This window comes from Kaistia adipata DSM 17808 (assembly GCF_000423225.1).
GTDB lineage: Bacteria > Pseudomonadota > Alphaproteobacteria > Rhizobiales > Kaistiaceae > Kaistia > Kaistia adipata.
In genome coordinates, this window is sequence record NZ_AUHO01000011.1 from 1 (window position 1) to 55,656 (window position 55,656).

The 55,656-nt window shown below is 66.9% G+C and carries 54 protein-coding genes and 1 riboswitch (1 of these 55 only partly in view); of the genes, 25 read left to right on the plus strand and 29 right to left on the minus strand.

Going from position 1 to position 55,656, the window contains the following annotated elements; translation table 11 throughout:
* Positions 1-274 precede the first annotated feature (274 nt).
* From G539_RS24525 to G539_RS0111600, 4 genes are read right to left on the minus strand one after another with little or no spacing between them, the layout of a single operon-like run.
* Entirely contained in the window at positions 275-1,237 is a 963-nt protein-coding gene (locus G539_RS24525; protein ID WP_051231320.1) for an alpha/beta hydrolase, read from the minus strand.
* Complete coding sequence (locus tag G539_RS0111590; protein WP_245576873.1) at positions 1,224-1,862, minus strand: RraA family protein; 639 nt, start codon at positions 1,860-1,862, stop codon at positions 1,224-1,226. Before G539_RS0111590 ends, G539_RS24525 begins: the two co-directional genes overlap by 14 nt.
* A gap of 40 nt (positions 1,863-1,902) precedes the next feature.
* The gene (locus G539_RS0111595; RefSeq protein ID WP_051231321.1) at positions 1,903-3,111 is read right to left on the minus strand and encodes a UxaA family hydrolase; all 1,209 of its coding nucleotides are present in this window, start codon (positions 3,109-3,111) and stop codon (positions 1,903-1,905) included.
* Positions 3,108-3,485 carry a UxaA family hydrolase gene (locus G539_RS0111600; RefSeq protein WP_084639958.1) on the minus strand — a complete coding sequence of 126 codons (378 nt, stop codon included), beginning with the start codon at positions 3,483-3,485 and terminating at the stop codon, positions 3,108-3,110. Before G539_RS0111600 ends, G539_RS0111595 begins: the two co-directional genes overlap by 4 nt.
* 119 nt (positions 3,486-3,604) lie before the next feature.
* Between G539_RS0111600 and G539_RS24530 the strand changes: the two genes are divergently transcribed.
* The 4 genes from G539_RS24530 (at position 3,605) to G539_RS0111620 (ending at position 8,112) form a co-directional block, all read left to right on the plus strand.
* Positions 3,605-4,285: a GntR family transcriptional regulator gene (locus G539_RS24530; protein ID WP_051231323.1), complete on the plus strand. Its 681-nt coding sequence runs from the start codon at positions 3,605-3,607 to the stop codon at positions 4,283-4,285.
* A gap of 124 nt (positions 4,286-4,409) precedes the next feature.
* Positions 4,410-5,426, plus strand: a complete 1,017-nt coding sequence (locus tag G539_RS0111610) for a sugar ABC transporter substrate-binding protein (protein WP_029075352.1) — start codon at positions 4,410-4,412, stop codon at positions 5,424-5,426.
* A gap of 152 nt (positions 5,427-5,578) precedes the next feature.
* Entirely contained in the window at positions 5,579-7,090 is a 1,512-nt protein-coding gene (locus G539_RS0111615) for a sugar ABC transporter ATP-binding protein (RefSeq protein WP_029075353.1), read from the plus strand.
* Complete coding sequence (locus G539_RS0111620; protein ID WP_029075354.1) at positions 7,087-8,112, plus strand: ABC transporter permease; 1,026 nt, start codon at positions 7,087-7,089, stop codon at positions 8,110-8,112. The genes G539_RS0111615 and G539_RS0111620 overlap by 4 nt, the downstream gene beginning before the upstream one ends.
* A 73-nt stretch (positions 8,113-8,185) precedes the next feature.
* On the opposite strand, the gene G539_RS0111625 is transcribed toward G539_RS0111620, so the two are convergent.
* Positions 8,186-9,055: a hypothetical protein gene (locus tag G539_RS0111625; protein ID WP_156911941.1), complete on the minus strand. Its 870-nt coding sequence runs from the start codon at positions 9,053-9,055 to the stop codon at positions 8,186-8,188.
* 847 nt (positions 9,056-9,902) lie between these two features.
* Here G539_RS0111625 and G539_RS0111630 point away from each other — a divergent pair.
* Positions 9,903-11,129, plus strand: a complete 1,227-nt coding sequence (locus tag G539_RS0111630) for a porin (protein ID WP_084639959.1) — start codon at positions 9,903-9,905, stop codon at positions 11,127-11,129.
* A gap of 52 nt (positions 11,130-11,181) precedes the next feature.
* Here the strand turns inward: G539_RS0111630 and G539_RS0111635 are convergent, their stop codons facing one another.
* On the minus strand, positions 11,182-11,490 hold the full coding sequence (locus tag G539_RS0111635) for a hypothetical protein (protein ID WP_029075357.1): 309 nt from the start codon (positions 11,488-11,490) through the stop codon (positions 11,182-11,184).
* Positions 11,491-11,741: 251 nt separating this feature from the next.
* On the opposite strand from G539_RS0111635, the gene G539_RS0111640 reads away from it, so the two are divergent.
* Entirely contained in the window at positions 11,742-11,999 is a 258-nt protein-coding gene (locus G539_RS0111640; RefSeq protein ID WP_029075358.1) for a YjhX family toxin, read from the plus strand.
* Between the two features lie 54 nt (positions 12,000-12,053).
* Here the strand turns inward: G539_RS0111640 and G539_RS0111645 are convergent, their stop codons facing one another.
* The 3 genes from G539_RS0111645 to gatC form a co-directional block, all read right to left on the minus strand.
* Entirely contained in the window at positions 12,054-12,359 is a 306-nt protein-coding gene (locus G539_RS0111645; protein ID WP_029075359.1) for a chorismate mutase, read from the minus strand.
* A gap of 7 nt (positions 12,360-12,366) precedes the next feature.
* Positions 12,367-13,848 carry an Asp-tRNA(Asn)/Glu-tRNA(Gln) amidotransferase subunit GatA gene (gene gatA / locus G539_RS0111650; protein ID WP_029075360.1) on the minus strand — a complete coding sequence of 494 codons (1,482 nt, stop codon included), beginning with the start codon at positions 13,846-13,848 and terminating at the stop codon, positions 12,367-12,369.
* Between the two features lie 94 nt (positions 13,849-13,942).
* Positions 13,943-14,230: an Asp-tRNA(Asn)/Glu-tRNA(Gln) amidotransferase subunit GatC gene (gatC, locus tag G539_RS0111655; protein WP_029075361.1), complete on the minus strand. Its 288-nt coding sequence runs from the start codon at positions 14,228-14,230 to the stop codon at positions 13,943-13,945.
* A 203-nt stretch (positions 14,231-14,433) separates the two neighbouring features.
* Between gatC and G539_RS0111660 the strand changes: the two genes are divergently transcribed.
* The 6 genes from G539_RS0111660 to G539_RS26710 all read left to right on the plus strand — a co-directional run bounded on the left by G539_RS0111660 (position 14,434) and on the right by G539_RS26710 (position 20,486).
* Positions 14,434-15,711: a DNA polymerase IV gene (locus G539_RS0111660; protein WP_029075362.1), complete on the plus strand. Its 1,278-nt coding sequence runs from the start codon at positions 14,434-14,436 to the stop codon at positions 15,709-15,711.
* A 171-nt stretch (positions 15,712-15,882) separates the two neighbouring features.
* The gene (locus tag G539_RS0111665; RefSeq protein ID WP_029075363.1) at positions 15,883-16,344 is read left to right on the plus strand and encodes a DUF1801 domain-containing protein; all 462 of its coding nucleotides are present in this window, start codon (positions 15,883-15,885) and stop codon (positions 16,342-16,344) included.
* 27 nt (positions 16,345-16,371) lie between these two features.
* Positions 16,372-16,806 carry a DUF1801 domain-containing protein gene (locus tag G539_RS0111670; RefSeq protein WP_029075364.1) on the plus strand — a complete coding sequence of 145 codons (435 nt, stop codon included), beginning with the start codon at positions 16,372-16,374 and terminating at the stop codon, positions 16,804-16,806.
* A gap of 125 nt (positions 16,807-16,931) precedes the next feature.
* Positions 16,932-18,587, plus strand: coding sequence for a phosphoglucomutase (alpha-D-glucose-1,6-bisphosphate-dependent) (gene pgm, locus G539_RS0111675; RefSeq protein WP_029075365.1), 1,656 nt, complete (start codon positions 16,932-16,934; stop codon positions 18,585-18,587).
* A gap of 275 nt (positions 18,588-18,862) precedes the next feature.
* Positions 18,863-20,041 carry a DNA (cytosine-5-)-methyltransferase gene (gene dcm / locus G539_RS26705; RefSeq protein WP_281173898.1) on the plus strand — a complete coding sequence of 393 codons (1,179 nt, stop codon included), beginning with the start codon at positions 18,863-18,865 and terminating at the stop codon, positions 20,039-20,041.
* Positions 20,034-20,486 carry a very short patch repair endonuclease gene (locus G539_RS26710; RefSeq protein ID WP_084639960.1) on the plus strand — a complete coding sequence of 151 codons (453 nt, stop codon included), beginning with the start codon at positions 20,034-20,036 and terminating at the stop codon, positions 20,484-20,486. The genes dcm and G539_RS26710 overlap by 8 nt, the downstream gene beginning before the upstream one ends.
* 58 nt (positions 20,487-20,544) lie before the next feature.
* On the opposite strand, the gene G539_RS26715 is transcribed toward G539_RS26710, so the two are convergent.
* The 3 genes from G539_RS26715 to G539_RS24540 form a co-directional block, all read right to left on the minus strand.
* The gene (locus G539_RS26715; protein ID WP_210162816.1) at positions 20,545-21,492 is read right to left on the minus strand and encodes an HNH endonuclease; all 948 of its coding nucleotides are present in this window, start codon (positions 21,490-21,492) and stop codon (positions 20,545-20,547) included.
* 202 nt (positions 21,493-21,694) lie between these two features.
* On the minus strand, positions 21,695-22,198 hold the full coding sequence (locus tag G539_RS0111685) for a hypothetical protein (RefSeq protein WP_029075366.1): 504 nt from the start codon (positions 22,196-22,198) through the stop codon (positions 21,695-21,697).
* Between the two features lie 10 nt (positions 22,199-22,208).
* On the minus strand, positions 22,209-22,535 hold the full coding sequence (locus tag G539_RS24540) for a hypothetical protein (protein WP_035831180.1): 327 nt from the start codon (positions 22,533-22,535) through the stop codon (positions 22,209-22,211).
* Positions 22,536-22,787: 252 nt separating this feature from the next.
* Here G539_RS24540 and G539_RS0111695 point away from each other — a divergent pair, with 252 nt between their 5' ends.
* Together G539_RS0111695 and ppk2 are read left to right on the plus strand one after the other, a co-directional pair.
* Entirely contained in the window at positions 22,788-24,476 is a 1,689-nt protein-coding gene (locus tag G539_RS0111695) for a SulP family inorganic anion transporter (RefSeq protein WP_029075367.1), read from the plus strand.
* A 122-nt stretch (positions 24,477-24,598) separates the two neighbouring features.
* Entirely contained in the window at positions 24,599-25,384 is a 786-nt protein-coding gene (gene ppk2, locus G539_RS0111700; RefSeq protein WP_051231337.1) for a polyphosphate kinase 2, read from the plus strand.
* A 24-nt stretch (positions 25,385-25,408) separates the two neighbouring features.
* On the opposite strand, the gene G539_RS0111705 is transcribed toward ppk2, so the two are convergent.
* Positions 25,409-25,897, minus strand: a complete 489-nt coding sequence (locus G539_RS0111705; protein ID WP_029075369.1) for a hypothetical protein — start codon at positions 25,895-25,897, stop codon at positions 25,409-25,411.
* A 457-nt stretch (positions 25,898-26,354) separates the two neighbouring features.
* On the opposite strand from G539_RS0111705, the gene ada reads away from it, so the two are divergent.
* From ada to G539_RS0111720, 3 genes are read left to right on the plus strand one after another with little or no spacing between them, the layout of a single operon-like run.
* Positions 26,355-27,473 (plus strand): bifunctional DNA-binding transcriptional regulator/O6-methylguanine-DNA methyltransferase Ada, encoded by a 1,119-nt coding sequence (ada, locus tag G539_RS0111710; protein WP_035831184.1) that lies wholly within the window; start codon positions 26,355-26,357, stop codon positions 27,471-27,473.
* Positions 27,470-28,210, plus strand: a complete 741-nt coding sequence (locus G539_RS0111715) for a 2OG-Fe(II) oxygenase (RefSeq protein ID WP_029075371.1) — start codon at positions 27,470-27,472, stop codon at positions 28,208-28,210. The genes ada and G539_RS0111715 overlap by 4 nt, the downstream gene beginning before the upstream one ends.
* A gap of 3 nt (positions 28,211-28,213) precedes the next feature.
* On the plus strand, positions 28,214-28,738 hold the full coding sequence (locus tag G539_RS0111720) for a methylated-DNA--[protein]-cysteine S-methyltransferase (RefSeq protein ID WP_029075372.1): 525 nt from the start codon (positions 28,214-28,216) through the stop codon (positions 28,736-28,738).
* A gap of 10 nt (positions 28,739-28,748) precedes the next feature.
* Here G539_RS0111720 and G539_RS0111725 read toward each other — a convergent pair whose 3' ends face one another.
* Entirely contained in the window at positions 28,749-29,240 is a 492-nt protein-coding gene (locus G539_RS0111725; RefSeq protein WP_029075373.1) for a MarR family winged helix-turn-helix transcriptional regulator, read from the minus strand.
* An 80-nt stretch (positions 29,241-29,320) separates the two neighbouring features.
* Here G539_RS0111725 and G539_RS24545 point away from each other — a divergent pair, with 80 nt between their 5' ends.
* The 3 genes from G539_RS24545 to G539_RS0111740 all read left to right on the plus strand — a co-directional run bounded on the left by G539_RS24545 (position 29,321) and on the right by G539_RS0111740 (position 32,545).
* A complete protein-coding gene (locus G539_RS24545; RefSeq protein ID WP_051231325.1) occupies positions 29,321-30,223 on the plus strand; it encodes an EamA family transporter in 903 nt (300 codons plus the stop codon).
* Between the two features lie 30 nt (positions 30,224-30,253).
* Complete coding sequence (locus tag G539_RS0111735) at positions 30,254-30,598, plus strand: DUF488 domain-containing protein (RefSeq protein ID WP_029075374.1); 345 nt, start codon at positions 30,254-30,256, stop codon at positions 30,596-30,598.
* A 108-nt stretch (positions 30,599-30,706) separates the two neighbouring features.
* Positions 30,707-32,545, plus strand: coding sequence for a heavy metal translocating P-type ATPase (locus G539_RS0111740; protein ID WP_051231338.1), 1,839 nt, complete (start codon positions 30,707-30,709; stop codon positions 32,543-32,545).
* A gap of 82 nt (positions 32,546-32,627) precedes the next feature.
* On the opposite strand, the gene metE is transcribed toward G539_RS0111740, so the two are convergent.
* The 8 genes from metE to G539_RS0111785 form a co-directional block, all read right to left on the minus strand.
* Positions 32,628-34,982, minus strand: coding sequence for a 5-methyltetrahydropteroyltriglutamate--homocysteine S-methyltransferase (gene metE, locus G539_RS0111745; RefSeq protein ID WP_029075376.1), 2,355 nt, complete (start codon positions 34,980-34,982; stop codon positions 32,628-32,630).
* 108 nt (positions 34,983-35,090) lie between these two features.
* Positions 35,091-35,316: riboswitch (cobalamin riboswitch) on the minus strand.
* Positions 35,317-35,385: 69 nt separating this feature from the next.
* A complete protein-coding gene (locus G539_RS0111750; RefSeq protein ID WP_029075377.1) occupies positions 35,386-35,736 on the minus strand; it encodes an ArsC family reductase in 351 nt (116 codons plus the stop codon).
* Between the two features lie 130 nt (positions 35,737-35,866).
* The gene (locus G539_RS0111755; protein WP_084639962.1) at positions 35,867-37,177 is read right to left on the minus strand and encodes a polysaccharide biosynthesis/export family protein; all 1,311 of its coding nucleotides are present in this window, start codon (positions 37,175-37,177) and stop codon (positions 35,867-35,869) included.
* Positions 37,178-37,428: 251 nt separating this feature from the next.
* Positions 37,429-38,475, minus strand: coding sequence for a Gfo/Idh/MocA family protein (locus G539_RS0111765; protein ID WP_029075379.1), 1,047 nt, complete (start codon positions 38,473-38,475; stop codon positions 37,429-37,431).
* Positions 38,476-38,756: 281 nt separating this feature from the next.
* Positions 38,757-40,382 carry an ABC-F family ATP-binding cassette domain-containing protein gene (locus G539_RS0111770; RefSeq protein WP_029075380.1) on the minus strand — a complete coding sequence of 542 codons (1,626 nt, stop codon included), beginning with the start codon at positions 40,380-40,382 and terminating at the stop codon, positions 38,757-38,759.
* A 214-nt stretch (positions 40,383-40,596) separates the two neighbouring features.
* On the minus strand, positions 40,597-40,908 hold the full coding sequence (locus G539_RS0111775; RefSeq protein ID WP_029075381.1) for an I78 family peptidase inhibitor: 312 nt from the start codon (positions 40,906-40,908) through the stop codon (positions 40,597-40,599).
* 133 nt (positions 40,909-41,041) lie between these two features.
* On the minus strand, positions 41,042-41,413 hold the full coding sequence (locus tag G539_RS0111780; RefSeq protein WP_029075382.1) for a hypothetical protein: 372 nt from the start codon (positions 41,411-41,413) through the stop codon (positions 41,042-41,044).
* Between the two features lie 53 nt (positions 41,414-41,466).
* Positions 41,467-41,832 carry a hypothetical protein gene (locus G539_RS0111785; protein ID WP_156911942.1) on the minus strand — a complete coding sequence of 122 codons (366 nt, stop codon included), beginning with the start codon at positions 41,830-41,832 and terminating at the stop codon, positions 41,467-41,469.
* Between the two features lie 510 nt (positions 41,833-42,342).
* Between G539_RS0111785 and G539_RS0111790 the strand changes: the two genes are divergently transcribed.
* Both G539_RS0111790 and G539_RS0111795 read left to right on the plus strand, forming a co-directional pair.
* On the plus strand, positions 42,343-42,843 hold the full coding sequence (locus G539_RS0111790) for a helix-turn-helix domain-containing protein (RefSeq protein WP_029075384.1): 501 nt from the start codon (positions 42,343-42,345) through the stop codon (positions 42,841-42,843).
* A gap of 81 nt (positions 42,844-42,924) precedes the next feature.
* Positions 42,925-44,010, plus strand: coding sequence for a hypothetical protein (locus G539_RS0111795; RefSeq protein ID WP_029075385.1), 1,086 nt, complete (start codon positions 42,925-42,927; stop codon positions 44,008-44,010).
* A 99-nt stretch (positions 44,011-44,109) separates the two neighbouring features.
* Here G539_RS0111795 and guaA read toward each other — a convergent pair whose 3' ends face one another.
* From guaA to guaB, 5 genes are all read right to left on the minus strand, one after another.
* Entirely contained in the window at positions 44,110-45,672 is a 1,563-nt protein-coding gene (gene guaA, locus G539_RS0111800; RefSeq protein WP_029075386.1) for a glutamine-hydrolyzing GMP synthase, read from the minus strand.
* A gap of 137 nt (positions 45,673-45,809) precedes the next feature.
* Positions 45,810-46,109: a hypothetical protein gene (locus G539_RS24550; protein ID WP_035831186.1), complete on the minus strand. Its 300-nt coding sequence runs from the start codon at positions 46,107-46,109 to the stop codon at positions 45,810-45,812.
* An 82-nt stretch (positions 46,110-46,191) separates the two neighbouring features.
* Positions 46,192-47,505 (minus strand): RsmB/NOP family class I SAM-dependent RNA methyltransferase, encoded by a 1,314-nt coding sequence (locus G539_RS0111810; protein WP_029075387.1) that lies wholly within the window; start codon positions 47,503-47,505, stop codon positions 46,192-46,194.
* Positions 47,506-47,517: 12 nt separating this feature from the next.
* Positions 47,518-47,925, minus strand: coding sequence for an MAPEG family protein (locus tag G539_RS0111815; RefSeq protein ID WP_029075388.1), 408 nt, complete (start codon positions 47,923-47,925; stop codon positions 47,518-47,520).
* A 128-nt stretch (positions 47,926-48,053) separates the two neighbouring features.
* Positions 48,054-49,544 carry an IMP dehydrogenase gene (gene guaB, locus G539_RS0111820; RefSeq protein ID WP_029075389.1) on the minus strand — a complete coding sequence of 497 codons (1,491 nt, stop codon included), beginning with the start codon at positions 49,542-49,544 and terminating at the stop codon, positions 48,054-48,056.
* 299 nt (positions 49,545-49,843) lie between these two features.
* On the opposite strand from guaB, the gene G539_RS0111825 reads away from it, so the two are divergent.
* Both G539_RS0111825 and G539_RS0111830 read left to right on the plus strand, forming a co-directional pair.
* On the plus strand, positions 49,844-50,836 hold the full coding sequence (locus G539_RS0111825; RefSeq protein WP_156911943.1) for an ATP-grasp fold amidoligase family protein: 993 nt from the start codon (positions 49,844-49,846) through the stop codon (positions 50,834-50,836).
* A gap of 116 nt (positions 50,837-50,952) precedes the next feature.
* Positions 50,953-52,401 (plus strand): MFS transporter, encoded by a 1,449-nt coding sequence (locus G539_RS0111830; protein ID WP_029075391.1) that lies wholly within the window; start codon positions 50,953-50,955, stop codon positions 52,399-52,401.
* A gap of 50 nt (positions 52,402-52,451) precedes the next feature.
* Here G539_RS0111830 and G539_RS24555 read toward each other — a convergent pair whose 3' ends face one another.
* Entirely contained in the window at positions 52,452-53,213 is a 762-nt protein-coding gene (locus G539_RS24555; RefSeq protein ID WP_035831188.1) for an RlmE family RNA methyltransferase, read from the minus strand.
* The gene (locus G539_RS24560) at positions 53,210-54,634 is read right to left on the minus strand and encodes a Ppx/GppA phosphatase family protein (protein ID WP_035831190.1); all 1,425 of its coding nucleotides are present in this window, start codon (positions 54,632-54,634) and stop codon (positions 53,210-53,212) included. Before G539_RS24560 ends, G539_RS24555 begins: the two co-directional genes overlap by 4 nt.
* Before the next feature lie 343 nt (positions 54,635-54,977).
* Here G539_RS24560 and G539_RS27575 point away from each other — a divergent pair, with 343 nt between their 5' ends.
* Positions 54,978-55,656 carry the 5' portion of a lytic transglycosylase domain-containing protein gene (locus tag G539_RS27575; RefSeq protein ID WP_245576870.1) on the plus strand. It continues 440 nt past the right edge of the window, so the window shows 679 of its 1,119 coding nt (coding positions 1-679); the start codon lies at positions 54,978-54,980; the stop codon falls past the right edge of the window.

A 55,656-nucleotide genomic window follows, 5' to 3' on the forward strand; every position in this document is an offset into this window, starting at 1 on the left:
CACGCTTGGCTGATGATCGCCTGCATCAAACTCCTCGTCAGGCGCCTCAGCCAAGCCCGATGTTGAATTATGGGCCGGATTCTGAGGTGCCCGGCAAGGCCGGGCCTCGAAGGAGAGTCCAGGGAACACCGTGATCTGGATCGCGGCAGGGCGTCGTCGGCAAGCCGATAGTGCCCCGCTGGATCCTCCTTCGAGGCTTCGCTGACGCGAAGCACCGCAGGATGATGGCAGAGGGTATCCCGTCGGCCCGAACGGCTCGGTGCCTTGGCCGCCCCTACGCCACCGACTCCATCCACTCGGCCACCGCCTCATAGGTGGCGATCGTGGCCGGCGGCGGGTTCGGCACGCCGATGAAGCCGTGATTGACGCCCTGGACGTGCCTGTGGGTCACGGCCACGCCCGCCGCCGCGAGGCGGGCGGCGAACAGGGCGCCGTCCTGCGCCAGCACGTCATAGGCCGCCGTCACCACCAGCGTCGGCGGCAACGCCTTGAGATCGGCGAGGTCGGCGGCGAGCGGCGAGCAGCGTGGGTCGTTCCAGCTGTCGGGATCCGGCGCGTAGAGGTCGCGGAACCAGAGCATATCGGCGGTCGACAGGCCGGCGCTGCCGTCGCCGAAGGCCCGATAGGATTCGCCGACGCCGATCGCCGTCATGTCGGTGACGGGATAGAACGCGATCAGGCCGGCGGGCTGGCGCCCGCGTTCGCCGGTCCCCGGCAGCACGGCGGCGATCGCCAGCGTCGCGCCGGCGCTGTCGCCGGCCACGAAGACGCGCTCGGGATCGGCGCCGAGGCCCGCGGCGCGCGCGAGGAGATCAGCGAGCGCCGCGTCGGCGTCCGCCGGACCGGCGGGAAAGGGATGCTCGGGCGCCAGGCGATAGTTGACCGAGACGACGATCGCGCCCGATGCGATGGCGAGACGGCGGGCATTGCGGTCATGCGTATCGTAGCTGCCAAGCACGAAGCCGCCGCCGTGGAAATAGACGATCAGCGGCGCCGAGGCGGCGACGTTGGGTCGATAGAGCCGCGCGCGCAGCGGACCAGCCGCGCCCGCGACCTCGATCGCCTCGACCACAACCACTTCCGGCATGCGGTCCGGATTCGCCTGCATTTCCTCGAACATCGCCTTGGCAATTTCGGGCCCGACATCGGGGAAGGCGGGCCGGGCGCGCCGGGCGGCGACGCCTTCCGCCAGCAGCGGATGCAGCGGTTCAGTCGGGGTCAGATCAGAACTTGCCATATTTCAGATAGGCCTCTTGAGGGTCCGTGCCCGCGAGGATGGCGGTCCGGACCCGGTTTTCCGTTGCAATCGCCGTCTCGGCCCGCTCGACCACTTCCGCGAGATGCTCCGCCGGAATGCGGACCAGCCCATCGCGGTCGCCCAGGAAGTAGTCACCCGGCCGGATGGCGATGCCGCCGATCTCGATCGGAACCTCGGTCGCGACCGGCAGCCAGTGGCCGACAATATCACGCGGGGTAAAGCCCCGGCACCAGATCTGGAAGCCCATTTCCAGCAGGAAATTCACGTCGCGGGCAAAGCCGTCGACGATGCAGCCGCGCACGCCCTTGTTCTTCAGCGTCTCGGCCGAGAGCTCGCCCATATGCGCCACGACCCGGTCGTTCGGCTGCGACACCCAGATCGAGCCGGCCGGCGCCTTGGAAAGCAGCCCCGTCCAAGCGAGCAGCGTCTCGTGACCGTCCGCCTTGGGATCGGCCCGGCCCTCGATGGTGAAGGCGGGGCCCGCCATGGCGCGCTCCGGCAGGATCGGCCGCAGTTCGGCCGGCAGCGTGAAGTCACGCAGGCCCATGGCGCGCATGACGTCGTGCACGACGCCGGTGTAACACGCCTCGAGGCGCGCGGTCATATCGGTCAAAGCATCCTCCCTGATGTGCTCGATTGCCCCGTCAGACCGGCAGGCAGGCTGGCCCGATCGGCTCGAAGCTCTTGTAGCCAAGAACGAATTCCTGGTGCGCCAGTTCCTCGGACTTGGTGCGCCCGCCCTGGCCGAGTCCGACCACGAGATCGTGGATCTCCCGCCCGACGGCGTCGAGGCTGGCCTTGCCCTCGATGATCCGCCCGGCGTCGACATCCATGTCGTCCTCCATCCGCCGGTAGGTCTCGGGATTGGCGCAGATCTTCACCACCGGCGAGATCGCGGAGCCAACGACCGAGCCGCGCCCGGTGACGAACAGCACGGCATGGCTGCCGCAGGCGATCAGCTCGGCGATCTCGGCATTGTCGTTGATGTTCGGAAAGCCGAATCGCACCTCGCCATCCGGCACGACGTCGAGCAGGTAGAGCCCGCCATGCGGCGGCACGTCGCCGGGCTTGATCAGACCCGAGATCGGCGAGGCGCCGGATTTCGCGTAGGCGCCCATCGACTTCTCCTCGATGGTCGTGAGCCCGCCCTCGGCATTGCCGGCGGCGAACGAGCCATAGCCGAGCGTCGCGTAGTAGCGCGCCGCCTTGGCGACGGATTGTTCCAGGATCGCTCCCAGCTCCGGCGTCACGGCCCGCGCGGCCATGATGTGCTCGCAGCCGATCAGCTCGCCCGTTTCCTCGAAGATGCAGGCGGCGCCCTCGGCGACGAACATGTCGAAGGCGCGCCCGGCGGCGGGATTGCCGGAAATGCCGGACGTGCCGTCGGAACCGCCGCAGACCGTGCCGATGACGAGCTCGCTCGGATCCATCGGAACCGTCGGCGCGGCATCGAGCAGGGCGCGCTGCTCGGCGACGAAGGCCCTGCCCTCGTCCATCGATTTGCGCGTGCCGCCGGTCGCCTGGATGACGATCGTCTTCACCGGTCGGCCGCTCTCGCGCACCACGCGCTCCAGCGCGTATTTGTTGAAGCTCTCGCAGCCGAGCGAGATCAAGAGCACCGCGCCGACATTCGGGTGGGTGCAGAGCCGTTCCATCATCCGCTCGGCATAGGCATTCGGGTAGCAGCCCGGAAAGCCGATGACATGGACGTCGTGTTCGCGAAACGGGATCGCGATCTCGCGCGCGACATGGTGGGCGCATTCGACGAGATAGGCGACGACGACGGTGTTGCGGATGCCCTTGCGGCCGTCGCTGCGCAGCCAGCCCTGCATGGTCGAGCCTTGCATGGTCATGCCCGTCCCTCCTTGCCGCCGGCCGCGTCCATCAGATGATAGGTCGGCGTATAGTCGCTCTTCACATTGTGGACGTGCACCGGCGCCCCGGCCGCGATCGCCTTGGTCGCGGTGCCGATCGGCGCGCCGTATTTGACGATCTTCTCGCCGGCCCGAATCGGCCGCCGCGCCAGCTTGTGGCCGAGCGGCAGGTCGGCGGCGAGCGTCACCGTCGTGCCCTCGACCGCGACGGCTTCACCCGCCCGGATCCGGGAACGCGCCACCAGCACGTTGTCGGCCTCCGACAGCAGCAGCAGGCGCGCATCGCTGCGCTCGCCGCCATCGGAGGGCTGTCCGCCAAGTTGTTGCAAAGGCTCATGATCAGGAAGCGGCATGGCAATCGGGCTCTGCTCAAATATCCGTCTCTCGATAACCGAGCTACCGGATCGGACGACCAAAAGAAACAAAAAATTTTTTATTGCGAGCGGGCCAGATACACGCTTATCGTTGCGGCATGCCCAAACTGAAGCGCGCCACACTCGCAGAGCAGGCCTATGAGGAGTTGCGGAGCCAGATCGTCTCCGGACGCCTGGCGGCCGGACAACGCCTGCTGGCCGATCAGCTCGCCGGCGAGCTGATGATCAGCCAGACGCCGGTCAAGGAAGCGCTCGCCATGCTGGCGCGGGACGGCCTGATCGAGGGTGCCTCGCGCCGCGCCTCCGTGGTGCGGCGGTTCACGCCGGAGGTTATCCGCGAGATCTTCGAGGCGCGCATGCTGGTCGAGCTCGACGCGCTCGGACGCGGCATCGCCGCCGGCCGGGCGACGCCGGAATTCGTCGCCAATCTGCGCGCCATCTTCGACGCGCACATGGCCGAGGTCGCCAAGCAGAACAGCGAGGCGCTGGCCGAGGCCATCCGCCTCGACCGCGAGTTCCACGAGCTGATCGTCCAGCTCGGCGCCAACGAGACGATCGCCAGCTGGCACAAGGTCATCCAGCGCCAGACCCAGACGATCCGCAATTTCACGCTCAAGAACTACACGCTGGAGCGGACGCGGCAGGAGCATTCCGCGATCGTCGAGGCGCTGGCGAAGGGCGAAGCCGAACAGGCCGTCGCCGCGCTCCGGGCGCATCTGCTCGCGAGCCGCGATGCCATGATGTCGCGCGCACCGGAGGATTTTCCAGTCCGCGCCTGAGGGCGGACGCCAGACGGTCTAGCGCGATGTCGGAGGAGGACGTCGCCGCGGGAACGAGGCCGCCGGAACAACCGGTCGCTCCCCGGCACGGGACTGCGTGACTGAACCAGTGGGAGGAAACCACATGAAGATGCTGAAAAAGACCGCCCCGATCCTGGGCGCGGCACTTCTGGCGACGATGATAGGGGCGGGCGGCGCCAAGGCGGATGGCGAGAAGGTGGCGGTCGACCTGACCACCCTCACCTCGCCGTTCTGGACCTCCTACAACCGCTACATCGTCGAGGAGGCGAAGAAGCAGGGCGTCGAGCTGCTCGAGCCGTTCAACTCCGAGTTCGACACGGCCAAGCAGATCACCGGCGTGCAGAACGCGCTGTCGCTCGGCGCCAAGGGCATCATCTTCTCGCCGTTCGAATCCGCCGCCGCCGGCTCCGTGCTGAAGGCGGCCGAGAAGGCCGGCGCCAAGGTCGTCGCCGTCGACGTCGCCCCCGACAACGGCCCCGTGGCGATCGTCGTGCGCGCCAACAACCTCGCCTATGGCGAGAAGGCCTGCAAGTTCATCGGCGACAACGTCAAGGAAGGCCCGGTCGTCCAGATCATGGGCGACCAGGCCTCGATCAACGGGCGCGACCGCGGCAACGGTTTTCGCGAGTGCATCACCAAGAACTATCCGAAGCTGAAGCTGCTCGAGATCCCGACCAAGGCGTGGTCGGGTGAAGATGCCGCCGCCGGCCTCGACGCGCTGCTCAACGCGCAGCCCGACCTGAAGGCGATCTACATGCACGCGGGCGGCGTGTTCCTGGCACCGACGCTGCAGACGCTGAAGCGCAAGAACATGCTGAAGCCGGCCGGCGAGGAAGGCCACATCGTCATCGTCTCGAACGACGGCATCCCGCAGGAGTTCGACGCGATCCGCAAGGGCGAGATCGACGCCACCGTCTCGCAGCCGGCCGATCTCTACGCGAAATACGGCATCCAGTACCTGAAGGACGCGATCAACGGGAAGACCTTCGCGCCCGGCCCGACCGACCACGACAGCAACATCGTCGAGGTTCGCCCGGGCGTGCTGGAGGACCAGCTCGCGGCCCCGCTCGTGACCAAGGAAAACGTCGACGACAAGGCCTTCTGGGGCAACCAGCTCTAGCAGCATCGAAAGGTTCGGGAAGTGCCGCTTCCCGAACCTTTTCAGGAACTTGCGGTCAGCCCCTGACGCAAAGGATCGGCGCGAGCGCCGATCCGCCTCAGCTCCGGAGAATTCGATGCCCCTTCATTCCTCCCACCACCGGCGAGGCAGCCATGCCGTCGACTGATCCCGCGGTCCCGATCGTCGAGGCGCGCGGCGTCTCCAAGCGCTACGGGCCGACCACCGCCCTGCACGAGGCGCACATCAAGGTGTTCGCGGGCGAGTCGCACGCGCTCGTCGGCCGCAACGGCGCCGGCAAGTCGACGCTGGTCGGCATCCTGACCGGCCTGCGCGCGCCGGATTCGGGCGAGGTGCTGTTCTCGGGCGAGCCCGCGCCGGCGATCGCCGACCGCGAAGGCTGGCGCCGCCACGTCGCCTGCGTCTATCAGCATTCGACCATCATCCCCGACCTGACCGTCGCGGAGAACCTGTTCATCAACCGCCATCCGACCGAGCACGGCTTCATCAGCTGGTCGACGCTGCGCCGCCGGGCGCGCGCGCTGCTCGACCAATGGGGCGTTGCCGTCTCGGAGGATGCCCGCGCCGGCGATCTCAAGATCGAGGCACGCCAGCTGGTCGAGATCGCCCGCGCGCTTTCCTATGGCGCCCGCTTCATCATCCTCGACGAGCCGACCGCCCAGCTCGACGGCGAGGAGATCAAGCGTCTCTTCGTCCGCATCCGCGAGCTGCAGTCGGCCGGCGTGACCTTCCTGTTCATCTCGCACCACCTGCAGGAGGTCTACGAGATCTGCCAGACGGTCACCGTGCTGCGCGACGCCCGCCACATCATCACCGCGCCCGTCGCCGACCTGCCCAAGGACCGGCTGATCGAGGCGATGACGGGCGAGCATGCCAGCCTCGCCGTCGCCGACGCGGCCGGGCGCACGGTGCCCGCCGACGCGGCCGTCGCGCTCGAGATCGACAATCTCTCCGGCGAAGACTTCGACAAGGTGAGCTTCACCATCCGCCGTGGCGAGGTGGTCGGCCTCTCCGGTCCGACCGGCGGCGGCCGCATCGGTCTCGCCGAGGCGGTGGCCGGCCTCGCGCCCTATTCCGGCGGCGCGATCCGCATCGACAGGAAGACCCTGCCCTCGGGCGACGTCAGCGCGGCGCTCGAACTCGGCGTCGGCTGCGTGCCGAAGAGCCGGCACGACCAGGGCCTCGTGCTGTCGCAATCCGTCGCCGACAACGCGACCATGACCGTGAACCGCCACATGGGCCCGCTCGGCTTCATCGCGCCGAAGCGCCGCGCCGAGCTGACGAACCGGACGATCCAGTCGCTCGGCATCGTCACGCAGGGCCCGGACCAGCTCGTCTCCGGCCTCTCCGGCGGCAACCAGCAGAAGGTCGTGATGGGCCGGGCGCTCGCCAACGAGCCCTCCGTGCTGGTGCTGATGGATCCAACCGCCGGCGTCGACGTCAAATCGAAGGAGGCGCTGCTCACCGTGGTCGAGCGAATGCGGCAGGAGGGCAAGGCGATCCTCGTCGTCAGCGGCGAGATCGAGGATCTGAAGACCTGTGACCGCGTGCTGGTGATGCGGCACGGATCGGTCGTCGCGGAACACAAGGCAGGCTGGAGCGACAACGCGCTCGTCGCCTCCATCGAAGGGATCGAGCTCGCATGAACACGCATCAATCCGCCACGGCCGCGACGACCCTGGCCAGCCCCGCCAAGCCGGCCGCGCGCCGGTCGAGGATCCGCCTGCACGACCTGGCCCTGCTGCCGGCGCTGGTGATCCTGATCATCATCGGCGCCTTCATCAGCCCGGCGTTCCTGACCCACGGCAACATCAACACCATCCTGACCTCCTCCGCCGCGCTGGCGCTGGTGGTACTGGCCGAGTCGTTGATCATCATCACCGGCAAGTTCGACCTGTCGCTCGAATCGACGGCCGGCTTCGCGCCGGCGATCGGCGCCCTGCTCGTGCTGCCGGTCGCCAATAACGGCTTCGGCGTCGAACTGCCGACCTTCGTCGGCATCCTGATCGTGCTCGGCGTCGGCGCGCTGATCGGCCTGGTCAACGGCATCCTCGTCGTGCGCTTCACGCTAAACGCCTTCATCGTGACGCTGGCCATGCTGATCATCCTGCGCGGCATGCTGGTCGGCGCCACCAGCGGTCGGACGCTGTTCGACCTGCCGGACGCCTTCTACGCGCTGATGATCATCACGATCCTCGGCCTGCCGCTCGCGGTCTGGCTCGCGGCGCTCGCCTTCGCCATCGCCGCCATCATGCTGCGCTATCACCGGCTCGGCCGCGCGCTCTACGCGATCGGCGGCAATCCGGAGGCGGCGCGCGCCGCCGGCATCCGCGTCGAGCGCATCACCATCGGCGTCTACATATTGGCGGGCATCCTGGCGGCGATCGGCGGGCTGGTGATTACCGGTTATGTCGGCGCGATCAGCGCCAACCAGGGCAACGGCATGATCTTCACCGTCTTCGCCGCCGCCGTGATCGGTGGCATCTCGCTCGACGGCGGCCGCGGCACCATGTTCGGCGCGCTCACCGGCGTGCTGCTTCTCGGCGTCGTGCAGAACCTGCTGACGCTGGCGCAGGTGCCGTCCTTCTGGATCCAGGCGATCTACGGCGCGATCATCCTCGGCGCCCTGATGGTGGCCCGGCTCGCCTCCGGCAAGGCGCAGACCTGATGCCGAATCCGGAATGAGGAAGCCGCCGCGCGGAGGCGCGGCGGCTTCTCCTTCTCCTGCAACCAATGAATCGTCAGATCCGGCGCGCCAGCTTGCAGAGCTGCACGAGGTCGGTGTCGAACGACATCGGATCGCGCAGGATTGTCGGGCACTTGCGCGCCAGGGCCCGACGCTCGCCACCGCTCAGGCTGCTGTCGGAAACCGAGGTCGGCCCATCCGGATTGCCAGGGCCGCCCGGATTGCCAGGACCGCCGGGATTGGTGGCGACGCGGCTGCTGCACGATCCGCCGACGCTCAGGCAGAGATTGAGCAGGCTGGCCTGGTTGAGCAGCTGCAGCCTCGTATCGATCAGGCCGAGCAGCTTGCTGCGATCGCCCGTGCCGCAGCCCGAACCGCCGCCGGCATTGACGCAGACCTTGGCCAGCTCCTTGTTGGAGAGCACCGCGGCCTTGGCGTTGATCCCGCCGATCAGGTTCGACGTGACCCTGGCGTCGGCGACACCGTTCTTGCCGAGCACCTTGGCGGTTACCTTGGTGCCGCCCTTGCCGCCGCAATCCGCGCCGACATTGACGCAGACATTGGCGAGTTGGTCCTTCGGCAGGAGCTTCAGCCGCGCATCGACCAGCTTGATCACGTCCTCGCGTTGCCCGCCGCAGCTCGCCGCGCCGCCGACTCCGAGACAGAGCCGGACCAGCTCGCGCTTCGACAACACGTCGAGCCGCGCGTCGATGCCGGACAGTAGCGTCGATTTCGGCGTGCTCTGCAGCGCGTTTCCGCTCGGCGCCGTGCCGTCGCCCGCTCCGGTCAGGCCGCCGGTCACGCTGCCGACCGTGCCGCCAACGGAATTGCCGAGGCTGCTGACGGTCCCGCCGAGCGCGCCGCCCGTCTTGCTGACCGTGTTGCCGAGGCCGCCGCCGACAGTATTGCCGACAGCACCGGTCACCCCGGTCACCGTATTGCCCACGGCCCCGGTCACGCCGCTGACTACGCCGCCCAGCTCTCCGGCATGGGCGGGAACCAACATCGTTCCGACCAGAAAGACCAAAGATATAGAGGTCCGCCGAAATCCTATCATGAAGCCCTCCATCCAATAGAATTCAGATCCGATACCCCCCAGGCGCAGAATGCTTCAGCGTGAAGAGAGTTCCACGCCCCTGCTCTGAGAAAATCTCCAGGAACCTCGGATTAGGATCTTGTCGGACGCCGTTTCCGTCAGATTGGCGGAGCTTATATTTCGACATTCAGATCAACCAGATCTCACGGCCTCGTGAAATCCCGTGAAGCCTCCCCGCCGGCGGGATGATGAGTGCAGACCGGTCGCCAATCTCGATCGCCGCCTGGGGACAGGATCACGACGGCAGGACCAGGTCTCGGCTCCGACTGGACTTCCCTCCAGCGGCGTCACCACACAAATGACGTCTATCGAAAGCCAACAGAACTTCTTCTATGGACACCCCTTTCCAAGTTTAATTCACAAAACTATTGTGGGTATCAATTATGAATTGCCGGCTCATTACATTTTAGACCGAGACATTTGAGCAACCCACGAAGTACATAAAACTGTAATACTGGAATTCGACCTGATTCCAGATTGCAGTTCATCCTGCCATGGCTAGGTTGCGCCTGCCGGTCGCGAGGGGTCGCGGCCGGTGTCGTCGACGGACACGGGGTGGTTCCGGACGACCATCAGGAATGGGGGCAGCGGACGCATCGCCTGGCCGGCCGGATCTGCGGATCGCGCCGCGCGCCAACGAAGCCGCTCGCCAAGCTCCCGAATTGGAAGGTCAGAAATGACGTTTAAATCTCTGTTTCTCGGCTCTGCGGCCGCGATGATCCTCGTCGGATCGGCCCAGGCTGCCGACCTCACCGTCGCCGAGCCGGTCGACTACGTGAAGGTCTGCGACGCCTTCGGCAAGGGCTTCTTCTACTCGCCCGGCACCGACACCTGCATCAAGGTCGGCGGCTATGTGAAGTTCATCACCTCGTTCGGCGACAGTGACTTCGACGCCTTCAACAAGCACTACCCGGAGAGCAACTGGGGCAACTTCGTCTCCGAAGCCTCGATCCAGCTGACCGGCGCGTCGATCACCGAATACGGCAACCTGACCGGCTTCCTCGACTTCCGCGCCAAGACCGGCAACTCGCCCGGCACCGGCCAGACGGCCACCGACTACATCAACGAGTCGACCAAGTCGGCCTATGTCGACTCGGCCTATCTGCAGTTCGGCCCGCTCAAGGCCGGCTACTTCGACTCGCTGTTCGACTTCGGCCAGGGCTTCAACGACAAGGGCATGTTCGCGTCGGACACCAAGACCGACCACATCGAACTGTCCTACGCCGTGAACGGCTTCGGTCTTGCCATCTCGCTCGAGGATCCGCGCGATCGCGACGCAGTCGGCGACCGTCATGGTTTCGGCGGCAACAGCAACATGCCGGACATCGTCGGTGCGGTGACCTACGAAGCCGGTATCTTCAAGACCAAGATCGCCGGCGCCTATTTCAAGCACGCGATCGACATCGACCCGATCAACACCCGCTGGGATCCGAAGGACGGCTACGCTGTCGGCGGCATCGTCGAATTCGCGCTCGACAGCCTGTCGAAGGGTGACAAGCTGCAGCTCTCGGCGAGCTACGCCCAGAACGGCAACTCCTTCACCGGCATCACCGGCGGCACCTCGGTCGCCGGCTACACCACCGGCACGGCCGCCGGCGGCAAGGGCCTCGACACCATTCCGGGCGACAGCTGGAGCGCGTTCGCGTCCTACAAGCACGTCTGGACCGATCGCGTCTGGTCGTCGCTCAGCGCCGGCTACGCCCATTTCGAGGGCACGGCCGACTACAGCAATTGGGCCGACCGCGAGTTCGACGCCATGCGCGTCGGCGCCACCGTCAGCTTCAAGCCGGTCTCCGGCCTCGAGCTGCTGGCCGACGCCGCCTACAACAAGGTCGACTCCGACACCTCCGCGATCGACGGCGACGCCTGGGCGACCACGTTCTGGCTGAAGCGCTCCTGGTAATCGGATAGGGCACCTCGCCCGATCCCGCCCGGCGGAGCGATCCGCCGGGCCCTCAGCTCGGCATCAGCGCGAACAGGATCGCCGCCCGCTCCCTGTCGAGATCACCCTCCCCCGCCGGCTGGCCGGCGCGGCCATACCAGTAACGGGCATTCCAGTCGTCGCCCTCGATGCGATGGATATGGGCGTGCACCCAGGCGCCGGCCCGGCTCGCATCGTCTTGGACGAGCGCATGCGCCGCCTCCCAGTCGCCCTTCTCCAGATGCCACAGCGCCGCGAGCGGCGCCGCCAGCCCTTCCGGCGGCCGTGTCCCCACGAGCGACGCTCGAAATCCCGCGATGTCGGTGGCGTCTTTCCCCGTCATGATCCTCCCCTCCCTGCGTGGCACGGCGGCAACGCCGACCGCCCGTTCGACGGCGCAGATGGCGACCGGCCTTGCCGCCGCGGCATGATACATCTATGAACGCTGCCGTTCCGTAGGAGTTTGGATGTTCCGCTCGCTTGAGTCCCGGTGATTCCCTGCCCCCGTTAGGCAGGGCTTGAAGTCCGCGCGCGTCGTCGCTGCGCGGCCCGCTTTGTTGCGGCTTCAATCACCGACATCCGGACCAACGATCGATGAACGTCTCGAAACTCGAGCAGCGCATCCTGCATGCGCTCGCCCAGGGCGCGACCATCCGCCATCACAAGAATGAAGAAGGCCGCCTCGTCGCGGTCGACTGCTCCACCCGCGAGGGCTGGATCCTGAGCGACTGCACGCTGGATCTGTTCCTGCGCCTGAAGCGCCGGCGCCTGATCGCCTCGAAGGGCGGCGCGCCCTACCACATCACGCGAGCGGGGCTGGACGCCGTGCGCGCGCAGCTGAACAACCGCTGAAACGAAAAAGGCCGGCGGACTTCCGTCCGCCGGCCTTTGAGCCTTGCCCGGCAACTATTGCCCGAGCCGCGCGGCGATCGTCCGCCGCTCATAGTCGATGTTCCACTCGATCAGCTTGCGCCAGAGATCGCGCGCGAGTTCCTCGTCGAGCCCGGCGGTCACAGCGGCGACGGCGACCCGGTCGAGCACCTCGTCGACCCGTTCCGGCACCAGCGCCTCGTCCGGCGAGGACTTGATCTCCGCCATCCGGCGCACATAGCCGAACCGCTCCGCCAGAAGCGCCACCAGCTCGCCGTCGAGCCTGTCGATCTCGGTGCGGATATGGGCCTTGGTGGTGCAGTCGGCCGGCGTACGCGTCATGACGGCGTCACCACCACTTGGCCGGCGAGAAGCGGCCGGCGGCGTCTTCGACGACCTGGCCGAGGCGGAACAGGGTCTCTTCCTCGAACGGCCGGCCGATCAGCTGCAGGCCGAGCGGCAGCTTCGCCTTGTCGAGTCCGGCCGGCACGGCGAGGCCCGGCAGGCCGGCCATGTTCACCGTCACGGTGAAGATGTCGTTCAGGTACATCTCGACCGGCGAGGCCGTCGCCATTTCGGCGAGACCGAAGGCGGCGGACGGCGTCGCCGGCGTCAGCACGGCATCGACGCCGGCCGCGAAGGCGAGGTCGAAATCGCGCTTGATCAGCGTGCGGATCTTCTGCGCGCGGACGTAATAGGCATCGTAATAGCCGGCCGACAGCACATAGGTGCCGATCAGGATGCGGCGCTTCACCTCTCGGCCGAAACCGGCCGAGCGCGTATTCTCGTAGAGCGAGGCGATATCCTCGCCCGGCACGCGCAGGCCGTAGCGGACGCCGTCATAGCGCGCCAGGTTGGACGAAGCCTCGGCCGGCGCCACGATGTAATAGGCCGGCAGCGCGTATTTCGTGTGCGGCAGCGAGATATCGACGATCTCGGCGCCGGCATCCTTGAGCCAGGCGATGCCCTGCTGCCAGAGCGCCTCGATCTCTTCCGACATGCCGTCGAGGCGGTATTCGCGCGGGATTCCGATGCGCAGGCCCTTCACCGACTGGCCGACCGCGCCCTCGTAATTGCCAACCGGGAGGTCGACCGAGGTCGTGTCCTTGTCGTCGACGGAGGCCATCGACTTCAGCAGGATGGCGGCATCGCGCACGGTGCGGGCGATCGGGCCGGCCTGGTCGAGCGACGAGGCGAAGGCGACGGTGCCCCAGCGCGAGCAGCGGCCATAGGTCGGCTTGATGCCGACGGTGCCGGTGAAGGCGGCCGGCTGGCGGATCGAGCCGCCCGTGTCGGTTGCGGTCGCGCCGGCGCAAAGGCGCGCGGCCACCGCGGCGGCCGAACCGCCCGACGAGCCGCCCGGCACCAGCTGGGCGTTCGAGCCCTCGCGGCGCCAGGGATTGACCACCGGACCGTAATAGGACGTCTCGTTCGACGAGCCCATGGCGAACTCGTCCATGTTGAGCTTGCCAAGCATGACCGCGCCATCGTTCCAGAGATTGGCGGTCACCGTCGATTCATAGCGCGGCTTGAAATTGTCGAGGATGTGCGACGCGGCCTGGGTATGCACGCCCTCGGTCGCGAACAGGTCCTTGATGCCGAGCGGCACGCCCTCGAGCGCGCGGCCCTCGCCCTTCGCCAGCCGCTCGTCCGAGGCGGCCGCCATGGCGAGCGCCTGGTCCGGCGTCTCGTGCACATAGGCGTTGAGCGAACGCGCCGCTTCCATCGCGGAGAGGTACGCCTGGGTCAGTTCCGTCGCGGAAAAGGCCTTGGCCGACAATCCGTCGCGGATCTCGGCAATGGTCAGGCTGGTCAGGTCTGTCGAAGACATCGGCATCTCGAAGGTCAGGAGGCGGAGGCGGTGACCGGCGTCACCTCGAGGACGCGCGCGCCCTCTTCGGAAAGTCTGCGGCTTGCGCCAGAGGTCACTCGACGACCTTGGGCACGACGAAGAAATCGTCGTCGGAAACCGGCGCATTGGCGACGACGCGATCGGCGTAGTAGCCGTCTGTCACGACGTCGGCGCGCTTCTTCATCGTCTGCGCGACGACGGAGGTCAGTGGCTCGACGCCGTCGACGTCGACCTCATTCAGCTGCTCGACGAAGCCGAGGATGGCATTGATCTCGCCCTGGAAGGAGGCAGCCTCCTCCTCGGTGACAGCGATCCGGGCGAGATGAGCGACCCGCTTGACGGTGGCGATGTCGACGGACATGGCGAGAACCCTTTGGCAAGAACCGGTTGGACACGCCGGCACGCGGCGAAAACATCCGCCCGCTATATCATCCGCCCTCGCCGCATCGCAACTGAACAGGCCACCGCCACGGACGATTGGAGCGACGCCGCGACGAATTGCGATGACCGGTCGCGGCCTGTAATTTGGGCCCCTCGCGGCATCGAGCCGCCATCCGGGCCGTCATGTCGATCCCTGCCAACGCCATAGCCGGCTTCTGCCGCGACTGCCTGACGCTTGCTGCAGGCCCGCGCTGTCGCGCCTGCGGCAGCCCGCGCATCGTCTCGCATCCCGAGCTCGGCAGCCTATCCATCACACATGTCGACTGCGACGCCTTCTATGCGGCGATCGAGAAGCGCGACGATCCGAGCCTTGCCGACAAGCCGGTGATCATCGGTGGCGCCAAGCGCGGTGTCGTTTCCACCGCCTGCTACATCGCGCGCATCAGCGGCGTGCGCTCGGCCATGCCAATGTTCAAGGCGCTGGAGCTCTGCCCCGACGCAACAGTGATTCGACCGAACATGGAGAAATACGTGGCGGTGGGCCACCAGATCCGCGCCCTGATGCAGGAGCTGACGCCACTGGTCGAGCCGATCTCGATCGACGAGGCATTCCTCGATCTCTCCGGCACGGAGCGGCTGCACGGCGCCGCCCCGGCGCTGACGATCGCGCGCTTCGTGCGCCGCGTCGAACAGGAGATCGGCATCACCATCTCGGTCGGCCTCTCCTTCAACAAGTTCCTCGCCAAGGTCGCCTCCGACCTCGACAAGCCGCGCGGCTTCTCGGTGATCGGCCGCGCCGAGGCGCTCGCCTTCCTCGCCGACAAGCCGGTCGGCATGATCTGGGGCGTCGGCCGGGCGCTCGCGGCGCGCCTCGCCGAGGACGGCATCAAGTCGATCGGCCAGCTGCAGCGCATGGAGGAGAGCGACCTCGCCAGGCGCTACGGCGTCATGGGGTTGCGCCTCGCCCGCCTCTCCCGCGCCGACGACCGCCGCGTCGTCGAGCCGCGCCAGGAGGCGAAGTCGATCGGCGCCGAGACGACCTTCGAGCACGACCTCGCGGATTTTGGCAGCCTGCGGCCGATCCTGCGCCGCCTGTCGGAGAAGGTCTCCGCCCGGCTGAAGCGCGCCGATCTCGCCGCCTCCAACGTCACGCTCAAGCTGAAATCGGCCGATTTCAAGCTTCGCACCCGCTCGCGCCAGCTCGCCGATCCGACACGGCTCGCCGACCGCATTTTTCGCACGGCGGAACAGCTTTTGACGCATGAGACGGACGGCACGACCTACCGGCTGATCGGCGTCTCCGTCTCGGACTTTTCCGATCCGCGCCTCGCCGATCCGGACGATCTTGTCGACCCCGCCGCCGCCAAGCGCGCGAAGGCGGAAGAGGCGATCGACAAGGTGCGCGGCAAGTTCGGCAAGGCCGCCGTCGAGCATGGCCTGACCTTCCGCAAGACGGATTAGCGCGCTTTCGAGCGAAGTGGATGCCGGCTTGCGTGAAGAAGGCGCGACTGAACCAAGAGCTAGAGCCGAACCGTTTGCCGGTTTCGACGTTACGACACTAGGATTGCCGCGCCGGGTTCGGGATCGCCCCGGCCCGGCATCGAGATCCCCCCGCAGGACGGGAGCCAGCGCATGAGCCGGAAGACCGCCCCCGCATCGACGGGCGCCGCCGAGACATCTGCGTCAGGCGACAAGCCGAGGCTGCTTTCCGGCGGCAATCCGCAGATCCCGAAGGGCTATGGCGAGGCGCCGGTCGCCGCCTATATCGCGGCCATGCCGGGCTGGAAGCGCGCGATCGGCGAAGAGCTCGACGCGATCGTCACCCGCGCCGTGCCCGGCCTGCAAAAGGCGGTGAAGTGGAACTCCCCCTTCTACGGTCTCGAAAAGGACGTCTGGTTCCTGAGCTTTCACTGCATGACGAAATACGTGAAGGTCGCCTTCTTCCGCGGCGCCGCGCTCGATCCGCCGCCGCCCGGCGCGTCGAAGCAGGAACATGTCCGTTATCTCGACATTTACGAGGACAAGCCCCTCGACAAAGCTCAGTTCGAAGCCTGGGTGAAGCAGGCGAGCCGGCTGCCCGGCGAGAAGATGTGAGTTCCCTCAACGCGACAGCGAGGCCCGATGATGACGGCTGCCGAGGACGACACCACCGAGCATGACCTGACCTCGCCCGCCCGCCAGATCGACACGATCCTCCGCGAGCTCGGCGATTGGCGCGGCCCGGCGCTTGCCCGCGTGCGCGCCTGGATCCGCGAGGCCGATCCTGACGTGATCGAGGAGATCAAGTGGCGCGGCGTGCCGGTCTGGTCGCATGACGGCATAATCTGCACCGGCGAGAGCTACAGGAACGCCGTCAAGCTGACCTTTGCGAGCGGCGCTTCGCTCGACGACCCGTCGGGCCTGTTCAATGCGAGCCTCACCGGCAACACCCGCCGCGCCATCGACATCCATGAGGGCGAGACGCTCGACGAGGCAGCCTTCAAGGCGCTCGTCCGCGCCGCCGTCACCCACAATGCCGAGACCGTCGCCGCGCGGCAGAAGCGCAACCGGCGCTGACGCCGCGCGCCGCCCGTTCGCGCCGCTGCGTCAGGCGGAAAAGCGCCAATTCGTCTTGCTCCCGACACCGCCGGCCTTCATGCTCGTCCTCCACCGCATCGGTCTGGAATCGCAGAGAAGGCGTCATGTCGGAAACCCATCTGAGCCCCCTCGCCGGCAAGCCGGTCCCGCGCGCGCTTTTGACCAACATTCCGCGCCTGATGACCGCCTATTTCGCGCTGAGGCCCGATCCGGCGGTCCCGACGCAGAAGGTCGCCTTCGGCACGTCGGGCCATCGCGGCTCCGCCTTTGCCGCCGCCTTCAACGAATGGCACATCCTGGCGATCACCCAGGCCGTCTGCCTCTATCGCAAACAGGCCGGCATCACCGGCCCGCTGTTCATCGGCATGGACACGCACGCGCTCTCCGAAGCCGCGCTCGCCTCGGCGATCGAGGTGCTGGCGGCGAACGGCGTCGAGACGCGGATCGACGCCGAGGGCGGCTACACGCCGACCCCGGTGATCTCGCACGCCATCCTCACCTATAACCGCGGCCGCACCGAGGGCCTCGCCGACGGCATCGTCATCAGCCCCTCGCACAACCCGCCCGACGATGGCGGCTTCAAGTACAATCCGCCGAATGGCGGCCCGGCCGATGTCGACGTCACCGGCTGGATCGGCAAGGCGGCGAACGAATTCCTCGCCGCCAGGCTCGACGGCGTGAAGCGCCTGCCCTATGCGCGCGCCGTCCAGGAAGCCTGCATCCGCCCGTATGACTACATCACCCCCTATGTCGCCGATCTCGGCAGTGTCATCGACATGGAGGCGATCCGCGACGCCGGCGTGAAGATCGGCATCGACCCGCTCGGCGGCGCGGCGGTGAAATACTGGGAGCCGATGATCGAGCGCTATCACCTCGACGCGACCGTGGTGAACGACGTCGTCGACCCGACCTTCGCCTTCATGACGGCGGACTGGGACGGCAAGATCCGCATGGACTGCTCGTCGCCTTCCGCCATGGCGCCGCTGATCGCGCTGCGCGACAGGTTCGACATCGCTTTCGCCAACGACACCGACGCCGACCGGCACGGCATCGTCACGCCGTCGGGCGGGCTGATGAACCCGAACCAGTTTCTCGCCGCCTCGATCGCCTATCTCTGCGCCCACCGGCCGGACTGGAAGGCGGCGAGCGCCTTCGGCAAGACCGCCGTCTCCAGCGGCATGATCGACCGCGTCGTCGCCAAGATGGGCCGAAAGCTGGTCGAGGTGCCGGTCGGCTTCAAATGGTTCAGTGCCGGGCTGATCGACGGCTCGCTCGCCTTTGGCGGCGAGGAGAGCGCCGGCGCCTCGTTCCTGCGCCGCGACGGCCAGGTCTGGACCACCGACAAGGACGGCATCATCCTCGGCCTGCTGGCGGCCGAGATCACCGCCAAGACCGGCGGCGACCCCAACCAGCTCTACCAGTCGGTCACCGCCGATCTCGGCAAATCCTATTACGCCCGCATCGATGCGCCTGCGACGACGGAGCAGAAGGCGATTTTGGGAAAACTCGACCCGTCGAAGATCGACGCCGACGAGCTCGCCGGCGAGAAGGTCACGGCGCGCCTGACCCGCGCGCCGGGCAACGACGCCTCGATCGGCGGCATCAAGGTCACCACCGAAAACGGCTGGTTCGCCGCCCGCCCCTCCGGCACGGAAGAAGTCTACAAGATCTACGCCGAAAGTTTCCTGAGCGCCGACCACCTGGCGGAGATTCAGTCGGACGCAAGGGCCGTGGTGGCGAAGGTGTTTGCGGGGGGATGAGCGGGGGCGAGAGCCTACGCCTAGGGTCTAGCCGACCCAACCAGATGCATAGTGCAGGACCCAATTTCCACTCTTAAGTCTCTGCGCGAAACCGTCCGGGCGACTAGAAGCCGCAGGTAAAAGCCAGCTATCCAGAACAGACAGAGAACACGGCGCTTGCGCGGCGGGACGTTTTCCGCCACTTTGACGCATTATTTCCTCGCATTTAACGATTCGAGCATCTTATGCGCTCCCGCAGAACGACTGAGTTCACCCAGCTTTGTGACAAGGCAGGCATGACGCTTGAGCAAGCCGCGACCTTCATCGAGGTATCTGAACGACAGGCCCTCAGGTACGTCAGCGGCGAGAGCGAACCAAATCGCCTTGCTATCCGGATGCTTCGTCAGGCCGCAGCGGACCGATGTGAAAATGCAACAGGATCGGAGGGACCTGCGTTTCGCTTCATCGATCTGTTCGCGGGTATTGGCGGTCTCCGTATGGGTTTTGAGAGCATTGGTGGACGTTGCGTGTTCACATCGGAATGGGATCCGTTCAGCAGAAAAACCTACGCTCTTAACTATCCCGACAATCACCCCATTGGAGGTGATATCAGGGAATACTCAGAAGATCCCGACCTCATTCCGGAGCATGACGTTCTTCTGGCAGGATTTCCATGCCAGCCGTTCTCCATCGCGGGTGTATCCAAGAAGAATGCACTAGGGCGCCCCCACGGCTTCCTGTGTGATACGCAAGGAACCCTGTTCTTTGATACAGCACGCATTATTGCACACCACAGGCCGAAGGCGTTTCTGCTGGAAAACGTCAAGAATCTCGAAAACCATGACGGCGGACGAACCTTTGCGACCATCATCAATGTGCTACGAAACGAGTTGGGCTACCATGTCCAGCATCGTGTCATCAGCTCCGAGCCATGGGTGCCCCAGAAGCGCGAGCGGATCTTCATTGTGGGCTTTAGGGATCAATGCGGCTTTGATATCGACGCACTGACGCCACCTCCGCTCCCAGGACCAAAGCTGGGGAGCATTCTAGAACCCGCTGATCAGGTCAGCTCGAAATACACACTTACAGAACATCTATGGAGTTATCTTCAAAAGTACAAAGAAAAGCATGCAGCCAAGGGTAACGGTTTTGGCTACAGCCTCTTCGGCCCTAACGATGTCACGCGCACTTTATCTGCCCGTTATTACAAGGACGGTTCCGAGGTACTCGTGGATCGGCCCGGCAACAGGCCCCGTCGCCTTACGCCTAGAGAGTGTGCCCGCCTGATGGGGTTTGAGCGACCCGGTCGCCCGTTCCGGATAGAAGTTTCGGATACGCAGGCTTATCGCCAGTTCGGCAACGCCGTAGTGGTGCCCGTGGTCGAATTCATCGCAGAGGGCATGAAGCCTTGGATTGAGGCTGCACTGGAGCGCGAAAATCAAGGAGATTTGATCACTGAGCGGGCCTATGCCTGACATCGTCTCCCCGGAAGTGCGGAGCCGGATGATGTCCGGCATCCGCGGAAAGAACACACGCTTGGAATTAGCCCTCCGAAAGGGTCTTCACGCGCGGGGCCTCCGATACCGGCTTCATAGCAAGAAGCTGGCCGGAAAGCCCGATCTAGTATTTCCCAAGCGGAGGGCTGTTCTCTTTGCGCACGGATGTTTCTGGCACGGCCATGATTGTAAGATTTTCAAATGGCCGTCTAGCAGACCCGAATACTGGCGGAGCAAAATCCAACGCAATAGACAAAGGGACGCGATTGCTGTGCTAACACTTGAAGCGGATGGCTGGCGTGTCGGAGTTGTGTGGGAATGCGCGCTAAAGGGCCCCTCTCGGCTGCCGCTCGATGTTGTCCTCAACAGTTGCGAGGATTGGCTCCGCTCTGGCAGCGGCCCGCTCGTGATTGAGGGTAGATAGGCAGAACCACGCCGCCCCCAATCCTCGTAGAGCCATGCAGCCAAATCTGGCGCCTAAGTTACCATCTTATCACGATTTCGCGAAAATGCCATTCGAGCGCTGCTTGGGCTGGAGCGGCTGCACCATGTGTCGGCGCACGGAGCTTCTTGCCGGAAAACGCAACGAGGTCAGCATTTTCTGGCCGGCTCGCGACGACCGAGGGAAGATAGACAAGACCATCCTTGATTCCGAACAGCCCATTGTCGAACGCCCAATGATGGGTCCGGCATAGCGCCAAACCATTCCTGATATCGTCCGCGCCCTTCAAACTGCGCGGAACAATGTGGGCAGCTTCGACCTCCGACTTTCCGTGAGACGTATGCAATCCACCTCCGCAGACTGCACAACGGCCTCCATATACTTCAGATACCCGCCGCTGAAAGACCCTAGCACGGGCGATCCGCCTGACTCTTGTTTCCGTTAGGACAGCGTCATTGTCGAACAAGTCCAGAAATGGGGCGGCTTCATGAGCAGCTTGCTCAGTTGCCGCATGCGCCTCGTCAACCGCTGCGACGGGCGGATCGGAGGTCAGAAGCACACCCCACCGCCGCGAACCAATCTGCGAGGCGATGCGAGCATGGGCAGCAGATCCGGCCTTGCAGATGGTGAATCTGTAAAAAAGCTCATCAGTCAAGCTCTGCTCGATCAGCAGAACGTCGCCTTTGTTTGCTTGAGCTAACCAAGTTGCCAACCCACCAGTGACTCTACGCTCCGCAGTTCTGGTTCCGGCCCAAGTCTGATGCTGGTAATTTGTCCTGACAACGCCAAGGCTACTATCATTGACAAATAGGGCAGCCGAAATCTCGCGATACACAGCTGGCTTGGCCGCCGACGTTGGCGGCATCACCGGAAAATAGTTCTTGAGATCCCTAGGAACCAAGAAACCCGCTTGATGTCCACTGGCTCCACCAGTGTCGTTCTTCGGCAAAATTTTAAACACTGGCCGGTCAAATTCGGTAAACAGCACCCCTAGCCCCCAATTTCATGAATAATTCTTGATCAGATACGGGCATAAGCACGTTTAACGTCAGGCTAAAACAGGGATGGGTAGTTTATATTCGTCCAACGGTGTGCCAAGGAGAAGGGATCGGCCGTCATTCGGCATTTCGACAGACAGACCAACCGCGGGAACGTTTCCTCCGCCGCCAGCGCCCCCCTTTCTCCTACCCCTACTCCAGAAACACCGGCGTCCCCTCCGGTTCCGCCTTCAGCTTGGCGGCGGCGGCGCAGAAGTCTGCTTTGTCGCCATGGGCTTCGGCGATGAAGAGGCCGTAGCGGGCGCCGAAGGCGACGAGGATGGCGGTCTTGCGCTCCTCGGCCTGCTCGTCGGTGAGCTGCTGGTCGCCGCTGGCGATGACGTCGCCGATCGCCTTGCCGAAGGTTTCCTTGGCGAGGCCGTGGCCGTCGCAGACGCGCACCGCCGCCGCCTGGAAGGCGAGGTTGTTCAGGGCCGCGAACTGGGCGTCGGCGAGGATCGCGCCCTCGGTCTCGAGGAAATCGGCCCAGGCCGCGTCGGCGCGGTCGGTGTCTGCGTCGGGCGCGGGCGCGGTGGCGCCGGCCGGCGGCTCGGGCGCGATGTTGCCGCTCTCGGCATGCGCGGCGGCGAACGGGCCGGCGAGAAGGGCGGCGAAGGCGGTGGCGGCGAGCGCGCCGCGGATCTTTTCTGCGAGCATGATGTCCCCCTCAGCGGCCGTAGACGCGCCAGGTCCAGTTGCTGTTGTAGGCGCCGCCATTGTTGTAGCAGGCGCGCTGGGCCGGATAGCAGATGATGCCGCCGGAGGGCGAGAACGGCGCCGGCGGGTTATAGGAAGGCGGCGGCGGCGCGCCATAGATGTCGCGGTTGCGGTTGGCGCTGTCGGCGATCGCCGCGCCGACGGCGATGCCGGCGAGGCCGCCGATGATGGCGGCGGCGTTCTTGCCGTCCTTGGCCTCGCCCGGCCCGGCCTGCGCCACCAGAAGGGCCGGCGCGACCAGCGCGGCGGCGATGAGCTGACTGATCCTGATTCGCATCGCGATCCCTCGATGAAACTTCCGCGTGCATTGGACATGGCGCCCGCCGGCCGGTCAATCGCCGGCGGCCGCGCCGCCAGACCGATCACCGCCGCGCAAGCCGGGCCGAACGAGAAGGAAGCGGGCGATCGAGGGCACGCGCGCACGCGCTTTTGCGCCGCCTGCAAAGCGTATATGCTGAGAAAACTGGTTGACTGCATCGCATCCCGAGGGACTTCGGCGCCGAAGACCGCCGAAAGCATGTGGGCCAACATGGTTTCAGGCGGGCGGGCGTTTCACCTACCATTGCCAGCGGGCCTTTCCGGCTACCAGTTGGCGTGGCTGTCACGCGATTTTTCCGCCGGCCTCGCCGTCGCCGCCGTCGGCCTTCCGAGCGCCATCGCCTATCCGGCGATCGCCGGCCTGCCGCCCGAGACGGGCATCTATGCCAGCATCGCGCCGCTGATCGCCTATGCCTTCTTCGGCCCTTCGCGCAACTTGATCGTCGGGCCGGACGCCGCCACCACGACGGTGCTGGCGGCGACGCTCGCCGCCGTGATGGCGAACGTGCCGGCTGGCGTCAACGCCACCGAAGTGGCGGAAGTGCTGGCGCTCGGCGTCGGCGTCCTCTGCCTGGTCGCCTGGGCGTTCCGGCTCGGCGTTCTCGCCAATTTCCTGTCGCGACCGATCCTGACCGGCTTCTTCATCGGCATCTCGTTCTCGATCCTGGTCGGCCAGATCGGCCGCTTCACCGGGGTCAGGATCGAATCCGAGGGGCTGCTGCGGCCGCTTCTCGAGCTGATCGGCAAGGCCGGCTCGATCCACGGGCCGACGCTGGCGCTGGCGGGCGGGATGTTCCTCCTGCTGCAGATCGTGCGGATCACGCGGTTTCCCGTCCCCGGCCCCATCCTGGTCGTGCTGCTCTCCGTCGTGCTGTCGGCTCTGTTCGACTTCGAGGGCCGCGGCATCGCCATCGTCGGCGACATTCCGAGCGGCTTGCCGGCGCTGACCCTGCCGCGCATCGCCGACCTGCCGCTGCAGACGCTGGCGCTCGGCGCGGCGGCGATCTTCCTGGTCAGCTATGGCGCCGGCATCATCACGGCGCGCAGCTTCGCCGCCCGGGCCGGCACCTCGGTCGATCCGAACCGCGAGCTGATCGGCTTCGGGGCGGCGAATTTCAGCGCCGGCCTGTTCGGCGCCTTCCCGGTGACGGCCTCGGATTCGCGCACGGCGGTGAATCTGAGTGTCGGCGGCCGCTCGCAGCTCGTCAGCCTCGTCGCGGCGGCGACGCTGATCGCGACGCTGCTGTTCCTAGGGCCGGCGCTTAGGATCATCCCGATCCCCGCGCTCGGCGCCATCCTGGCCTCGACCGCGCTCGGCATGATCGATTTGGGCGCCATGCGGCAGGTCTGGCGCGTCAGCAAGGTCGAGTTCGTCTTCGCCGTGATCGCGATGTGGGGGCCGATCGGCCTCGGCGTGCTGAACGGCGTCGTCATCGCCATCGGCGCGACGCTGGTCTATCTGCTGCGCAAGCAGATGTTCCCGCGCGACGCCCTGCTCGGCCGCATTCCGGGCCACGACGGCTTCTACAAGCTGCACCACACCCCGGAGGCGCGCCCGGTGCCCGGCCTCGCCGTCTGCCTGGTCCAGGGCAGCCTGCTGTTCTTCAACATCGACTATGTCGGGCAGCGCCTGCGCAGCATCGCCGACGGGCTGCCGCCCGATACGCGCTGGCTGCTGGTCGACGCCAGCGCCATCGCGCAGATAGACAGCTCGGCGACCGAGATGCTGCGCGAGGTCTCCCTCGAACTGCGCGATCGCGGCATCCGCTTCGGCCTGGCCGAGCTGCATTCGGACGCGCGCGAACTGCTTCGCCGCGCCGGCGTCATCGACGTGATCGGCGCCGGCATGATCTTCGAGATCCTTGAGGACGCCTATCAAGCGTTTGAGGCCGAGCGTTGAACGCTCCGTGAATTCATCGTGCCGGTTGGGAGGTCGACATGAGCAAGGACAAGGGTAAGGACAGGGACAAGGCCAGGGAAGCGGAAAGTCAGGCCGATCCCGAGGCGGACGCCCCGGTGAAAATGGACAAGAAGGCCTACGAGAAGGAGCTGATCCGCCTGCAGGTCGAGCTTTGCCACCTGCAGGCCTGGGTCAAGAAGACCGGCGCCCGCATCGCCATCATTTTCGAGGGCCGCGACGCCGCCGGGAAAGGCGGGGTGATCAAGCGCATCACCGAGCGCGTCAGCCCGCGCGTGTTCCGCGTCGTCGCGCTGCCGGCGCCGACCGATCGCGAGAAGACGCAGATGTACATGCAGCGCTACATCCAGCATCTGCCGGCCGGCGGCGAGATCGTGATCTTCGATCGGTCCTGGTACAACCGCCCCGGCGTCGAGCGCGTCATGGGCTTCTGCCCCGAGGAGAAGGCGCGACGCTTCCTCGAGCAGACGCCGCGCTTCGAGTCGGCCCTGATCGAGGGCGGCATCACGCTGCTGAAATACTTCCTCGACGTGAGCGAGGAGGAGCAGGAACGGCGCTTCCACCAGCGCGTCAAGGACCCGCTGCGGCAATGGAAGCTCAGCCCGATGGATATCGAGTCCTTCAATCGCTGGTGGGACTACACCAAGGCCTATGACGAGATGATCCGGGCGACGGACACGCGTCACGCGCCCTGGTGGATCGTGCCGTCGAACGACAAGAAGCGGGCGCGGCTCAACTGCATCTCGCACATACTGAGCTCGATCCCGTATGAGCGCGTGCCGTTCGACAAGCCCAAGTTCGGCAAGCGCCAGAGGCGGCCCAACGATTTCGTCGACGACGTCACGCCGCGCAACATCGTGCCCGAAGTCTTGGCCGGAGCCGGGCCGTGATCCGGCCCGGCTTCGGACCAGCGCCTATTTGACGTCGTCCTTCCAGCTGATGAAGAAGCCGACATCGCCCGGAAATCCGCCGGGAAAGTTGATGATCATGGCGCTGAGCTTGAAGCCCTGCGGCTTGGCGTACTCGACATAGCGCTCATAGAACTGCTTGGCCTTGCCCTGCAGCGTTTCGGGCCAATCCGGATCCGCGCTGTTGATCGCCCGCCCCTTGTCCGTGCAGAGCGACGAGGGAAAACTGTAGACCATCGCCTCGTACTGGCCGTTCTTGACCGCGTTCAGCGCCACGCGACGAACCGTCTCGACTTCGTCGTCGCTGATCTGGTCGTGCAGGAAGCTCTCCGCGAACTTCGTCAGCGCCTCGTTCTGCTTCGTCTGCTGCTCCCGCTGCTTGCTCGCCTCGAGCAGGCGCTGCTGCAGAATTTCCTGGCGAAGCTCCTCGGCACTGCGCGGCGGCTTGTTCAGCTCTTCATGCTTGTTCTCGTCTTCATGCTTTATATCGGCCATTTCACTCCTCCACCTGAAACCGTTGGTTCAACGAAAAGGCAAATGACGGCTTGCGAACGGCAGTCTCGTTCGTCTCAGACAATGCGCCTCGGACCACGAACCGTTTCTATCGCCGGAAGAGGCAAGCATGACCGAAGGCAGGCGACCGGACACGGCTTCGGCGAGCTCACTTTACGCTGGGGAACCAGGCTTGAAAAGCACCGGCCGAGGTAACGGCCATCGCCGGAGCGCGGCCGCGCTCCGGCCCGGAGGAGGCCGGATGACCAGCGCCCGGCGCCTCGCCTCGCGCCATCCCGGGCGCCTTGTCCGGAAGGACCGATCCGGTCGAGGCGAAGGGCCGTTGCCCGCTTCCAGGGCGTGCGCGTAACGGGCACGACGATTTGAAAGCAAGCGGCGGAGTGCGGGCGTTTCGAGGCGGGCCTACCTAGAGGGCACGATCCATGCGAAGGATGAAGCCATGGCCCACGCCCTCCACCAGACCATCCCGGCCGCCGAGGCCAGGACCGAGACCAAGGTCGAGACCGTCGCGCCGGCCGAGCGCGATCCGCGCTGGCAGGCCGTAATAGCGCGCGACCGCGCCTTCGACGGCCAGTTCGTCTATTCGGTGCGGACGACCGGCGTCTATTGCCGGCCCTCCTGCCCGGCTCGCCAGGCGAAGCCGGAGAACGTCGCCTTCCATGCCGGGCCCGCCGAGGCGGAGGCTGCCGGCTTCCGCGCCTGCCGGCGCTGCACGCCCAACGCCGCCTCGCTCGCCGAGCAACATGCGGAAACGATCGCGCGCGCCTGCCGCGCCATCGAGGCGGCCGACACGCCGCCGGCGCTGGCCAAGCTCGCCCGCACGGTCGGCATGAGCCCGTATTACTTCCACCGCGTCTTCAAGGCGGTGACCGGCGTGACGCCGAAAGCCTATGCGGCGGCGCAGCGGGGGGCCCGCGCCCGCACCCAGCTCGCGAGCGGGGATGGGAGCGTCACCGAAGCGATCTACGATTCAGGCTTCAATTCGAGCGGTCGCTTCTATGCGACCTCCAATGCGATGCTCGGCATGACGCCGACGGCCTATCGCGCCGGCGGCGCCGATACCGACATCCGGTTCGCGCTGGCGCAGTGTTCGCTCGGCGCCATCCTCGTCGCCCAAAGCGCCAAGGGCATCTGCGCGATCGCGCTCGGCGACGATCCGGACCAGCTGGCGCGGGAGCTGCAGGACCGGTTTCCGAAGGCCAACCTGATCGGCGGCGACGCCGAGTTCGAGCAGTTGGTGGCGAAGGTCATCGGCTTCGTCGAGGCGCCGGCGCTCGGCCTCGACCTGCCGCTCGACGTGCGCGGTACCGCCTTCCAGCAGCGTGTCTGGCAGGCGCTGCGCGCCATCCCGGCCGGCGAGACGGCGAGCTATCGCGACATCGCCACGCGCATCGGCGCGCCGCACGCGATGCGGGCTGTCGCCGGTGCCTGCGCCGCCAACACGATCGCGGTGGCGATCCCCTGCCACCGCGTGGTGCGGAACGACGGCGCGCTCTCCGGCTATCGCTGGGGCGTCCAGCGCAAGCAGGCGCTGCTCGAGAAGGAGGCGCAGGCATGAGCGCCGCGCCCCTCGCGATGAACAGCGTCGACGCGGCCGACGACCGCGTCGGCCGCCTGGATTGGGAGCGTCTCGCCGCCGATCTCGACGGCTACGGCAGCGCCGTGCTGGAAAATCTGCTGACGGCCGAAGAATGCCGCGGGATCGCCGCGCTCTATGACGAGGAGGCGCATTTCCGCGCCCACATTCACATGGCGCGGCACGGCTTCGGCAAGGGCGAATACCGCTATTTCCGCTATCCGCTGCCGGATCTCGTAGGCGAGCTGCGCACGGCGCTCTATCCGAGGCTCGCGACGATCGCCAATGACTGGAATTTGCGGATGGGCGAGCCGACGCGCTATCCCGAACGCCACGCCGACTATCTGGCGCTCTGCCACGCGGCCGGGCAGGCGCGGCCGACGCCGCTCCTGCTCCGCTACGGGCCGGACGACTTCAACTGCCTGCACCAGGATCTCTACGGCGCCCTCGCCTTCCCGCTGCAGGTGGCGATCCTGCTGTCGGAACCGGGCGCGGATTTCACCGGCGGCGAATTCGTGCTGACCGAGCAGCGGCCGCGCATGCAGAGCCGCGCCGAGGTGGTGCCGCTCCGCCAGGGCGACGCCGTCGCCTTCGCCGTGCACAACCGGCCGGTCCAGGGCAGCAAGGGCAACTACCGCGTCAACCTCCGCCACGGCGTCAGTCGCGTCCGCTCCGGCCGCCGCCACACGCTCGGCATCATTTTCCACGATGCGAGCTGATCGATGACGACGCGGCTGGTACTGGAGACGATCCAAACACCGATCGGCGCCATGCTGCTCGTCGCCGACGCGGACGGTTTCCTGCGCGCGGCGGATTTCGTCGGCTGCGAGGATCGGCTCGACCGGCTGCTTGGGCGCCGGCTCGGCAAAGGCACCTTCGCGCTCGCTCCGGGCGCCGTGCCTGCCGCGATCACCAACGCGATGCGGGACTATTTCGCCGGAGAGATCGCCGCACTCGAGCGGGTCCCCGTAAGAACGGACGGCACGCCGTTCCAGCAGACCGTCTGGCAGGCGCTGCGCGCCATCCCGCCCGGCCTGCCGCTCGCCTATGGCGGGCTGGCGACACAGCTCGGCCGGCCGCAATCGGCCCGCGCCGTCGGCCATGCCAACGGCGCCAATCCATTCTGCGTCGTCATCCCCTGCCACCGGCTGGTCGGGGCCGACGGTGCGCTCACCGGCTACAGCGGCGGCACCGACCGCAAGCGCTGGCTGCTCGAGCACGAGGCCCGGCACGCGTCCGGGCGCTAGGTCGCCCGCCTCAGCTCCTGGCCGCGATGCCGGCCAGGAATGCCCGCAGCTGGACGTCGAGCAGATCCCGCTCCTCGGCCGGGAGGACGGAGACCAGGCGCTTCTGCGTCTCGACATGCGCCGTTACCGCCGCATCGATTGTCGCGAGCCCCGTTTCGGTTAACGAAATGATAACACTGCGACCGTCTTCCGGATTGCTGGCGCGGGCGACGAGGCCCGCCTTTTCCAGCTGATCGATCCGGTTGGTCAGCGTCCCCGACGTAATCATCATCGTGGCGAGCAGATCCCCCGGCGACAGGCTGTAGGGCGCTCCAGCCCGGCGCAGCGTCGCCAACACATCGAAGCTCGCCCCCGTCAACCCGAACGCGGCGAAGGTCTTGTCCATCTCGCGGGTCAGGTAGTGCACGATGCGGCCGAGCCGGCCGATCAGCCCCATCGGCCCGACGTCGAGGTCGGGCCGCTCGCGGTTCCACTGCCGCAATATCTCGTCAACGTGATCCATGCCGCATCAGGGCATGGAGATATCTTGACGTCAAGATTAATCCACCTATCTTGATATCAAGATAAATCATGAGGCCTGCCATGCAGCGCAATCTGGACCTGATCATCACCGCCGTTGCTCCCGCCATCTGGGGCAGCACCTATCTGGTCACGACGGAGCTGCTGCCGCAGGGCTACCCACTCACCGTCTCGGTCTTCCGCGCCCTGCCCGCCGGCCTACTGCTCCTTCTCGCCGTCCGGCAATTGCCGAGCGGCATCTGGTGGCTCCGCGTGCTCGTGCTGGGCGCGCTCAACTTCTCGATCTTCTGGGCGATGCTGTTCGTCTCCGCCTATCGCCTGCCGGGCGGCGTCGCGGCCACGGTCGGCGCGATCCAGCCGCTCATCGTCATCCTGCTGGCGCATGTCCTGCTCGGTTCGGCGGCGCGCCTCGGCGCCATCGCGGCGGCGGCGGCCGGAATCGGCGGCGTGGCGCTGCTGATCCTGACGCCGAACGCCGCGCTCGACCCGATCGGCATCCTGGCCGGTCTCGCCGGTGCCGTCTCCATGGCGTTCGGCACGGTGCTGACGCGGAAGTGGCAACCGCCCGTCTCCCCCCTCGCCTTCACCGCCTGGCAGCTGACAGCCGGCGGACTGTTGCTGCTGCCCGTGGCGCTCTGGTTCGAGCCGGCGCTGCCGCCTCTCACCGGCGCCAACCTCGCCGGCCTCGCCTATCTCGGCCTGATTGGCGCGGCGCTGACCTACATCCTCTGGTTCCGCGGCATCGCGAAGCTGGGCCCGGCCGTCGTGTCGCCGCTCGGCTTCCTGAGCCCGCTCACCGCCGTGCTGCTCGGCTGGTGGTGGCTCGGCCAGACCTTGAGCCCGGCGCAGATCCTCGGCATGGTGATCGTGCTCGGTAGCATCTGGTTCGGCCAGCGCGCCCAGCAGGCCGCGACAGGCCCATCGGGAACAGCCGGCCAGCGCCAGCCAGCCGCCCGAGCCGACTGACCGCCGGCACGCAACACGGGGAACGGTGCCATGATCCAGCTCAAGCGCATCTATGATCCGCCCTCTCCCGCCGACGGCTTCCGGGTGCTTGTCGACCGCCTCTGGCCTCGCGGCATCAAGAAGGAGGATGCCGCACTCGATCTCTGGGCCCGGGATCTCGCGCCTTCCGACGCGCTGCGAAAGTGGTTCCACCACGAGGTCTCGAACTGGGAGGAGTTCGAGCGCCGCTATCGCGCGGAGTTAGCCGAGAAGCCGGACGCCGTCGCCGCGCTCCGCGGGCAATGCGCCGGTCGCGTGACGACGCTGCTGTTCGGCGCCAGGGACGAGACGCACAATCAGGCGGTCGTCCTGAAGGACGTCCTGGAAACCGGCTGAGATCAATCCGTCCCATCGACAAGCCTCCGAAAGTGCGCTGCTGTCTCCGCCATCGACTCGCGCGGGAACAGGCCCGCCGATCAACCCATGCGGGAGCGGGAAGACGCGATGCAGCAGGAGCGTAGGCCGATCTGGTCCAGCAATGTCGCGCTGGTCGCCGTGGCACTCGGCGGGCTCGCCGCCGGCATCCTGCTTTATCTCGTCGGAGGCCGCGGATCCGCCTCCTTCGTCTGGGGCTTCGCCACCCTCCCCGTTCTCCTCAGCCTGTTCGCGCAGATCGTCACCTCGCTGCGACGTGGCGATGCCGGCCTCGACATCATCGCTGCCCTCTCGATGACGGCGGCGCTCGCTTTCGGCGAGCAGTTGGCCGGCAACGTGGTCGCCCTCATGTATGCGGGCGGCCAATACCTCGAAAATTATGCCGAGCGCCGCGCGCGCCGCGAGATGACGGCCCTGCTCGGGCGCGTCGCCCGCACCGTCATGAAGCACACCGACGACGGCCTCCGGGAGGTTCCGATCGAGGCCGTGCTGCCGGGCGACACGCTACTGATCCGCCAGGGCGAGGTTCTGCCCGTCGACGGCACCATCGCCAGCGACGAGGCCGTGATCGACACCTCCGCGCTGACCGGCGAACCGCTGCCCGTCACGCTGCGCCGTGAGGAGGAGGCGCTGAGCGGCACGACGGCGGTGGGAGCCTCCTTCGATCTCGTCGCCCTGCGCCCCGCTTCGGAGAGCGCCTATGCGGCGATCGTTCGTCTCGTCGAGGAGGCCGAGAAGTCGAAGGCACCAGCCGTCCGCATGGCGGACCGCTATGCGCTCTGGTTCCTCGCCCTGACGCTCCTGCTCGCCGGCGGCGCCTGGATCTGGACCGGCGATCCGATCCGCGCCCTCGCCGTGCTGGTGGTGGCGACCCCCTGCCCGCTGATCCTCGCCGTTCCCGTCGCGATCATCTCCGGCATCTCCCGAGCCGCCAAGCTCGGCGTGCTGGTCAAGGGCGGCGGCGCGCTCGAGGCGCTCGGCCGGGCCCGCGTCGCTGTCCTCGACAAGACCGGCACGCTCACGCATGGCCGCGCCGAGCTCTCCGACATTTGGGCCGCGCCGGGACAGCGCCCCGATGAGGTCCTGCGCCTGGCCGCATCGCTCGACCAGGGCTCCACCCATGTCATGGCCGAGGCGCTGATCAAGACCGCGCAGGCACGCGGGCTGAAGTTGTCGACCCCGACCGAGATCCAGGAGAGCGCAGGCGCAGGCCTGATCGGCATGGTCGACGGGCATCAGGTCGTCGTCGGCGGATCCGCCTATGCCCGGAGCTACCTGAAGCCCGGCGCCGGCATCTGGAAGCCCGGCTTTCCCGGCAGCGCGGCGACGGTCGACGTCGTCGTCGACGGCATTCTCGCCGGCACGCTGGTGATGTCCGATCCGCTGCGCCCCGACGCGGCTTCGGTGATCCAGCGCCTGCGCTCCGCCGGCATCGCGCGCATCGTGCTGGCGACCGGAGACCGCGCCGCCGTCGCGGAGGCGGTGGCGCGCAGCCTCGCCATCGATGACCTGAAGGCCGACCTCACGCCGCAGGACAAGGTCGACGTCGTCATCGAGGCGCGTGCCGCCGGTTCCGTGATGATGGTTGGCGACGGTGTCAACGACGCGCCGGCGCTGGCCGTGGCCGATGTGGGCGTCGCCATGGGCGCGCGAGGCGCCGCCGCCTCGTCGGAGACGGCGGACGTCGTGCTGCTGGTCGACCGGATTGATCATCTCGCCGACGCGATCGGGATAGCGCATCGCTCGGCACGGATCGCCCTGCAGAGCGTCATCGTCGGGCTGGGCCTCTCGATCCTCGCCATGATCGCGGCCGCCTTCGGCTACCTGCCGCCGCTGCAAGGCGCGCTGCTGCAGGAGGCGATCGACGTCGCCGTCATCCTGAACGCGCTCAGGGCCCTGCGAGCCTGAACCCGCAAGGCCTTGAACTGAATAGACTTCAGAGAATGGCCGCGCCGGAATCGCTCTCCGGCACGGCCAGCCATTGCAAGCTCTATTCGGCCGCCTCCGCGAACATGGCCCGCAGCTGCCGCGCGGCGGCGACCATGTTGACCAGCGCCGGCCGCACCTCGTCCCAGGTTCGCGTCTTCAGGCCGCAATCCGGATTGACCCAGACCTGTCCGGCCGACAGCCTTTCCGTCGCCTTTTCCAGCAGCGCCGTCATCTCGGCGACGGCGGGAACGCGGGGCGAATGGATGTCGTAGACGCCCGGCCCGATATCGTTCGGGTAGCGATCGCTGACAAAGGCGTCGAGGAGCTCCATCCTGGAGCGCGAGGTCTCGATCGAGATGACGTCGGCATCCATCGCCGCGATCGCATCGATGATGTCATTGAACTCCGAATAGCACATATGCGTGTGGATCTGGGTCTCGTCCCGCACGCCGGAAGCGCAGAGGCGGAAGCTCTCGACCGCCCAGTCGAGATAGTGCCCCCACTCGCCGCGCCGAAGCGGCAGGCCCTCGCGCAATGCCGCCTCGTCGATCTGGATCATGCGTGCCCCGGCCTTCTCCAGGTCCTGCACCTCGTCACGGATCGCGAGCGCGATCTGTCGACAGGCGGCGCTGCGCGAAACGTCGTCGCGCACGAACGACCAGTTCAGGATCGTCACCGGGCCGGTCAGCATGCCCTTCATCGGCTTCGCCGTGCAGGACTGCGCATAGCGCCACCAATCCACCGTCATCGGCTTCGGCCGCGACACGTCGCCGAACAGGATCGGCGGCCGGACATAGCGCGAGCCGTAGCTCTGCACCCATCCCGACTTGGTGAAGGCGAAACCGGCCAGCTGCTCGCCGAAATACTGCACCATGTCGTTGCGCTCGAACTCGCCATGTACCAGCACGTCGAGGCCGATCTCCTCCTGCCAGCGGATCGCCGCCGCCGTCTCCTGACGCAGGAAGGCGTCATAGGCCTCCGCCGTCAGCCCACCCTTGGCATGTGCCGCCCGCGCCTGACGCACCGCGCCCGTCTGCGGAAAGGAGCCGATCGTCGTCGTCGGAAAAGACGGCAGGCCGAGGATCGCCCGCTGGACGGCATGGCGATCGCCGAACGGGCTGGCGCGTCGCGCCATCTCTCCGGTCACGGCCGCCGCGCGCGACGCCACGGCGCGATCATGCACTTTCGGCGATGTGGCCCGCGCGCTGGCGGCGAGGACAGACTCCGCGATGCGCTCGGCGACGACGCCGCGCCCGCCGGCCAGCGCCCGGCCGAGCGTCGCCAGCTCGTCCATTTTCTGGGCCGCGAAGGCGAGCCAGTTCGAGAGGTCGGGATCAAGGTCGGTCTCCAGCGCCAGGTCGATCGGAACATGCAGCAGCGAACAGGAGGGCGCGATCTGGAGATGATCCGCCCCGCGCCGCGCCAGCACCGGCTCGAGACGATCGAGCAGCTTCGCGAGATTGGCGCGCCAGATGTTGCGGCCGTCAATGACGCCGAGCGACAGGACGAGGCCATTCGGCGCCTTCGCGAGCACGGCGTCCAGCTGTTCGGGCGCCCGGGCGAGATCGACGTGAAGGCCGGCGACCGGCAGGCCGAGCGCCGTGTCGAGATTATCACCGAGACCGCCGAAATAGGTCGTGAGCATCAGCTTCAGCTTCGGCAGCGCGTAGGCGAACATGCCATAGGCGACCCGGAGCGCCTGCCGCGCCTGCTCGTCGAGGTCGAGGACGAGGCACGGCTCGTCGATCTGGACCCAGTCCGCCCCCTGCGCCGCCAGCTTGCGCAGCATCTCGACATAGACGGGCAGCAGCGCCGGCAGCAGCGACAACGGATCGAGCGACGGATCCTTGCTCTTGCCGAGCTTCAGATAGCTGACCGGGCCGAGCAGGACGGGACGGGTGTGATACCCGAGCGCCTTCGCCTCGCGGAACTCGTCGAGCGGCTTGGTCGAGGCGAGCATGAAGCGCTGCCCGCGCGTGAACTCCGGCACCATGTAATGGTAGTTGGTGTCGAACCATTTCGTCATTTCGAGCGCCGGCACGCCCTGCCCAGGGCCGTGATGATGCCCGGCGCAGGCTGGGTCCGGCTCGTGGCCCTGGCTGCCGCGCGCCATGGCGAAATAGGTGTCGAGCGGCACCGGCCCGCCGCTCCAGCCATAGATTTCGGGAATAGCGCCGACCATCACGCTGGTGTCGAGGACCTGGTCGTAGAGCGAAAAGTCGTTCGACGGGATCATCGTGATCCCGAGCGCCTTCTGGCGGGCCCAGTTGGCGGCCCGAAGCGCCACCGCGCGGGCGAGCAGTTCGTCGGCATCGATCTGGCCGGACCAGTAGCCTTCGAGGGCGAATTTCAGCTCGCGGCGCGGGCCGATCCGCGGCGTACCGAGCGTGCTGACAGGAAGAGAGAAAGAAGACATCGGCTTGAACCCCAAATGTTGGGGGCAAAGGCCGAGCGGACGCATGCGGAGAATCCCGACGATCGCGGACCGGCGGGCGCAGGCGCACCACCGGGACACCCCGCCCAGGGACGTTATGAGGTCGCGGCAGGTCTCCTGGCTCGCGGGTCGCCGCCCCGGCCCGGCCTTCCCGAAGCCTTCCGGCTTCAGTGGCGGAGTTGGACAGGAGCTCGCCGCTCACAGTTGCGGGGGCAGCTCCGGCCTTGCCACGCCGCAGCAGGCATGACGCACCGGATTCCCTCTTAGCTCCGGCGCCGCCGAAACGACGCCGAAGACCACGACACCGACACCCTTAGGCGCTCCCCGCAGGGTGGTCAAGCTTGATATAAAGATATCCTTATATCGATATAGGACTATAGCTTGCTCACCTGAAAGCCGCGGCATAGGTCTCCGGCTTGAAGCCGGCGAGAAGGCGGCCGTCGCCAAGGTCGAGGATCGGACGCTTGATCATGGACGGTTGCGCCTGCATCAACGCGATCGCCTTTGCGGCATCGAGATCGCTCTTGTCGGCCTCTTCCAGCTTGCGAAAGGTAGTGCCGGCTCGATTCAGAACCGTCTCCCAGCCAAGCTCCTTCACCCAGCGATCGAGATGCGGCAGATCGATCCCCTCGGCCTTGTAGTCGTGGAACGAATAGGAAATGCCATTCGCATCAAGCCACTGCCGGGCCTTCTTCATCGTGTCGCAGTTCTTGATGCCATAGATCGTGATCGTCACCGTGTCGCGCTCCCATGGCCGCGCCACCCCTCATCGGACCGGCGCGGCGTGCTCTGATTCTGTCGCGACGATGATATCCGGTGGCGGAGGTCGGCGCGCCGCCCCCGCCGGCACGAAGAACCGACAGGCGCTATTGCGACAGTTCCCCGCCGATCGGAGGGATGACGCCGGATTGAAGCAGGTCAAGCAGCACACCCTGCTGCGGGGTCCGGATGCTGACGGACACCACGTCGCCAGGCTCGATGGGACTGGACGGTTCGACAACCATTTCGTCGATGCCATCGGGGCCCTTGCGTCGGACGACGAAGTCGAGCACGGCCTTCTTGGCCTCGCGAAGCTTCGCGGCGGGCAGCGCCAGCGTCAGCATCAGCTGCTCCTCATAGGCCCCTCGCGAGGCGAGCGAGGCCGCCAGTTCGGCATTGTGCGATTGCAGATCGGTCAGGGCCTGAACTTTCCGGGCCTGCTCCAGACCGCTCAGCTGCTGCTTGAGCGCGCCGAGCTCGCGACGACCGTCCGAGGCGTCGCTCATGACCTGCAACTGCCGCGCCTCCGCGGTGTTCAGCTGGCGCTCCAGATTGGTGACGTCCGTCAGGGTCTTGATGCCACGTTGCTGCAGGATGCGCCCGCGCTCGAGCTCGGCGCGGCTCATGTCGATCGACTCGTTGACCTTCGCCCCGAGCTCTTTCAGCAGCTCCTGCCCGCGCTCCGCCTCGGCGACGCCTTCGACAAGCACCGCCTTCTGGGCCTGGAAGCCGCTGCGATCGGTTTCGAGAAGCCGCTGTTCGACCTTCCGCATCGTGTCGGCGACGGAACCTTCGAGATAGGCCCGCGCATGCGCCGGAATGTCGTCTTCCTCGATCGCGTCGCGGTCGTCGAGCTGCGCCGTCAGGCGCGCCACCGACAGCGCCTCGCGAATGATCACGGCATCGAGCTTGGCCAGTTCGCCGCGCAGCCGCGACCGCGCCATGGCCGGATCCTCGCTCTCGCCGGCGAGAACGCGACCTCCAGCAAGGGCGATGGCCTTCTCGACCGTCAGATCCGGTTGGAAGGGATAGCCTCCGGGCATCTTGACGTCGCCGATGACGAAGATCGGCCGATAGGCCGCGACCGAAAGCCCGATCTGCGGCGCAACGAAGATCTTCTGCTCGACATAGCGAGCCTTCAGCCTCTCGCGCGCGTCCGCGACGCTGAGCCCGGCGACCGGCACGGCGCCGAGATATGGCGCCTGAATGGTCCCGTCATCCGCAATCTGGAGATCGATCGGATCCCGATCATCATCCAGGATGTCGAATTTCAGCGTGTCGCCGGAGGCGAGCGGGAAGCTGGTCCCGTTCGCTCCGGCCTTCGACGAGGCAGGCACCTCGGCACGCGCCATCATGGCCGGCCCGAATGCGCCAGCGCAGAGCACCATCAGGGCCAAGGTTCGGCAAACATGGCTCATAGCTCATCCTTCAGAACAGCTCCGAACGGACCCTCGTTATATTGGGGAGAAAGCTAATAAACCTCTATGCCCGCCCCCGATCTAGCGACCGTGGCAATCGATATCAGGCGCTGTGCAGCATGACGGCGCGCACGACGGTTTCGCGCGCCGACATACGGGATCGGTCACCGCATTCCAGGGCGAGAAGGCCGAGTTCGAACCGGACGTCGTCACGCAACGTCGCGAGCCGACTCCAGATCGCTCGCAGCGCGCTAGCCGACCGCCTCGTCCCGTCCCGAGCGGTCCGACTCCTGCGCCAGATCGAGCACCTTCTGGATGGTGGCGGCGCGCCGGAAGGTCGGCTCCTGCGCCTTGCCGGCGCGTACCGCCGCGACGAAGCGCTGATAGTTGGTCTCGACCGGATCGAGCGGCACCTCGCGCCAGGTCGCCGTGTCGAGGTCGTCGCCCCGGCAGACGCGGAGCGTCGAGACGCCGGTGTTGTAGTTTATCTCGAGCGCGCCCTTCTGGCAGAAGATCCGCAGCAGCAGCTCGTCGAGATGGCCGGCCGCCATGCGCGTCGCATGGATGACGCCGACCGCGCCCGTCTCGAAGGCGACGTTCATGGTGAAGCTGTCATTGGCGTCGAGGTCGTATTCGCCGATGCGATTGCCGGGCGCCTTGTCGAAGGTCTTCAGCCGGCCCGACACGCGGGCGATGTCGAGCCCGGCGCCATAGGCGGTGAAGTCGACGATGTGGATGCCGATGTCGCCGAGCGTGCCGTTCGAGCCGTGCTTCTTGGAGAGCCGCCAGAGCCACTTGCTCTCGGTCTGCCAGTCGCCCCAGGCCTTGGCGACGAGCCAGCTCTGCAGGTAGGACGCCTCGACATGGCGGACAGGACCGAGCTCGCCCGAGAGCACCAGCGCACGCCCCTTCTGCAGCGCCGGCGAATTGCGGTAGGTCAGGTTGACCATGCCGACCTTGCCAGAGGCCTCGATCGCTTCCGTCATCTCCATTGCCTTGGCCGCGTCGGTCGCGAGCGGCTTCTCGCAGAAGACGTGCTTGCCGGCGGCGATCGCCTGCAGCGTGGTCGGATGATGGATGCGATCCGGCGTGACGTTGGCGACGGCGTCGAACTCGCCCCAGGCCAGCGCCTCCTCGAGCGTGGCGAACGACCGTTCGATGCCGTGTTCGGCGCAGAAGGCGGCGAGCCGATCCGGCACGACATCGACGCCGCCAACGACACTGACGCCCTCGATGGCGGAGAAATTCCTGGCATGCTGATTGGCCATGCCGCCCGTGCCCAGAATGAGCAGACGCATCTCGACGCTTCCTCCCGGTCCGATGATCCGCCGGGCCGCGGCCTCTTCCCTCCACGGCATGGCAGGCGCGATGGATTGATCACGCTTCCGGATGATAGCGACGCCTTGCCTCTCCGAACAAGGGATGGCGCAGACCGGGCGGCAGACATGCGAACGGCCCGCGCATGGCGGTCCGTCGCTCACGGCACGGCCGGATCACGCCGCCTGAATCATTTTGTGCACGCGCCGCTACAAGCCTCTGTTTTCATTGACAGAAATCAGGGGGATCGAGCGGCCGGCGCCTAGCCAGGATGCAGGCCCGGCGCCTCCCGACCCGTACGGGCGACATATTCGGTATAGCCGCCGCCGAACTGGTGCACGCCCTCCGGCGTCAGTTCCAGCACCCGGTTCGACAGCGCCGCCAGGAAGTGGCGATCGTGCGACACGAACAGCATGGTGCCCTCGAATTCCGAAAGCGCCGCGACGAGCATTTCCTTGGTCGCCATGTCGAGATGGTTCGTCGGCTCGTCGAGGACGAGGAAGTTCGGCGGGTCGAACAGCATCTTGGCCATCACCAGGCGCGCCTTCTCGCCGCCCGACAGCACCCGGCAACGCTTGTCGACGTCGTCGCCGGAAAAGCCAAAGCAACCGGCGAGCGTGCGCAGCGGACCCTGGCCGGCCTGCGGGAACGAGCCCTCGAGCGACTCGAAGACCGTCTCCTCGCCGTCCAGCAGCTCCATCGAATGCTGGGCGAAATAGCCCATCTTGACGCTGCCGCCGACCGTCACCGCCCCCTGGTCGGGCTCGGCCGAGCCGGCGACCAGCTTCAGCAGGGTCGATTTCCCGGCGCCGTTGGCGCCGAGAACGCACCAGCGCTCCTTGCGCTGGATCTGGAAATTCAGTCCCTCATAGATCGACTGGCTGCCATAGCCCTTGTGGACGTTCTTGACGCCGACGACATCGTCGCCGGAGCGCGGCGCGGGCCGGAACTCGAACAGCACCGACTGGCGACGCCGCGGCGGCTCCACGCGCTCGATCTTGTCCAGCTTCTTCACCCGGCTCTGCACCTGCGCCGCATGCGAGGCGCGCGCCTTAAAGCGCTCGATGAACTTGATTTCCTTGGCGAGCATCGCCTGCTGGCGCTCGAACTGCGCCTGACGCTGCTTTTCGCCGAGCGCCCGCTGCTGCTCGTAGAACTCGTAGTCGCCGGAATAGGTGGTGAGCGAGCCGCCGTCGATCTCGACCACCTTGCCGATCACCCGGTTCATGAACTCGCGATCGTGCGAGGTCATCAGCAGGGCGCCGTCATAGCCCCTAAGGAAGGCCTCCAGCCAGATCAGGCTCTCGAGGTCGAGATGGTTGCTCGGCTCGTCGAGCAGCATGCAGTCCGGCCGCATCAGGAGGATGCGGGCCAGCGCGACGCGCATCTTCCAGCCGCCCGACAGCGCGCCGACATCGCCGTCCATCCGCTCCTGCGAGAAGCTCAAGCCGGCGAGCACTTCCCGCGCGCGGCCCTCCAGCGCGTAGCCGTCCAGTTCCTCGAAACGCCCCTGCACGTCGCCATAGCGCGCGACGATGGCGTCCATGTTGTCCATCTGGTCCGGATCGGCCATGGCGGCCTCGAGCTCCGCCATCTCGGCGGCCAGCTCGCTCACCGGACCGGCGCCATCCATCACCGCCGAAACGGCGCTGCGGCCCGACATCTCGCCGACGTCCTGGCTGAAATAGCCGATCGTCACGCCGGCATCGACGGAGACCTGGCCGTCGTCCGGCATCTCCTCGCCCGTCATCATCCGGAACAATGTCGTCTTGCCGGCGCCGTTCGGACCGACGAGCCCCACCTTCTCGCCCTTCTGCAGCGCCATCGAGGCATCGATGAAGAGGATCTGGTGGCCGTTCTGCTTGCTGATGTTGTCGAGGCGGATCATGGAATCACAGGGTCTGGAACAAGGTGAAGCGGCCTGACGGCCAGCCGGCCTCTCCAGAATGCATCCGGGATGCTACGTCAAGGACGAACCCGAGGTTTTCGCGAGCGGCAAGCCATGCGCCGAAGCGCCGCTCCCGGCGAAGCGGCGCCGTTTCTCTCCAGTTTCGGTCACGCCACGACGGCGCCTCGCCGGCTTCGATCGAAGGCGCGGCGACCTAGCCGCAAGTGGCCTGGACGATCCTGCCGGACTTTGGATCGGTCACGATCGTCACCCGCTCGCGCCGGAAGTCCATCGTCACGCCCTGCCCCGGACGGACCTGCCGCACGACCGACGCACCGGTGAGCTGTCGCGCCTCGGCATCGGTGACCCGGTTCTGGCCCTTCAGCGCGTCGGCGGCGTCCGGGCGGCACATGCCTGGCGCAGTCGGCGGCACGGGCGGCACCGGGGGCGAGCTGGTCTGGCAAGCGGCGAGCGTAACGGTGGCCAGCGTCAGGGCGCCGGCGGCAAGGAGGGTCGAATGGGACATCGGAGCCGTTCCTTTCTCAAGCACGGGTCCGCCACCGCATCTTCGACACGGAGGCGGCCCACACAGAGTACAGGATTTTTCGACGAACCCGCAGCGACCGCTCGTTCCCAACTCTCGCCACGGCCGCTTCTGACTAGTCCGCGGGCTTCTTGCCGGACGGCGTACCATCCGGGTTCATCCCGTAGCGGCGGTAGAGTTCCTGTTCGTCGCGCGCCAGCTGGGCGTCCATGCGCGCGTCGGCGCTTCGGGCCATGGCGTTTCGCGCGGCGAGCGCGACCGGCGCCTTGACGAAGCTGGAAAGGCCGGTCGGATCCGCCGAAGCGGCGAGGCTGGTCGCGCCCTGCGCGGCGCCGAAGGCCACCGCTTCGCCATCCAGTTGCTTCTCCAGGGCCCGGGTCTCGTTGGAAAACTGCGATCCCTGGAAATTCGATTGGGAGCTCTGGCAGGCGGCCAGCTCCAGCGCCGCGGCCGCGATCAGAGTCGCCCGGACCGCTCGGGCCTTCATATTCACGCTCAAGATGACGTCCTCGATTGCAGGGGGCGGCCGGGTCGGCACGCCTAGTAGCAGGCGACGCTGAAGGGCTGGCTCTTCGTTGCCGCCGCCGTGACCGGCGCGAGCGCCCGGGCGGCCAGGGCGCCGCCCGGCCCGGCGAAGCTGACGGCGGCCATCGCCCCCGTCGCCGCCATGTGCTGCGCCTGCGCCGCCTTGCCGTGCGCCTGGATCTGGTCGATGCAGGATTGCGCGGAGGCGTAGCCCCGGGCGCGCTCCTTGTCCTCCGCCGTCGCTCCGGACCGGCTTGCCACCGCCTCGGCCGCCGCCTGGCGACCGGCCATGTCGGCCTTGAGCGCTCCCATCCGCGCATCGCTGGTGCAACCGGCCGCGAACAGGCACAGCGCCGCGGCGAGGAACCATCTTGTCCGCATCACAAGATGTTCCCGCTTCGGCTCGCGGTTTTCCGGACGAAGGCGGGAAAGGCCCCTGCCGGCCTCTTGGCGGCGCGTCGCCCGGCGGGGCTCGTAAGTCGTATCCTGCAATTCCATGCTCCCGCTTTGGCCGGCGAGGCAAAGCTCCGCCGGCGACGGGCGCTGGCGCGCCCGAAGGATGAGAAGACCGATTGTGTGTTGGGCGCCTGATCCGGCCGTCAGGCCAGGCGCCGATGCCGGCCGGCCCCTCGCCCTCGCCCTGCCCGAGCGGCAAGTTCCGTCGAGAAAGTCCGACCGCGTCGAGCATTAGCGAAGCCCTTCGCGGGACCGAAGGGCCAATTAGCTACAATTCTTCGCCTAATTTTCCCGGCTCGACTTCTGCGCACCCAGACTCCGGGTCACCGATGCTGCCGCCTGTGATCACGGTCGCTGCGGAATGCAGCGGGACGTTGCATGCCGTGATGGCCGAAACATAGAGTAGTCACCTCCCGCGATCGGAATTGCGCGCCCATGAAGCCAACCGAAGTCACGCCGAAAGAAGTCTTCGACGACGTCCTGGAGATCGAGCAGCATCAGGACGTCGCGCTCGACCCGGAGCAGCGCGCCCTGCTCGCGTCGGACGTATCCTGGCTCGAATATCGCGCCGAGTTTCGCCGGCAGATGATCAAGCAGGGCTTTCTCAAGCATCCCTGGCGCAGCATCTTCGAGGCCGACATGATCTTCACCCTGATCGGCCACAAATGGCTGCAGGGCGAGATTTTGACGGTGAAGCAGGTGGCGACCTATTTCGAGGCGTTCACCAGCGACGTGACGATCACCCGCCACATCGACGACATGGTGGCCTCGGGCACGCTGGTGCGCACGCCCGACCCGAAGGATCGCCGCCGGCTGCTCCTGATCCCGACCCAGCGCCTGTTCGAGATCGGCCGCATCTTCCTCGAGGCGCGCAAGGCGATCGCGCGCAAGCATGGCTATGTCTACGATCCCGCGCGCGCCGCCGCCGGGGAATAGGCGTCAAATTGCAGTCGATCCGCTTTGCGCGCGCCGGAACTCGTCACTAGGCATGACGATCTCCAGCACCCGGGAGAGATCATGCCGAAACGTTCGATTGCCGTCGCCTCCATCCTTGCCTTCCTCGTGCCGTCACCGGCGGCCGTCGCCGCCGACGCGGCCTGTTCCTGCCGCCATCTGGAGAGCCTCCAGCAGGAGCTGCGCAACGCCGAGGCCCTGATCCGGATCCAGGGCGAGATCCGCGACAGGCTCGCCGCCATCGAGGCCCCGCTGATCGAGGCGAAGAAGCGCCCGACCCATCCCGATTCCGACGTCAACATCTATGACCGCTCAATCCGGGAACGGACGAAGATCCTGAGCACCTTCACGCTCCCCCACCCGCAGGCGAAGGGCTATTCCGGCCCAGAGTCGGTCAAGATGAGCTTCGGGACCTGCGAGCAGTCGGCGCGGGACCTCGACGCGCTGAAGGCGGGCTCGCAATGCAGCGAGATCGCCGAGATCAACCTCGCGCACGAGGCCGCGCACCGGGCGGAATGCCTGCAGGCGGGCGCCGCCGAATACTGGAAGCGGCTGCCGAGCCAGATGGCCGCCGAGGAGGTCGTCCGCTACATCGAGCAGGCCGCCGCGCTAAGGGGCCTGCTCAAGAAGGTGCTCGACGACGGCGAGATGATCGTCGAGGCGGAGATGAAGCCCCGGGTCCAGGCGCCGCAATTCGACGTGACCTATTCCTACGTCACCGGCCCGATCCAGTTGCAGGGCCAGAGCTCGCCGGGATCGGACCAGTGGTCCCTCCATGGCAAGGGCCGGCAGGTTGCCAGGATCGCCAGGATGCGGCTGGCCGGGATGACCTGCACCTCGACCGGCCAGACCAACACCGACATCGACATGACGCTGCAGACGGACGGCCTGACCATGGCGCTGCAGGGGAAATCGACCAGCGCGCCGGGCGACGTGAAGGTCCAGTGCCGCGGCGGCCACGGCATGTCGATGCGCCCGCAGCAGGAGACCGGCAAGGGCGCCTATTTCACCGATCAGGAGCTACGGACGGAGACCATCCTGTCCCGCGACATCAAGGGCATGGAGTTCGCCAAGATGCTCGCCAAGGGCGGCCTGTCGGTCACGGGAACGGAAACCGTCACCGTGAAGCTGATCTGCCCGGGGGACTGAACCCGGCATCCGGCACGTCCAACCGCCGGCCTGAAACGACTTCGGCCCGGATCCGATCCGGGCCGAAGCGAATTCTGAACGTCGAAGGCGGCTCGCGCCTTATTCCCACTCGATCGTGCCCGGCGGCTTGCTCGTCACGTCGTAGACGACGCGGTTGACGCCCTTGACTTCGTTGATGATGCGGGTCGCGGCCTGGCCGAGGAACGCCATGTCGTAGGGATAGAAATCCGCCGTCATGCCGTCGACCGAGGTGACGGCGCGCAGCGCCAGCACGGAATCATAGGTACGGCCGTCGCCCATCACGCCAACCGTCTGCACCGGCAGCAGCACGGCGAAGGCCTGCCAGATCGTGTCGTAGAGGCCGGCCTTGCGGATCTCGTCGAGATAGATCGCATCGGCCTTGCGAAGGATGTCGAGCTTTTCGCGGGTGACGCCGCCCGGCAGGCGGATGGCGAGGCCGGGACCCGGGAACGGATGGCGGCCGACGAAGCTGTCGGGCAGGCCGAGCTCGCGGCCGAGTGCGCGCACTTCGTCCTTGAAGAGTTCGCGCAGCGGCTCGACCAGCTTCATGTTCATGCGCGCCGGCAGGCCGCCGACATTGTGGTGCGACTTGATCGTCACCGAAGGGCCGCCCGAGAACGAGACGCTCTCGATCACGTCGGGATAGAGCGTGCCCTGGGCGAGGAACTCCGGCGCGCCCTTGCCGTCGCTGGCGATCTTCTTCGCCTCGGCGTCGAACACGTCGATGAACAGCTTGCCGATGATCTTGCGCTTGGTCTCGGGATCCGAGACGCCCTCGAGCTCGCCGATGAAGAGATCGGACGCGTCGACATGCACCAGCGGGATGTTGAAGTGCTCACGGAACAGCGAGACGACCTGGTCGCCCTCGTTCAGGCGCATCAGGCCGTGGTCGACGAAGACGCAGGTGAGCTGGTCGCCGATCGCCTCGTGGATCAGCACGGCGGCGACGGCCGAATCGACGCCGCCGGAGAGCGCGCAGAGCACCCTGCCCTTGCCGACCTGGGCGCGGATCTTGGCGATCATCTCCTGGCGGTAGCCGGACATCGTCCAGTCCGACTTCATGCCGACGATGCGGTGCACGAAATTCGAAAGCAGCTTGGCGCCGTCGGGCGTGTGCACGACCTCGGGATGGAACTGGACGCCGTAGAAGCGGCGCGCCTCGTCGGCGATCGCCGCGAAGGGCGCGCCATCCGACACGGCGATGACCTTGAAGCCCTCGGGGATCCCCATGACCTTGTCGCCATGGCTCATCCAGACCTGATGACGGCTGCCCTGCTCCCAGACGCCCTCGAACAGCGGCGACGCTTCCTTGACCTCGACGAAGGCGCGGCCGAACTCGCGATGCTCGCTGGTCTCGACGCGGCCGCCGAGCTGGGCGGTCATGGTCTGCTCGCCATAGCAGATGCCGAGGACCGGGATGCCGGCCGCGAACACCGCCTCGGGCGCGCGGGGCGAGCCGATGTCGCCGGTGCTGGCGGGGCTGCCCGACAGGATCACGCCCTTCGGCTGCAGCTTCTCGAAGGCGGCGGCGGCGTTCTGGAACGGATGGATCTCGCAGTAGACGCCGGTCTCGCGCAGGCGGCGCGCGATCAGCTGCGTTACCTGCGATCCAAAATCGATGATGAGAATGCTGTCGGTCATGGAGGCGGTCCGGGCGTCTGAGGGGATTGGCCCCTCGGTTAAGCGATCGCGCCGAAAACTGCAATCGCGGAGCTGCCGATCACGGCGTGCATAGGTGGCAAAACGGCCCCGAAAGGGCCGCCTGCGGTCTCATTCGGTCAGGGCGCGGCCGTCGCCGGCGTATCGACCGCCGGAGCCTCGTCGCCGGGAAGCGGCGGCTCGCTCGCTGCCGGCGTCTGGTTCCAGAGGCCGAACTCCAGGCAACCCTCGGGCGCCGGCCCCTCGACGAAGCGCTCCTGAAGCTTGCGGCAGGCGAAGGCACGCATGTCGCGCGGCAGATACCGGGTGATCTCGACGCCGAGCGGATCGTTCGGATTGGCCGCCGCGAACACGTAGTACGCCCAATACCCGCCGAACAGCACGACCAGGATGGCGATCAGCCTCAACAGCCTGCGCATCGATCTCTCCCCCATTGGCGGAACGCGTCGGGACGCGTTCCTGACTGGCACAAGACCCGCCCGATGCCGACGCGAAGCCGCGTCAGGCCGTGCGCGTCATCACGGAAACGAAGAAGCCATCCGTGCCGCTGACCCGCGGGGTCATCAGCAGGCCATTGGCGAGATAGCGGACCGCCGGGCCGAGGATGTTCATCGATTCCTGCTCATACGCCTCGACGACCGCCTGCGGCGGCACGACGGCGAAACCGGGATGGGCCGCCAGGAACGCCGCGACCTGGTCGGTGTTCTCTTCTTCCAGAACCGAGCAGGTGATGTAGGCGAGCCGGCCGCCGGTCTTGACGTAGCGAGCCGCGGTATCGAGCACCAGCGCCTGGTCCTTGTTGCGCTCGGCGAGGCTGCCCGGCCGGATGCGCCACTTGGCGTCCGGGTTGCGGCGCCAGGTGCCGGTGCCCGTGCAGGGCGCGTCGACAAGCACGAGGTCCATGCGATGTTCGAGATCGTCGAGCACGTCGCTGTTCGGGCGCGGCGTGCGGACCTGCACGTTGCGCACGCCGGCGCGCGCCAGACGATCGTGGATCGGCGCCAGGCGACGACGGTCGCTGTCATGCGCGAAGATCTGGCCGTGGTTCTGCATCGCCGCCGCGAGCGCCAGCGTCTTGCCGCCACCACCGGCGCAGAGATCGAGCACCTGCTGGCCCGGCCGCGCGCCGGCGAATTCGGCGGCGAGCTGGCTGCCGAGATCCTGGATCTCGATCTGGCCCTTCAGGAACGGCTCCGTCGAGGCGATGTGCGGCTCGCCGGAGCCCGGCTCCAGCGGCAGGCGCAGGCACAGCGTCGATAGCGCCGGGCGCTCCGGCGTCCGGCCGATCGCGGCCTCGAGCTGCGCGGCGGCATGGTCGGCCTCGGCCTTCAGCGTGTTGACGCGCAGATCGAGCGGCGCCGGCGTCGCGAGCGCCTGCATCTCGGCGACGACGTCGTCGCCGAAGACGCGCGCCAGATTGGGCGCCAGCCATTCCGGATAGTCGCCGCGCACGAAATCCGGCGCATCGGCAAGGCGGTCGCTCGAAAGCGCGGCGCGTTCCTCGTCCGTCAGCGGCGCCGGCGCGAAACGCTCGCCGGAGAAGAGTTTCTCGATCGCCGCGAGGTCGTGCCCGCGATGCAGGCGGAACAGGCCGAGCAGGATGGCGCGGCCGTCCTCGCCGCCGGCCACGGCCGCGGACGAGTTCTTGTGGCGGAGCGCATCGAAGACGAGATCGCCGATCGCGCGCCGGTCCTTCGATCCGGCGAAGCGGTGCGCGAGGCCCCAGTCCTTCAACGCGTCGGGCGCGGGACGGCGGCGGGTGGCGATATCATCGAGAACTTCGATGGCGGCGGAGATGCGTGCGGCTGGGATCATGGTCCGGGGCTTCTAGAGGATACGGACGGCGAGGTCGAGCCAGAGGAAGAAGACCAGCACGAATCCGGCGAGAAAGCTGACATGCCGCAGCAGGAGCTGCCCGCTGAGCGCGGCGAAGGTATGCACCAGCCGCGAGAGGACGAACAGCCAGGCGACGGAGAGTTCGAGGATCGAGACGCCGTCGATCCCGAACAGGAAGCCGACGACGACGAAGAACAGCAGCGGCAGCTCGAACTGGTTGGCGAGATGGCGGCGCGCCTCCGCCGAGGCGCGCGGCTCGTCGATGCCGGGGGCGAAATCGGTGTCCGGCACGGCGCCGCTCCGGAGCGCCTGCTGTCGCGTGACGCTGAGCCAGAGATAGACGCAGGCGATCAGCACGAACTGGGCGATCGCCGGCCACAGGATGACGGTCTTCAGCATGGAGCCCCCGAGAAGTCGCGAACGGAAGGATGGCGGCCGGGCTTCCCCGGCAGAACGCTAATACGAGCGAGGGGCGGAAGTTCCGCTTCCGCCCCTCGCCTGTTCGTTCCGCGTGCCGAAGACCTGCCTCAGCCGATGCCGGGATAGTTCGGGCTCTCGCGGGTGATGGTCACGTCGTGGGTATGGCTTTCGCGCAGGCCGGCGGTCGAGATGCGCACGAAGCGCGCCTTCTCGCGGAAGGCCTCCAGGTTCTCGGCTCCGACATAGCCCATGGCGGCGCGCAGGCCGCCGGCGAGCTGGTGCAGCACGCCGCCGACCGGGCCCTTGAACGGCACCTGGCCTTCGACGCCCTCCGGCACGAGCTTCAGCGTGTCGCGCACTTCCGCCTGGAAGTAGCGGTCTGCCGAGCCGCGCGCCATGGCGCCGACCGAACCCATGCCGCGATAGGCTTTGAAGGAGCGGCCCTGGTGCAGATAGACCTCGCCGGGGCTCTCTTCCGTGCCGGCCAGCAGCGAGCCGATCATGGCGCAGCGCGCGCCGGCGGCCAGCGCCTTGGCGAGATCGCCGGAATACTTGATGCCGCCGTCGGCGATGACCGGGATATCGGCCTTGTCGGCGGCGGAGACGGCTTCCATGATCGCGGTCAGCTGCGGCACGCCGACGCCGGCGACGACGCGCGTCGTGCAGATCGAGCCGGGGCCGATGCCGATCTTGACGGCGTCCGCGCCGGCATCGATCAGCGCCTTGGCGCCTTCCGCGGTCGCGACGTTGCCGGCCATGACCTGTACGCGGTTCGACAGCTTCTTGACCCGCTCGACGGCCTCGAGCACGCGCTGCGAATGGCCATGCGCGGTGTCGACGACGATGAGGTCGACGCCGGCATCGATGAGCCGCTCGGTGCGCTCGATGCCGTTGTCACCGACCGTCGTGGCGGCGGCGGCGCGCAGGCGGCCCTGCTCGTCCTTGGCGGCGTTGGGGTTGAGCTGGCTCTTCTCCATGTCCTTGACGGTGATCAGGCCGATGCAGCGATAGGCCTTGTCGACGACGACGAGCTTCTCGATCCGGTGCTGGTGCAGCAGGCGGCGGGCCTCTTCCTGGCTGACGCCTTCCTTGACCGTGATCAGCCCCTCGCGGGTCATCAGCTCATAGACCTTCTGGGCCGGGTTCGAGGCGAAGCGCACGTCGCGGTTGGTCAGGATGCCAACCAGGCGACCCGGATTGCCGCCGCCCTCGACGACGGGAATGCCGGAGATTCGGTGCTGCTTCATCAGCGCCAGAGCTTCGGCGAGCGTCGCATCGGGGCCGATCGTGACCGGGTTCACCACCATGCCCGATTCAAACTTCTTGACCTGGCGGACCTCCTCGGCCTGCTGTTCGGGCGACAGGTTGCGGTGGATGACGCCAAGACCGCCGGCCTGCGCCATGGCGATGGCGAGGCGCGCCTCGGTGACGGTGTCCATCGCCGAGGAGATGATCGGAATGTTGAGCTCGATCTCACGCGTCAGGCGGGTGCGGATGTCGACCTCGCCCGGCATGACGAGCGAATGGCCCGGCTGAAGCAGCACGTCGTCAAACGTGAGCGCCTCGCGTCCGGTCGACAATTCAACGATCTGGGCCATGGCCAACGCTCCGAATGCAGAAGACCAACCGGGGGACCAAGGGTCGCCGGTGGCCGGGTTCATCGAATAGGGTTGGCGGTGGTCTCTATCATGTGAACGCGACCCGTGGGAAGGCCTCGTTCGGCAGAATCTGGCTTAGAACCTGCGCGCTGGCCGCAGGGCCGCCCCGTGCCTGCCGCATGGCAATGAACGCGCCGGCTCTTCGCGTTTGGCAGCGAGGTCCGAATCATCGAGAAGCTGCCGCCAGGAAAGCAACCGCCAGGAAGACCGACACGATGTGATCGACCTTGGCTCGCCACGTGGCTGAGATCGAAATGCGCCTGAAAGACACGTCGCTCTACCAAAACTTCCGGCGAATTCGAATCAGGATCAAGTACGGCCTCAATCGGCAGCAGGCACGCCTTCCCTGGATCGGCGAAGCGCTGGTCCGGCGGTGGCATGTCCGGCGCTACGAGAAGGCGATGGGCGCAACGCCTCGCCTGAACCCTCCAGTCACGTTCTCCGAACACCTGATCCATCGCATCCTGTTCGACCGCGACCCGCGCCTGAAGATCGTTTCCGACAAGCTCGCCGTCCGGTCGTTGATCGAAGAACGCGTCGGACCGGACTATGTCGTCCCTCTGCTCGGTGCATGGGATGATGCCGCGCATATCGCGTGGGAGACCCTGCCAACCAGCTACGTACTGAAGCCAAACCATGGATCGGGAATGGTATCAGTCGTTCACGACGCGAGTTCCGTTGATCGCCAGAAGCTTCGGGCCGAGGCTCGGTCATGGCTCGGCACTGACTACTATGATGTCGCACGCGAATGGGGGTATCAGAGCCTGCCTCGTCGCATCCTCGCCGAAACGCTTCTGACTGGCCTGGACGGCGCCCCGCCCCCAGAGGTCCAGGTAATGACCTTTCACGGCAAGGCCGTCCTGATGCGGGTCCTGACGGGCAGGAAAGGCAAGGGTACTCGCCTTGCGAATTGGTTTGACGTGAATGGGGTCGAACAGAACCTTCGCTCAAAGGATATTGCCATCGGATCTTATCGTTTGAGCCGCGACACGGCGCGCCTATTGGCCAGCCTCGCGGGAAGGGCAGCCGTCGGCTTCGACCATTTGAGGGTCGATTTCTACCTCACCGATAGCGGCCCCAGGATCGGCGAACTGACCTCCTACCATGCTAGCGGCATCGTGGAATGGAACGACTTGACCTATGATGAGATGCTCGGGAAGTGCTGGCGAGACCCATCGGAGGCGTCCCGGCGCGCCCAGGGCGAGCCGTTCCTTTTTGATCATGCCCACTGATTACCCACCGAGCAGACCATCTCCGTGCCGCGCACCGGATTGCCGAGCGGAGAGTGACTAGCATCTTCCTCCAACTGGCCTAATGTGTGTTGCCCTGCCTGCCGAGTTGGAGCTCCATGACTCCACATCGCCCGCCCGACCGTATCCTGCTCCCGTTGATCGTCGCCTGCGCGCTGTTCATGGAGAACCTCGATTCGACGGTGCTCTCGACCTCGCTGCCGGCGATCGCGCGCGACTTCGGCGTCAGCCCGATCGATCTCAAGCTGGCGCTGACCTCCTATCTGCTGACGATCGCCGTCTTCATCCCCGCCTCCGGCTGGGTCGCCGACCGGTTCGGCGCGCGCGCGGTCTTCCGCCTCGCCATAACGCTGTTCACGCTCGGATCGATCTGCTGCGGGCTGTCGAGCTCGATCCCCGAGATCGTCGCCTCGCGCGTGCTGCAGGGCATCGGCGGCGCCATGATGGTGCCGGTCGGGCGACTGGTGATCCTGAAATCGGTCTCGAAGTCGGAACTGGTCGGCGCGCTGGCCTGGCTCACCGTGCCCGCCCTGATCGGCCCCGTCGTCGGACCGGTCGTCGGCGGCTTCATCACCACCTATTTCGACTGGCGCTGGATCTTCTGGATCAACGTGCCGATCGGCGTCCTCGGCATCGTGCTGGCCACGCTGTTCATTCCCGACATTCGCGGCGAGGAGCGAGTCCGCTTCGATTTCGTCGGCTTCCTGCTGACGACGTTCGGCATCGCCGGCTTCATCACCGGATCGACCTCGCTCGGCCTCAACCTGATGCCGTGGTCCTATGTCTTCGCGCTGCTGTTCGGCGGCGCCGCGCTGCTGACAACCTACTTCTTCTACAGCCGCCGCGTCGCCAACCCGATCCTCGACCTGTCGCTGTTCACGATCCCGAGCTTCGCCGCCAGCGTCATCGGAGGCATGCTGTTCCGCATCGGCATCGGCGCGCTGCCCTTCCTGCTGCCGCTGATGCTGCAGATCGGCTACGGACTGACGCCGTTCCAGTCCGGCACGATCACCTTCGTCTCGGCGCTCGGCGCCATCGCGATGAAGTTCGTCGCGCCGCCGCTGCTGCGCCGCTTCGGATTCCGCCGCGTGCTGATCGCCAACTCGTTCATCGCCGCGTTCTTCGTCGCGATCCCGGCCGCCTTCTCGATCGGCACCTCGATGCACCTGATCACCGGCCTCTTGTTCATCGGCGGGTTCTTCCGTTCGCTGCAGTTCACCAGCGCCAATGCGCTCGCCTTCGCCGACGTGCCGCTGGCGAAGATGAGCCGCGCCACCAGCATGACCAGCGTCTTCCAGCAGCTCTCGCTGTCGCTCGGGATTTCGGTCGGCGCCATCGCGCTGCAGCTGACCATGACGGCGCATGGCGGCGCGCTCGGGCTCGCCGATTTCCACCCGGCCTTCCTTGCCGTCGGCCTGATCTCGCTCTGCTCGGTGATCGCTTTCCTGCGCATGCCGCATGACGCGGGCGAGGAGATGTCCGGCCGCCGCGTCGTCACCAAGGAACTGGCGCCCGACCCGGTCACGGCGATGCGCGAACGGGCCTAGCCACTTCGTCGGTTGGGAATCTCTTCGCGCGAAGCGGGAGAGCGAGCGGCTTACGGCCGCCAGCCCTCGTCCGTGCCCTCGTCGTCACCGCCATCACGCGGGTCGACGGCCGACTTGCGGCCCTTGAAGCCCTTGGCGAGCAGGAAGAGCTCGACCGAACCAGCGCGGCTGGCCGGCGGCTTGATGTGATAGACCTGCGCGAAATGCTGCTTGAGTTGGGTCAGCACCGTGCCTTCGGCGCCGCCGCGGAACACCTTGGTCAGGAAGTGGCCGCCGGGCTTCAGCACATTGAGGGCGAAATCGACGGCGACCTCGCAGAGATGCGTCGTCCGCAGGTGATCGGTCTTCTGGTGCCCGGTCGTCGGCGCCGCCATGTCGGACATGACGACGTCGGCCGGTCCCCCCAGAGCCTCTTCGAGCAGGGCCGGCGCGTCCTCGTCGAGAAAATCCTTCTGGAACAGGATGACGCCCGGCAGTTCGTCCATCTCGAGATAGTCGATGGCGACGACCAGCTTGTTGTCGTCGGTCGAGCCGACGCGCTCGACGGCGACCTGCGACCAGCCGCCCGGCGCGGCGCCGAGATCGACCACCTTCATGCCCGGCGCCAGGATCTTATGCTTGTCGTCGATCTCGATCAGCTTGTAGGCGGCGCGCGAGCGATAGCCCTCGCGCTTCGAGCGCGCGACATAGGGATCGTTCAGCTGGCGCTGCAGCCAGCGCTGCGACGAGGCCGTCCGTCCCCGGGCCGTCTTGACCCGGACGGTCAGTTCGCGCCCGCCGGAGCCCCTGCCCTTGTTTCTATCGGAGCTCATTGACCACGTCCCCCTTGCCGATGCGGCGCGCGGCGCCAGACGCCGTCCTCAGCCATCATCTCCACCAGGATCCCTTCGCGCAGCCCCCGATCGGCTACCCGCAGGCGCTGGCAGGGCCAGCGGCGGCGAATGGCCTCGAGGATCGCGCAGCCCGCGAGCACGAGATCCGCGCGTTCCTTGCCGATGCAGGGATTGGCGATGCGCGCGGCATAGTCCATCCCCGTCAGCGTGTTCATCATCAGATTGACCTCGTCCGCCGACATCCAGGTGCCGTCGACGCGGCGACGATCATAGCGATCGAGCCCGAGATGGACACCGGCCAGCGTCGTGACCGTGCCGGAGGTGCCCAGCATGTGCAGGTTGCCGGCGGCGACCGCCTGGTCGAGCGCCGGCGCCTCGGGAAAGGCGCTCAGCATCTCGGACACTTCCACCACCATCGCCTCGAACACCTCGGCGGTGACCGTCTCGCCGCCGTGCCGCTCGCTCAGCGTGACGACGCCGACCGGCAGCGACGCCCAGGTGCGGATGCGGTCGGACATGCGCCGTCGCCGTCCCTCGACAGGCCGGGTCAGGTCGATCCAGACCAGTTCGGACGAGCCGCCGCCGATGTCGAAAAGCAGCACGCCGTTCGAATTGGGATCGATCAGCGAGGCGCAGCCGGAGACCGCGAGGCGTGCCTCCGTCTCGCGCGAGACGATCTCGAGCGCCAGGCCCGTCTCGCTGCGCACGCGCTCGAGAAAGATCGGGCCGTTCTCGGCCGAGCGACAGGCTTCGGTGGCGATCAACCGGGCGCGCGCGACGCCGCGATCGGCGAGCTTGGACCGGCAGATCCGCAGGGCGTCGACGGCCCTGTCCATGGCCGCCTCGCCGAGCCGGCCGCTTCGCCCGACGCCCTCGCCCAGTCGCACGATGCGCGAAAACGCATCGACGACGCGAAAGCCCCGCTCGCGCGGCTGCGCGATCAGCAGGCGGCAATTGTTGGTGCCGAGATCGAGGGCGGCGTAGAGCGTGTCCGGCGGCGCCGCGCTTTCGGCATGGGCAGGCTCGGCCTGACGGGCTTGCGTCCGCGCCGGCTGCGGCTGGGCCGGTGCGTGAGCGTGACGTGCGGGCGCGCCGCCGGGTCGCCCCGGAGCGCCGGACTTCGCGTTCGCCTGACCACGATTGTTCGCGCCGCGCTCGACAGGCCCCGAACGAGCCTTCTCCGCGGCCTGCGCCGCGATCGGCTTTTCGCCGGCGGCATAGACGGGCCGGCGCTTCTTGCGCCGCCTGCCCTTCTTCTTGCCCGGCGACCCCGCGCCAGGGCCACGATGCCCCTGGCCAGAACCGCCGACGGTCCCGACATGATTCCGCGCAGTCGTCGCGGAATCGCTGACGGGCGCCCTGGAGTCCGCGCTTTGCGGCTCCTCGCCCGATACTGTCACATCAAATCCTTCGGCCGCGCGAACACTGGGCAATGAGGCCCGGCGCGCAGCTCATCGCGTGCCTTGTTGGTTCCAAGTTTAACAGTATGTAGCGACGGCACAAGCGCCGCCGGGTCCGAAGCACTCGATCCGGTCGCGAACGGGGCCCCGAACGCCCCATCGGCCGCTCCCGAGGCCGGAAAGTGCCGTCCTGGACCGTCCCCGCGCGACCGACTTTCCCTCGGGCGCACCGCGGTTTCGCATGGGCGCAGCCGCCGCATGGCGTCAAAATGCACAAGCCGGCTTGCCTGATGATCCGTCCCATGAGAGTTTTATGAGACGATTAACCAGGCTTGGAGCCTCCTTGATCCCCCCCCCGCTCCCGATGCGCCGCGTCTCCGGCCGCATCCGATCCGCGTTCAAGACAAGGATTCTCGGCGTTCTGTTGCTGGCGGCCTGTGCGCTTGCCCCGGCGGCGGCGGGCGCCGACGAGAAGCCGTCGCAGGAAGCGATCGAAGCGCGCATCGCGCATTATGCCAAGGCCTATGGCATCCCGTTCGCGCTGCTGCGCAAGGTGGTCAAGTCGGAGAGCACGTTCGATCCGGGCGCCCGCAACGGTCCCTATTGGGGCCTGATGCAGATCCGGCACGACACGGCGAAGGGCCTCGGCTACGCCGGCCCGGCTTCCGGTCTGCTCGATGCGGAAACCAACCTCGTCTATGGCGGCGCCTATCTCGCCAACGCCTACATCATCGCCGGCGGCGACACGCAACAGGCCCACAATCTCTACCGCAAGGGCTATTACTACGAAGCCAAGCGCAAGGGCCTGCTGGCGAAGCTGATCAAGGTGCCGATGGGCATGACGCCGGTGATGGTCGCCGGCAAGACGGTGGCACGCCCCGCCGGCACGAAGCCGGATAGTGAAGCTGTGATGGTCGCGGCGAACGATACGCCCGCGCCGGAGCCGATCGTGGTGGCGGCCGCGCCCGCCGCCCCTGCGGCGCCGATGGCGAAGCCGGTCGCCAAGCCCGCCCTCCTGCGCG

What these genes read in the sequence shown, in the direction of transcription:
- G539_RS24525 (WP_051231320.1), bottom strand. Translation starts at nt 1,237, where the DNA reads ATGGCAAGTTCTGATCTGACCCCGACTGAACCGCTGCATCCGCTGCTG.
- G539_RS0111590 (WP_245576873.1), bottom strand. Translation starts at nt 1,862, where the DNA reads ATGACCGCGCGCCTCGAGGCGTGTTACACCGGCGTCGTGCACGACGTC.
- G539_RS0111595 (WP_051231321.1), bottom strand. Translation starts at nt 3,111, where the DNA reads ATGACCATGCAAGGCTCGACCATGCAGGGCTGGCTGCGCAGCGACGGC.
- G539_RS0111600 (WP_084639958.1), bottom strand. Translation starts at nt 3,485, where the DNA reads ATGCCGCTTCCTGATCATGAGCCTTTGCAACAACTTGGCGGACAGCCC.
- G539_RS24530 (WP_051231323.1), top strand. Translation starts at nt 3,605, where the DNA reads ATGCCCAAACTGAAGCGCGCCACACTCGCAGAGCAGGCCTATGAGGAG.
- G539_RS0111610 (WP_029075352.1), top strand. Translation starts at nt 4,410, where the DNA reads ATGAAGATGCTGAAAAAGACCGCCCCGATCCTGGGCGCGGCACTTCTG.
- G539_RS0111615 (WP_029075353.1), top strand. Translation starts at nt 5,579, where the DNA reads ATGCCGTCGACTGATCCCGCGGTCCCGATCGTCGAGGCGCGCGGCGTC.
- G539_RS0111620 (WP_029075354.1), top strand. Translation starts at nt 7,087, where the DNA reads ATGAACACGCATCAATCCGCCACGGCCGCGACGACCCTGGCCAGCCCC.
- G539_RS0111630 (WP_084639959.1), top strand. Translation starts at nt 9,903, where the DNA reads ATGACGTTTAAATCTCTGTTTCTCGGCTCTGCGGCCGCGATGATCCTC.
- G539_RS0111635 (WP_029075357.1), bottom strand. Translation starts at nt 11,490, where the DNA reads ATGACGGGGAAAGACGCCACCGACATCGCGGGATTTCGAGCGTCGCTC.
- G539_RS0111640 (WP_029075358.1), top strand. Translation starts at nt 11,742, where the DNA reads ATGAACGTCTCGAAACTCGAGCAGCGCATCCTGCATGCGCTCGCCCAG.
- G539_RS0111645 (WP_029075359.1), bottom strand. Translation starts at nt 12,359, where the DNA reads ATGACGCGTACGCCGGCCGACTGCACCACCAAGGCCCATATCCGCACC.
- gatA (WP_029075360.1), bottom strand. Translation starts at nt 13,848, where the DNA reads ATGTCTTCGACAGACCTGACCAGCCTGACCATTGCCGAGATCCGCGAC.
- gatC (WP_029075361.1), bottom strand. Translation starts at nt 14,230, where the DNA reads ATGTCCGTCGACATCGCCACCGTCAAGCGGGTCGCTCATCTCGCCCGG.
- G539_RS0111660 (WP_029075362.1), top strand. Translation starts at nt 14,434, where the DNA reads ATGTCGATCCCTGCCAACGCCATAGCCGGCTTCTGCCGCGACTGCCTG.
- G539_RS0111665 (WP_029075363.1), top strand. Translation starts at nt 15,883, where the DNA reads ATGAGCCGGAAGACCGCCCCCGCATCGACGGGCGCCGCCGAGACATCT.
- G539_RS0111670 (WP_029075364.1), top strand. Translation starts at nt 16,372, where the DNA reads ATGATGACGGCTGCCGAGGACGACACCACCGAGCATGACCTGACCTCG.
- pgm (WP_029075365.1), top strand. Translation starts at nt 16,932, where the DNA reads ATGTCGGAAACCCATCTGAGCCCCCTCGCCGGCAAGCCGGTCCCGCGC.
- dcm (WP_281173898.1), top strand. Translation starts at nt 18,863, where the DNA reads ATGACGCTTGAGCAAGCCGCGACCTTCATCGAGGTATCTGAACGACAG.
- G539_RS26710 (WP_084639960.1), top strand. Translation starts at nt 20,034, where the DNA reads ATGCCTGACATCGTCTCCCCGGAAGTGCGGAGCCGGATGATGTCCGGC.
- G539_RS0111685 (WP_029075366.1), bottom strand. Translation starts at nt 22,198, where the DNA reads ATGCTCGCAGAAAAGATCCGCGGCGCGCTCGCCGCCACCGCCTTCGCC.
- G539_RS24540 (WP_035831180.1), bottom strand. Translation starts at nt 22,535, where the DNA reads ATGCGAATCAGGATCAGTCAGCTCATCGCCGCCGCGCTGGTCGCGCCG.
- G539_RS0111695 (WP_029075367.1), top strand. Translation starts at nt 22,788, where the DNA reads ATGGTTTCAGGCGGGCGGGCGTTTCACCTACCATTGCCAGCGGGCCTT.
- ppk2 (WP_051231337.1), top strand. Translation starts at nt 24,599, where the DNA reads ATGGACAAGAAGGCCTACGAGAAGGAGCTGATCCGCCTGCAGGTCGAG.
- G539_RS0111705 (WP_029075369.1), bottom strand. Translation starts at nt 25,897, where the DNA reads ATGGCCGATATAAAGCATGAAGACGAGAACAAGCATGAAGAGCTGAAC.
- ada (WP_035831184.1), top strand. Translation starts at nt 26,355, where the DNA reads ATGGCCCACGCCCTCCACCAGACCATCCCGGCCGCCGAGGCCAGGACC.
- G539_RS0111715 (WP_029075371.1), top strand. Translation starts at nt 27,470, where the DNA reads ATGAGCGCCGCGCCCCTCGCGATGAACAGCGTCGACGCGGCCGACGAC.
- G539_RS0111720 (WP_029075372.1), top strand. Translation starts at nt 28,214, where the DNA reads ATGACGACGCGGCTGGTACTGGAGACGATCCAAACACCGATCGGCGCC.
- G539_RS0111725 (WP_029075373.1), bottom strand. Translation starts at nt 29,240, where the DNA reads ATGGATCACGTTGACGAGATATTGCGGCAGTGGAACCGCGAGCGGCCC.
- G539_RS24545 (WP_051231325.1), top strand. Translation starts at nt 29,321, where the DNA reads ATGCAGCGCAATCTGGACCTGATCATCACCGCCGTTGCTCCCGCCATC.
- G539_RS0111735 (WP_029075374.1), top strand. Translation starts at nt 30,254, where the DNA reads ATGATCCAGCTCAAGCGCATCTATGATCCGCCCTCTCCCGCCGACGGC.
- G539_RS0111740 (WP_051231338.1), top strand. Translation starts at nt 30,707, where the DNA reads ATGCAGCAGGAGCGTAGGCCGATCTGGTCCAGCAATGTCGCGCTGGTC.
- metE (WP_029075376.1), bottom strand. Translation starts at nt 34,982, where the DNA reads ATGTCTTCTTTCTCTCTTCCTGTCAGCACGCTCGGTACGCCGCGGATC.
- G539_RS0111755 (WP_084639962.1), bottom strand. Translation starts at nt 37,177, where the DNA reads ATGAGCCATGTTTGCCGAACCTTGGCCCTGATGGTGCTCTGCGCTGGC.
- G539_RS0111765 (WP_029075379.1), bottom strand. Translation starts at nt 38,475, where the DNA reads ATGCGTCTGCTCATTCTGGGCACGGGCGGCATGGCCAATCAGCATGCC.
- G539_RS0111770 (WP_029075380.1), bottom strand. Translation starts at nt 40,382, where the DNA reads ATGATCCGCCTCGACAACATCAGCAAGCAGAACGGCCACCAGATCCTC.
- G539_RS0111775 (WP_029075381.1), bottom strand. Translation starts at nt 40,908, where the DNA reads ATGTCCCATTCGACCCTCCTTGCCGCCGGCGCCCTGACGCTGGCCACC.
- G539_RS0111780 (WP_029075382.1), bottom strand. Translation starts at nt 41,413, where the DNA reads ATGAAGGCCCGAGCGGTCCGGGCGACTCTGATCGCGGCCGCGGCGCTG.
- G539_RS0111785 (WP_156911942.1), bottom strand. Translation starts at nt 41,832, where the DNA reads ATGCGGACAAGATGGTTCCTCGCCGCGGCGCTGTGCCTGTTCGCGGCC.
- G539_RS0111790 (WP_029075384.1), top strand. Translation starts at nt 42,343, where the DNA reads ATGAAGCCAACCGAAGTCACGCCGAAAGAAGTCTTCGACGACGTCCTG.
- G539_RS0111795 (WP_029075385.1), top strand. Translation starts at nt 42,925, where the DNA reads ATGCCGAAACGTTCGATTGCCGTCGCCTCCATCCTTGCCTTCCTCGTG.
- guaA (WP_029075386.1), bottom strand. Translation starts at nt 45,672, where the DNA reads ATGACCGACAGCATTCTCATCATCGATTTTGGATCGCAGGTAACGCAG.
- G539_RS24550 (WP_035831186.1), bottom strand. Translation starts at nt 46,109, where the DNA reads ATGCGCAGGCTGTTGAGGCTGATCGCCATCCTGGTCGTGCTGTTCGGC.
- G539_RS0111810 (WP_029075387.1), bottom strand. Translation starts at nt 47,505, where the DNA reads ATGATCCCAGCCGCACGCATCTCCGCCGCCATCGAAGTTCTCGATGAT.
- G539_RS0111815 (WP_029075388.1), bottom strand. Translation starts at nt 47,925, where the DNA reads ATGCTGAAGACCGTCATCCTGTGGCCGGCGATCGCCCAGTTCGTGCTG.
- guaB (WP_029075389.1), bottom strand. Translation starts at nt 49,544, where the DNA reads ATGGCCCAGATCGTTGAATTGTCGACCGGACGCGAGGCGCTCACGTTT.
- G539_RS0111830 (WP_029075391.1), top strand. Translation starts at nt 50,953, where the DNA reads ATGACTCCACATCGCCCGCCCGACCGTATCCTGCTCCCGTTGATCGTC.
- G539_RS24555 (WP_035831188.1), bottom strand. Translation starts at nt 53,213, where the DNA reads ATGAGCTCCGATAGAAACAAGGGCAGGGGCTCCGGCGGGCGCGAACTG.